Source organism: Bacteroides muris (ex Afrizal et al. 2022), from assembly GCF_004793475.1.
Taxonomy (GTDB): domain Bacteria; phylum Bacteroidota; class Bacteroidia; order Bacteroidales; family Bacteroidaceae; genus Bacteroides; species Bacteroides muris.
This window is the reverse complement of record NZ_SRYZ01000008.1, coordinates 1-57,671: the sequence shown is the minus strand read 5'-3', so window position 1 is coordinate 57,671 and position 57,671 is coordinate 1. Positions and strand designations below refer to the sequence as shown.

At 45.5% G+C, this 57,671-nt stretch carries 35 protein-coding genes and 7 pseudogenes (1 of these 42 running past the window's edge); 23 read left to right on the top strand and 19 right to left on the bottom strand.

The annotated features are described in order from the left end of the window. The 7 genes from E5355_RS05740 to E5355_RS05715 form a co-directional block, all read left to right on the top strand. Nucleotides 1-1,739 carry the 3' portion of a tetratricopeptide repeat protein gene (locus E5355_RS05740; protein ID WP_136009540.1) on the top strand. It extends 16 nt beyond the left edge of the window, so only the last 1,739 of its 1,755 coding nucleotides appear in the window; its start codon lies off the left edge, out of view; it ends in the stop codon at nucleotides 1,737-1,739. Between the two features lie 188 nt (nucleotides 1,740-1,927). Beyond that, a complete protein-coding gene (locus tag E5355_RS05735) occupies nucleotides 1,928-2,296 on the top strand; it encodes a DUF3244 domain-containing protein (RefSeq protein ID WP_168354285.1) in 369 nt (122 codons plus the stop codon). Between the two features lie 46 nt (nucleotides 2,297-2,342). Beyond that, complete coding sequence (locus E5355_RS19360; protein WP_168354284.1) at nucleotides 2,343-2,519, top strand: hypothetical protein; 177 nt, start codon at nucleotides 2,343-2,345, stop codon at nucleotides 2,517-2,519. 102 nt (nucleotides 2,520-2,621) lie between these two features. Then, on the top strand, nucleotides 2,622-3,941 hold the full coding sequence (locus tag E5355_RS05730; RefSeq protein ID WP_136009538.1) for a radical SAM/SPASM domain-containing protein: 1,320 nt from the start codon (nucleotides 2,622-2,624) through the stop codon (nucleotides 3,939-3,941). Nucleotides 3,942-3,953: 12 nt separating this feature from the next. Beyond that, entirely contained in the window at nucleotides 3,954-6,248 is a 2,295-nt protein-coding gene (locus E5355_RS05725) for a TonB-dependent receptor (protein ID WP_136009537.1), read from the top strand. Beyond that, entirely contained in the window at nucleotides 6,245-8,446 is a 2,202-nt protein-coding gene (locus tag E5355_RS05720; protein WP_136009536.1) for a peptidase domain-containing ABC transporter, read from the top strand. Before E5355_RS05725 ends, E5355_RS05720 begins: the two co-directional genes overlap by 4 nt. Before the next feature lie 35 nt (nucleotides 8,447-8,481). Further along, nucleotides 8,482-8,955 (top strand): HlyD family efflux transporter periplasmic adaptor subunit, encoded by a 474-nt coding sequence (locus E5355_RS05715; RefSeq protein WP_136009535.1) that lies wholly within the window; start codon nucleotides 8,482-8,484, stop codon nucleotides 8,953-8,955. 272 nt (nucleotides 8,956-9,227) lie between these two features. On the opposite strand, the pseudogene E5355_RS05710 reads toward E5355_RS05715, so the two are convergent. From E5355_RS05710 to E5355_RS05700, 3 pseudogenes are all read right to left on the bottom strand, one after another. Further along, nucleotides 9,228-9,815: pseudogene (locus E5355_RS05710) on the bottom strand (DUF4982 domain-containing protein); the annotation flags it as partial. Between the two features lie 76 nt (nucleotides 9,816-9,891). Next, a pseudogene (locus E5355_RS05705) lies at nucleotides 9,892-10,566 on the bottom strand (glycoside hydrolase); the annotation flags it as partial. Nucleotides 10,567-10,685: 119 nt separating this feature from the next. Then, nucleotides 10,686-11,084 (bottom strand): annotated as a pseudogene (locus E5355_RS05700) (RagB/SusD family nutrient uptake outer membrane protein); the annotation flags it as partial. 1 nt (nucleotide 11,085) lies between these two features. Between E5355_RS05700 and E5355_RS05695 the strand changes: the two are divergent. Further along, nucleotides 11,086-11,391 (top strand): annotated as a pseudogene (locus tag E5355_RS05695) (helix-turn-helix domain-containing protein); the annotation flags it as partial. Nucleotides 11,392-11,431: 40 nt separating this feature from the next. Here E5355_RS05695 and E5355_RS05690 read toward each other — a convergent pair. Then, nucleotides 11,432-12,112: a tetratricopeptide repeat protein gene (locus E5355_RS05690; RefSeq protein WP_136009534.1), complete on the bottom strand. Its 681-nt coding sequence runs from the start codon at nucleotides 12,110-12,112 to the stop codon at nucleotides 11,432-11,434. Between the two features lie 215 nt (nucleotides 12,113-12,327). Here E5355_RS05690 and E5355_RS05685 point away from each other — a divergent pair, with 215 nt between their 5' ends. The 11 genes from E5355_RS05685 to E5355_RS05635 all read left to right on the top strand — a co-directional run bounded on the left by E5355_RS05685 (nucleotide 12,328) and on the right by E5355_RS05635 (nucleotide 29,148). Then, a complete protein-coding gene (locus E5355_RS05685) occupies nucleotides 12,328-13,671 on the top strand; it encodes an MATE family efflux transporter (protein WP_136009533.1) in 1,344 nt (447 codons plus the stop codon). A gap of 843 nt (nucleotides 13,672-14,514) precedes the next feature. After that, entirely contained in the window at nucleotides 14,515-15,108 is a 594-nt protein-coding gene (locus tag E5355_RS05680) for a helix-turn-helix domain-containing protein (RefSeq protein WP_246866893.1), read from the top strand. A gap of 132 nt (nucleotides 15,109-15,240) precedes the next feature. After that, complete coding sequence (locus E5355_RS05675; protein WP_136009532.1) at nucleotides 15,241-17,763, top strand: heavy metal translocating P-type ATPase; 2,523 nt, start codon at nucleotides 15,241-15,243, stop codon at nucleotides 17,761-17,763. A gap of 88 nt (nucleotides 17,764-17,851) precedes the next feature. Beyond that, nucleotides 17,852-18,793, top strand: coding sequence for a DMT family transporter (locus E5355_RS05670; protein WP_136009531.1), 942 nt, complete (start codon nucleotides 17,852-17,854; stop codon nucleotides 18,791-18,793). Between the two features lie 567 nt (nucleotides 18,794-19,360). Next, nucleotides 19,361-20,071 (top strand): UMP kinase, encoded by a 711-nt coding sequence (gene pyrH, locus E5355_RS05665; RefSeq protein WP_136009530.1) that lies wholly within the window; start codon nucleotides 19,361-19,363, stop codon nucleotides 20,069-20,071. A gap of 122 nt (nucleotides 20,072-20,193) precedes the next feature. Then, nucleotides 20,194-20,754 carry a ribosome recycling factor gene (gene frr / locus E5355_RS05660; RefSeq protein WP_025834253.1) on the top strand — a complete coding sequence of 187 codons (561 nt, stop codon included), beginning with the start codon at nucleotides 20,194-20,196 and terminating at the stop codon, nucleotides 20,752-20,754. Nucleotides 20,755-20,860: 106 nt separating this feature from the next. Beyond that, nucleotides 20,861-21,793 (top strand): ribosome small subunit-dependent GTPase A, encoded by a 933-nt coding sequence (gene rsgA, locus E5355_RS05655; RefSeq protein ID WP_136009529.1) that lies wholly within the window; start codon nucleotides 20,861-20,863, stop codon nucleotides 21,791-21,793. A 122-nt stretch (nucleotides 21,794-21,915) separates the two neighbouring features. Next, a complete protein-coding gene (locus E5355_RS05650; protein WP_136009528.1) occupies nucleotides 21,916-22,998 on the top strand; it encodes an efflux RND transporter periplasmic adaptor subunit in 1,083 nt (360 codons plus the stop codon). Between the two features lie 106 nt (nucleotides 22,999-23,104). Then, nucleotides 23,105-26,137, top strand: coding sequence for an efflux RND transporter permease subunit (locus E5355_RS05645; protein ID WP_136009527.1), 3,033 nt, complete (start codon nucleotides 23,105-23,107; stop codon nucleotides 26,135-26,137). Further along, a complete protein-coding gene (locus E5355_RS05640) occupies nucleotides 26,134-27,459 on the top strand; it encodes a TolC family protein (protein ID WP_136009526.1) in 1,326 nt (441 codons plus the stop codon). The genes E5355_RS05645 and E5355_RS05640 overlap by 4 nt, the downstream gene beginning before the upstream one ends. 48 nt (nucleotides 27,460-27,507) lie before the next feature. Beyond that, complete coding sequence (locus E5355_RS05635) at nucleotides 27,508-29,148, top strand: amino acid permease (RefSeq protein ID WP_136009525.1); 1,641 nt, start codon at nucleotides 27,508-27,510, stop codon at nucleotides 29,146-29,148. Here E5355_RS05635 and E5355_RS19800 read toward each other — a convergent pair. The 7 genes and pseudogenes from E5355_RS19800 to E5355_RS05600 form a co-directional block, all read right to left on the bottom strand. After that, a pseudogene (locus E5355_RS19800) lies at nucleotides 29,119-29,349 on the bottom strand (acyltransferase); the annotation flags it as partial. The gene E5355_RS05635 and the pseudogene E5355_RS19800 overlap by 30 nt on opposite strands. A gap of 139 nt (nucleotides 29,350-29,488) precedes the next feature. After that, nucleotides 29,489-31,129: a fumarate hydratase gene (locus E5355_RS05625; RefSeq protein ID WP_005824254.1), complete on the bottom strand. Its 1,641-nt coding sequence runs from the start codon at nucleotides 31,127-31,129 to the stop codon at nucleotides 29,489-29,491. 133 nt (nucleotides 31,130-31,262) lie between these two features. Beyond that, the gene (locus E5355_RS05620) at nucleotides 31,263-33,254 is read right to left on the bottom strand and encodes a DUF4954 family protein (protein ID WP_168354283.1); all 1,992 of its coding nucleotides are present in this window, start codon (nucleotides 33,252-33,254) and stop codon (nucleotides 31,263-31,265) included. Nucleotides 33,255-33,362: 108 nt separating this feature from the next. Beyond that, the gene (gene hflX, locus E5355_RS05615; RefSeq protein ID WP_136009523.1) at nucleotides 33,363-34,619 is read right to left on the bottom strand and encodes a GTPase HflX; all 1,257 of its coding nucleotides are present in this window, start codon (nucleotides 34,617-34,619) and stop codon (nucleotides 33,363-33,365) included. Nucleotides 34,620-34,806: 187 nt separating this feature from the next. Next, nucleotides 34,807-35,583 (bottom strand): hypothetical protein, encoded by a 777-nt coding sequence (locus E5355_RS05610; RefSeq protein ID WP_136009522.1) that lies wholly within the window; start codon nucleotides 35,581-35,583, stop codon nucleotides 34,807-34,809. Between the two features lie 31 nt (nucleotides 35,584-35,614). After that, nucleotides 35,615-37,243 (bottom strand): RagB/SusD family nutrient uptake outer membrane protein, encoded by a 1,629-nt coding sequence (locus E5355_RS05605; RefSeq protein WP_246866892.1) that lies wholly within the window; start codon nucleotides 37,241-37,243, stop codon nucleotides 35,615-35,617. Between the two features lie 25 nt (nucleotides 37,244-37,268). Then, nucleotides 37,269-40,280, bottom strand: a pseudogene (locus E5355_RS05600) (SusC/RagA family TonB-linked outer membrane protein); the annotation flags it as partial. 432 nt (nucleotides 40,281-40,712) lie between these two features. Between E5355_RS05600 and E5355_RS05595 the strand changes: the two are divergent. From E5355_RS05595 to E5355_RS05580, 4 genes are all read left to right on the top strand, one after another. Next, on the top strand, nucleotides 40,713-41,933 hold the full coding sequence (locus tag E5355_RS05595) for an ATP-binding protein (protein ID WP_136009519.1): 1,221 nt from the start codon (nucleotides 40,713-40,715) through the stop codon (nucleotides 41,931-41,933). A gap of 346 nt (nucleotides 41,934-42,279) precedes the next feature. Next, the gene (locus tag E5355_RS05590; RefSeq protein ID WP_136009518.1) at nucleotides 42,280-42,522 is read left to right on the top strand and encodes a DUF3791 domain-containing protein; all 243 of its coding nucleotides are present in this window, start codon (nucleotides 42,280-42,282) and stop codon (nucleotides 42,520-42,522) included. Then, nucleotides 42,519-43,010, top strand: a complete 492-nt coding sequence (locus E5355_RS05585) for a DUF3990 domain-containing protein (RefSeq protein WP_136009517.1) — start codon at nucleotides 42,519-42,521, stop codon at nucleotides 43,008-43,010. Before E5355_RS05590 ends, E5355_RS05585 begins: the two co-directional genes overlap by 4 nt. Continuing rightward, the gene (locus E5355_RS05580) at nucleotides 42,991-43,224 is read left to right on the top strand and encodes a hypothetical protein (protein WP_136009516.1); all 234 of its coding nucleotides are present in this window, start codon (nucleotides 42,991-42,993) and stop codon (nucleotides 43,222-43,224) included. Before E5355_RS05585 ends, E5355_RS05580 begins: the two co-directional genes overlap by 20 nt. Before the next feature lie 789 nt (nucleotides 43,225-44,013). On the opposite strand, the gene E5355_RS05570 is transcribed toward E5355_RS05580, so the two are convergent. The 8 genes and pseudogenes from E5355_RS05570 to E5355_RS05535 all read right to left on the bottom strand — a co-directional run bounded on the left by E5355_RS05570 (nucleotide 44,014) and on the right by E5355_RS05535 (nucleotide 57,656). Next, nucleotides 44,014-45,726 carry a M64 family metallopeptidase gene (locus tag E5355_RS05570; RefSeq protein ID WP_136009515.1) on the bottom strand — a complete coding sequence of 571 codons (1,713 nt, stop codon included), beginning with the start codon at nucleotides 45,724-45,726 and terminating at the stop codon, nucleotides 44,014-44,016. 81 nt (nucleotides 45,727-45,807) lie between these two features. Continuing rightward, a complete protein-coding gene (locus E5355_RS05565; protein WP_136009514.1) occupies nucleotides 45,808-46,671 on the bottom strand; it encodes a hypothetical protein in 864 nt (287 codons plus the stop codon). Between the two features lie 21 nt (nucleotides 46,672-46,692). Continuing rightward, complete coding sequence (locus tag E5355_RS05560; protein ID WP_136009513.1) at nucleotides 46,693-48,240, bottom strand: RagB/SusD family nutrient uptake outer membrane protein; 1,548 nt, start codon at nucleotides 48,238-48,240, stop codon at nucleotides 46,693-46,695. 31 nt (nucleotides 48,241-48,271) lie between these two features. Next, nucleotides 48,272-51,046: pseudogene (locus tag E5355_RS05555) on the bottom strand (SusC/RagA family TonB-linked outer membrane protein); the annotation flags it as partial. Nucleotides 51,047-51,827: 781 nt separating this feature from the next. Continuing rightward, nucleotides 51,828-52,019 (bottom strand): hypothetical protein, encoded by a 192-nt coding sequence (locus E5355_RS05550; RefSeq protein ID WP_136009511.1) that lies wholly within the window; start codon nucleotides 52,017-52,019, stop codon nucleotides 51,828-51,830. Beyond that, complete coding sequence (locus tag E5355_RS05545) at nucleotides 52,006-52,590, bottom strand: zeta toxin family protein (protein WP_136009510.1); 585 nt, start codon at nucleotides 52,588-52,590, stop codon at nucleotides 52,006-52,008. The genes E5355_RS05550 and E5355_RS05545 overlap by 14 nt, the downstream gene beginning before the upstream one ends. 409 nt (nucleotides 52,591-52,999) lie before the next feature. Beyond that, nucleotides 53,000-54,640, bottom strand: a complete 1,641-nt coding sequence (locus E5355_RS05540) for a RagB/SusD family nutrient uptake outer membrane protein (RefSeq protein WP_136009509.1) — start codon at nucleotides 54,638-54,640, stop codon at nucleotides 53,000-53,002. Between the two features lie 28 nt (nucleotides 54,641-54,668). After that, nucleotides 54,669-57,656 carry a SusC/RagA family TonB-linked outer membrane protein gene (locus tag E5355_RS05535; protein WP_256371989.1) on the bottom strand — a complete coding sequence of 996 codons (2,988 nt, stop codon included), beginning with the start codon at nucleotides 57,654-57,656 and terminating at the stop codon, nucleotides 54,669-54,671. Nucleotides 57,657-57,671: the final 15 nt, after the last annotated feature.

The window sequence follows — 57,671 nt, the reverse complement described above, 5'->3', positions numbered from 1 at the left end:
GGACATTATTGCTTCTTCTTGTCCTGCCGAGCCTCTTCTACGCCTGCGGACGCAAGTCCCATCCACAATCATTGATTCTTGCGGACAGCCTGGCAAGTGCCAACCCGGACAGTGCCATCACTTTGCTGAAAAGCATCGACAGCAGCATGCAGGCCGAACCGGAAGCCGTGCAGATGTATTATCGGCTACTCTGCATCAAAGCGAACGACAAGGCATATATACAGCATACATCGGACAGCCTGATACTGCCCGTGTTACATTATTATATAAAGAAAGACGATGAACGGCATCTGCCGGAAGCTTACTACTATGCCGGAAGGGTGTATCGCGACTTGGGAGACGCACCGCAGGCGTTGGGGTACTTCGAAAAAGCTGCGGAAGCATTGCCCGAAGACGGAGGATACAAACTGAAAAGCAAGATTTACAGCCAGATGGGGACGCTGTTTGCTTATCAAAGCATGTATACCGAAGCTTTGGAGATGTATAAGAAAGGGGGAGAATACGACAATATACTGAAAGACAGTGTCGGCATGGTTTTCACATTGAGGGACATAGGCAATATGTACAGAGAATTGGGCAAACGAGACAGCACATTAGCCTACTTCAAAGAAGCAAACCGATTGAGCCAACAATTACAACGCGCAGATTTATTTAATATGATGCAAGGGCAACTTGTCGCAATTTACACAGATTTGCAGGAATACGATTCTGCCCATGCAGTATTGCAGAATGCCCTAAGGGATATTGAGCGTCCCAGTAGGAGTGCCATTTACAGCATTGCCGCCCGTCTATATGATATAACCTTTCAGATGGATTCCGCCACATGGTATTACAAAGAGCTGTTGGGCTTCGGTTCTGTCTATGCCAAGCAAACAGCCTGCCGCAGATTATTGGAACTCACCCTCAAACAGAATGGCGCGCAGCAAGCATCCAGTTACCTCAATGGTTACCTTTTGTATACCGACTCCATACAGAAACTCACGCAAACGGAAACCATCCATCGGATGCATTCCCTTTACAACTACCAACTGCGTGAGAAAGAGAACAACAGACTGAAAGCAGAGAACAACCGCCAAACATCCTGGATTTGTATTATCAGCGGAGGATTTGTCATTGCCATACTCTCATTTATCGCTTACCGTCAATGCAGCAAGCGGAAACGTCTGGAATTGGAGCAACAACTGGACAAGCTTCGTACAATAGAAAAAGAAAACAGAGAAAAAATTGATTTCCTCGAAAGGCACAAAGCGCAGAAGGAAGAGTTGGAAAAGAATCTGGTAAATATCAATATTCCCGATAATAGCATACTGAAGAAACAATTAGGACAGAAAATAGAATTACTCAATCACATCCTGCAGCAGCAAGCAATCGAAAAAGAACAAGAAAAAGAAGCCCAAGACTACTTGTTCTGTTCCGAGATATACAAGAAACTCCAAGGACGTGCAAACTCTGCACGTGGTGAAGCTTATATCATTCAGGAAGAATGGGATTCACTAAAAGAACTCATACCCCCCGCCTACCCTACCTTCTTCGAAAGGCTGTATTCGCTGCACACTCCCAACGAAAACGAATTGCACGTCTGCATACTTCTCAAACTCCAATTCCGCCAAGCGGACATCGCACGCCTACTGCAACTCAAGCCGGAAAGCATTTCTTCCATCCGGAGGAGGCTTTACCAGAAAGTAACCGGAAGTAAAGGAAGCCCGGAAATGTGGGACAAGATTATAGACTCATTATAAGCATCTTATCCAAAGGATGAACACCTTTCATCCATTCATGCACATATTTTTGCACATAGCCCTACACATACTTTTGCACACAAAGAAGCGATGTGCACACAACCATGCACATACATAAAGCAGCAAGAAGTCTTAATAAAATCATTTTTATTTTCAACTTTGCGACAACGAAACAAAAACAAAATCAAATGAAAGCAAAGTATCTACTGTTGGTTTTAGGCATATTCTGCTGTATGAGTATTAAGGCTATAGAAGAGGATATCCCATTATATAGAACTTCCGACTCCAAAGGAAATTGGGATAAAGACAAACGCTCCATTACTTTAATACCTACCGCTACTATTGACGGAAATACAATCCGTATCTATTCGGATGTAACAATATCAGGACTTCAAACGTCTATAAAAGATAGCATGGGTAATATTGTTTATTCCTACAATGACATGACATCTTCACGATGCCATACGTTCGAAGTATATAGTTTGTACGAAGGAGAATATACCCTTGAATTGAAAATAGGAGAAGATTCTTTTTACGGAAGTTTCATTTTTGACTAAAAAAAGATAGCTATCCCAATAATTATCAACTCAAAATGTAACGATTATGAATGAATTAAAATCAACTTTACCTCTTGAAATGATACAACTCAAAGAGGAAGAAATGGCTCTACTGAAAGGAGGAGCCAATGAGGATGTTTACATGAACAATGGTTGCGATTGCAATTGTGGCGATTGTTGTAGTGCAACTACCCCAATAAGACCGAATAAAGGAGAACACTAAATGTTCTTAAGCCTCTTAGAACGACAGAATATAGTAAAAATGGTGCGAACTAATATCTATATTCTGTCTTTTACCAACGAACTTTAAATTTGCCATATAACCATGAAAAGCAGCTATTATAATTTGTATACGTCATGCAATGCAGGTATGCTATGCTTCAACACATACCATGACAATTACATCGTAATAAACCGCTGTACCTATGACCTCATACAAAACAACGACTATGATAAAGTTAACGAAACCACTTTGAAGGTTTTACAAGAAAACGGCTTTATAGTGGAAAACAATGTAGACGAATACAGTAACCTTATACAAGAATACCACAAGAGCGATACTTCCGGAACCTTCAATCTAACTTTACTTCCTTCATTAGATTGTAATGTCAGATGCTGGTATTGCTTTGAAAAGCATATTGTAGGCAGCCACTTATCTTGTCAGCAACAGAATAAAGTGTTCAGATATGCACAAAACATACTAAACAGAGAAGACATATCCATCATACATTTTTCTCTGTTTGGTGGTGAACCCATGTTGTATTTTAAAGAAGAAGTTGCACCTTTGCTGTTTAAAGTAAAAGATTATGCAAAGACGATAAACAAGGACATTAGAGTTTCCATCGTTACAAATGCGACCCGTATAACAGAAGATATTATTCCTATGTTAGCAGAACTTGACGCCACTTTCCAGATAACCATTGACGGGTACAGAGAAAAGCACAATTCCATCAAAAAATCACCGGAATTTAAAGAAGGTACTTATGATGTCGTGATGAAAGCCATCCATGACCTAACTAATGCTTATGATTCGCGCATCAATTTAAGAATAAATTTCGACAATCAGACCTTCAAACACCTGCACTCCGTTGTCAATGACATACAAGACATAGACAGAAAGAAGATAAGGATTCATTTGGAGCGTGTATGGCAAACCACTGCGTCAGATGATTCCAGTACGGGAACCGATCTCAAAGAATTCATTAATGAAATGTTACGGTTGAATTTCCGTTTGTCATACCTCAATTTCGGTAGACGGAATTACTCGTGCCTCATGGACTTAAAAAACAATGTGGTTATATCTTATAATGGTGATGTCTATAATTGTACTGGAAGAGATTTCACAAGCACTCACCAAGAAGGCCAACTTACTTCAGACGGAAGCATTGAGTGGGAACAAAACAAACTGGAGAAAAGAACCGCCATCAAAACATACAATGATTCAGCATGTATCCGATGCAAATTGTTACCGCAATGCTGGGGACTCTGCAAACAAAAGATATTGGAACACCCCAATAAGGCAGAACAGATGTGTCCGCTAAAAACAATGGAAATTACCATGGATGATTACATTACGTACCGTTTCAACAATGAATATATATCCCGTAAGATATTCGGCAATAAGCAACCTGTCTTTTTTACTTAACGTTTGCAAATCATGAACTATAAAATACTCTTGATTATCCTCGCTATATCATATCTGGGGTCTCACGCAGCCAAGGGGCAAAACCTCCGGCAACTTTCAGGCATCGTAACAGATACCCTTGGAAAAGGAGTTGAACACGCAACCGTATGGATTCAAGCGATGTCCGACTCCTCTTCTCATAAGACATTCACAAACAAGAACGGGCAATACATATTCGGAAAGCTACCGGAAAAAGAGTACACGTATCACATCTACCACGACAACTATCAAAGCGTGAACGGCACCATCTACTTGAATGGCAACAAGGAATTAGGACATACACTCTACCCGGTGAAGAATGTGAATTTGGATAACGTCGTAATAACCGCAGACCGTAGCAACGTCATAAAGTCCAATGCCCAAAGCACTCTTTTTCATCTGTCTGGAAATGCCAGGAAAGAGAAAAGCATTTACGAAGCCTTGCAAGAAATACCCAATTTAAAGGTGGATTTGTCCATGCGGAAAATAAAGACGGCCGATGAACAGAACGTAGTCATATTGGTCAATAATATGCAACGAGACACTTCCATAGAATCCATCGACCCGGCAGAAGTGGAAAGCATAGAAATAATGGAAAATCCACCGGTCAAATACCTAAAAGACGGGCATGCAACGGTGCTCAATATCAAGCTCAAAAAAAGAAGCCAGACTTACCGGTTACTGAATCTGTACAATGACGTCCATCCGGGAATGGTGACAAACTCTCACAGTGGAAGTTTTGAAACCGGAAACGACAAATTCTCTTTCTATACCATCTTGTTTTGGTCGGGAGCCAACCGTGAAAAAGGGAATGAATACGGAGAACAGCATTACTCCGGAACAGACAAAGACTACAGCTTAAATACCCGGCACAATTCGCACAATGCCGCCTTTTACATAGGGGGAGACTTTGTACCCAACCTTAACAACTACCTCTCTTACAGTTTATATGCCGATTATAACAACACAAAAACAAGAAAGTGGGGAGAAGGGAGTATCTCACAAAAAGAGACTTCCTATGAATATGATGCCCGGAGATTAACCCACAACCGTCCCATTACCTATGCCGGGAAAGTATTGCACCAATATCGGCTGAGCGAGAAAAGCCTGCTTGAAAGTACCCTCAGTTACAGTTACAGCCTCAATAAAGACAGCAACTGTAACCATGAATTTTCCGACAATTACAACTATTCCAATGAGAACCGCTATAAAATGGTTTATCAGACCGGCAGTTACATAGCCGAATACCAAAAGAAATGGGACAACAAAAACGAACTGACAATAGGAAGTGACACTTACTATATAAACGGGAAATTGGACAACACTTCGACCGCAGGCAGCAATACTTTCGACTACCGAAGCTGGAACGAATACTTGTATGCCACATACAGTAGTGCAAAAACACCTTTTTCGTATATGCTATCGTTGGGACTGGATTGTCATTACAATAAAATAGAAGACATCAAGAATCAATACTACAAGATAAGAGTTTCGGGAAATGCAAGCTACTCATTCCGGAAGCATCATCTGCTTAAAGGCTACGTCCGGGGATATACATCCAATCCTTCCATTTCCCTGCTGAACCCGTACAACACCTCCACAGACAGCCTTCAAGTCATCAAAGGAAACCCCTACCTTGAGCCAAGTTATACCATCGAGAGCGGAGCAGCCTACCGGTTCACCCTAGGAGCCTGGTATATAGAACCCGACATCTGCTATGCCCGATATATGGATATATACGAAAGAATAGGCCGGAAGGAAGGAGAGGTTTATGCCTACACTTACGAAAACAAGAAAAGGGAGTCCCAGCTTATTGCCACGCTCAGTGCCAGATACAACATAAAGAATGTAGGGCATATCGGATTGATGGGAAGATACCGTAGATGCTTTTTTGAGAATACCACGAAAAGCTGGATAAGCATTTATCCCAATTGGCGTTTCTATTATAAAAATATCTCGCTGAACGGTTCCATCAGCTTCCAGCCCTATTCTCATGAGGAATATTCCAAAAGGAAGAATTCTACCGATTGCAGAATGGCACTTAACTGGAATATAAATACCAATTGGAACGTAGGAATCGGCATGCGCTACATGATAGAACCTTATGAATATGCCTACTCTATTGACGATACCCGGTTGGATTATCACAGTTACATAAACTACGATTACCCCAAACGGGACAAAATGCTTTACTTCACCGTTCAATATGTATGGAAATATAAAGCCCCCAAAAGAAAAAGCCAATATCTGCAACAAGAAAAACCGAACATACAGTTATTGAAAGAATGATGAGATTCCCACTCCATAAACAGTACGACTCTATGCAGTGCGGTTTAGCCTGCTTACAAATGATATGCGATTTCTTTGGAACAAACTATTCATTGGAAACAATATCCCGATACTGTTTTGCAACTACGGAAGGAACATCATTACGCAGCATCAATGAAGCCGCTTTAAAATTGGGATTTCATACAATAGTGGGAAAGGTAACAATTCCCCAATTAAAAGAAGCTTCATTGCCTTGTATCCTATATTGGAATCAGAAACATTTTATCATATTATATGATATAAAAAAACGAAAGAAGAAGAATATTTACTATATAGCCGACCCGGCAAAAGGATTGCTAAAATACACGGAAGAAGAATTTAAAGAAAATTGGTTTAATACATTTGTTAAGAACGAAGAAGCTGGCATCGCCCTCTTCCTCCAACCCACCCCAGCCTTCTACGAGAAGCAGGAGGAGCACAAATCGGAAAAGCGCTCCTTCTCCTTCCTCTTCGGCTATTTCCGCCAGTACCGCCGTTACTTCGGGCAAATCATCTTGGGGCTACTGATTGGCAGTGTCCTGCAACTCATCTTCCCCTTCCTGACGCAAGCCATTGTGGACGTAGGAATCAAGCACCGGAACCTGAATTTCATCTATCTGATACTTATCGGACAGTTGATGCTGACCGTCAGTCGGACAAGCGTGGACTTCATACGTCGGTGGATATTGCTGCACATCAGTATGCGGATAAATATCTCGCTGGTGTCGAACTTCTTCATCAAACTGCTGAAACTGCCCATGTCTTTCTTCGACACCAAGCTGATGGGCGACCTGCTGCAACGGATGAACGACCACAACCGGGTGGAAAAGTTCCTTACCACGCAGACACTCAGCGTGATGTTCTCGCTGTTCAGCTTCATCGTGTTCGGAGCCGTGCTGTTATGCTACAACCTGCCGATATTCTGTATTTTTCTGGCAGGCAGCATCGCCTACTCCGTCTGGATAGCCCTCTTCCTGAAACGGCGGAAGCAGATAGACTACCTCTACTTTGAGAAGCAGGCGAAGAACAACAACAAGACTTACCAGTTCATCACCGCCATGCAAGAGATAAAGCTGCAGGACTGCGAACAGCGCCGGCGCTGGGAATGGGAAGACGTGCAGGCCGAACTGTTCGATGCAAATATGAAGAGCCTAAGACTGCAACAGACACAAGAAGCAGGAAGCATCTTCATCAACGAGATAAAGAATATCGTGATTACCGTAGTGGCGGCAACCGCCGTGATAAACGGGCAGATGACTCTGGGTATGATGCTGGCGGTGCAGTACATCATCGGACAACTAAGCTCGCCCATCGAGCAGCTGATGAATTTCATCTACTCCCTGCAGGACGTGAAGATAAGCTTGGAACGTATCAACGAAATACACGAGATGGAAAACGAGGAAAGTAATCCGGAGGCGATTGCTGCATTTCAAAGCCAAGACAAAAGCCTACGGCTGAAAATGGTGGACTTCAAGTACGACCCGCACGCCTTGAACAAGACTCTGGACAGTGTGGATTTTGAGATTCCCGAAGGGAAAGTGACTGCCATCGTGGGCACCAGCGGAAGCGGAAAGACGACAATCATCAAGTTGCTGCTGGGCTACTACAAGGCATTGGGCGGAGAAATCTCTATCGGCGGCACAGACATCAACCGCTTCAACCTGAAGTGGTGGCGCAGGCAATGCGGCGTAGTGATGCAGGACGGGGTAATCTTCTCCGAATCCATAGCCCGGAACATTGCGGTGGACGATGGGGATATAGACAAGGAACGGCTGGCAGAGGCTGCCCGGATTGCCAATATAGACGACTACATCATGCGCCTCCCCCTGAAATACAACACCTTGATAGGGCAGGACGGCGTAGGACTGAGCCAAGGGCAGAAGCAACGGATACTGATAGCCCGCGCCGTCTACAAGAATCCGCAGTACATCTTTCTGGACGAAGCCACCAATGCACTGGATGCCAACAATGAACGGGCGATTGTAGAAAACCTGATGGAATTCTACAAAGGGAAAACGGTAGTCGTAGTGGCGCACCGCCTGAGTACCGTCAAAAATGCAGACCGGATAGTGGTGATAGACCAAGGAAAAATCATAGAAACCGGAAAGCACCAGGAACTGATAGCCAACCGGGGAGCTTATTATAACCTCGTAAAAAACCAATTGGAATTGGGCAGTTAGCGCATGGGAGACAGCATGAATTACAGAATAACAGTATGGAGAACAAAGACATAGAGCTCAGAAGCGAGCAGGTACGGAGAATCATCGGGCAAGTCCCCCCGATGCTAGTGCGCAGCGGAATCGGCATTATCGGCCTCATCGTGGCACTGCTGCTGGCCGTAGCGGCATTCGTGCCCTACCCCGAAACGGCAGATACGGACATCACACTGACAGGCATCCGGAATGGGCAGGCCATCGCCACCGCAGAACTGCCATATGCCTGCATCACGCAAATCAATCCGGGCATGAAAGCCGAAATAGAACTGGAAGGATATACAAGCAAGGAATACGGCTACCTGCAAGGAACCGTCACCAACGTCTCTCCCCGGATAATCAGCCGCGACGGGGGGAACAACTATTTCTGTTTTACATTGTCATTGCAAGAAGCTCCTTTTATGCAGCAAGGCATGAAAGGGAAAGTTTCCGTCATCTTGTCCGAAAAGACTCTGCTCAAAAGGATATGGGAATAGACCGCTACGCCTCCACAATATTTCTCGGAATATTTAAAAAGGGCACGGTAGAGGTTATCAAACTCAAAAGTTTTCCCTACTCGACGACATCCATAAATAGCTATAAATTCAGACTCCTTGGAATCCATATATTCCATCAAGGCTTTTTGTTCCCTAATGCGCCCTACAATCTCTGTTTTCATGTTCCCCTTTTTATTACTTGCGCAATCCATACTTCAAGAGGGAGATTAAGCTACTGTTAACTAAAGAAGAATATCCCGACAGCCTATTCACTACTGCCCTACTTCAAACTTCACTTCGGTTCCTTTCAGAAGGGGGGAAGTAAACCTTACTTTAACCGTTCCCTCCCCTCCGGTAGTCTGTATATAGGCCAGCAAACGCCCGTGGTATACACGGTGACGGTTATCGGTATAGTCACTCATGTCACTGTTGTCAGAGCCTTCGAGCCCAAGCAGACGCGCAGGTCCTTCAACTGCACACGTAATTTCATTGTCGCCAAGTTTCACAACAGTACCTTCTTCGTCAACCACCTCTACGGTGATATGCGCAGTGGCACGGTCGCCAGATAAAATCGTGCGGTCTGCAGTGGCACGAATGGCATAAGGACGTCCGGATGTCCGGATGGAATAGCCTGACAAGGCATTTCCTTCCTCATCGCAGCCCTCAGCACGAAGCTCACCTGCCTGGAAAGGAATATCCCAATAGATAATACCGGTCTTTTCATCATAGGGTTTCATCCCGCCTACCACCTTGCCGTTGAGCAGCAAGCGCGCCTGCGGAGCATTGGTATAGCACACCACGCGTATGTTCTGTCCCTCGTCATAGTTCCAGATGTCCCATGCATCATGATGCAGGCATACGCCTTTTACCTTCATCCAGTTGCCGTTGAGGGCAAAACCTTTGTCGGCATCAAATTCCAGCGTACGCAGTCCCACCTTTCACTTTATAAAGATACTCCCAGTCACCGGATTCACCCAAGAGAATGTCTGTGGAAAGCCTCCGGGCATCCAACGAGCTATCCAGCCCGCGTGCCAGTGCAGCTACTTCGTCATTGGTCCAGCCACTGCCCTACTGGCCGCTGTCCCAGTTGTACTGCGGCTCGTTGACGGGCGAAATATGGCTTATGTGAATGAAACTGTTACATCCCAGCTCCTTGGCACGGTCCATGAAGTAACGTTGTCCCTCGCAACGGGTCCAGTCGTACGTCAAGTCATCGGTAAGATAGGATTCCGCACAACGGGTTTTGTCCTCGATGCCGCTGGCTTCACCTTGCGCGGCACTGCCGCCACCAAGATTCACCCGCCATTGGGAAAGGCCGATTCCTTTCGGTTTGCCACCCACAATCTCTGAGGAAAAAAGCAGTTCCGTAATCCCCGCACGGTGTGAAGTCCATGACTTGCCCACAAAGGCAGGCGCCCAACAGTCCGAGGCACCGAAGCCGGCTATTGTCTGGAAAGTCTGTCCGGCATCGATGCTCACCAGTTTCTCTACGCTGTTCGTAATGTTCGGACTATCAGAAGTGTCTGGAGTATCCGGTGTAACGGGAGAATCGTCGCTGCAAGCCATTGCGGCAAGCAGTGCCGGAAGAATAAAAATACATCTCAAATTCATAACATTGTTTCGGATTAAAAAAACTGCCGCGGATAATCCATTGCAAACTATCCGCGACAGAATATAAAGACCTATTGAATAATCAGTTCCTACAACAATCTGTTTTCATCAGAATGTGTTTAATTCCAGCCCGGATTCTGGGTAATGGAACCGTTGGACATTGTGATTTCGTACAAAGGAATGGGGAACACCATGTCGCGGTTCTCGTTGAAAGTGATGCCTTTGTCACTTGCTTCACCTTGATTTTCCCACTCAAGAGCATCACGGGTAGCCTCTTCAGTGTTCCACTTTACAAAGGAGCCGTTCGGTCCCAGAATATTGCTAATCATCTTTTTACCATTTGTATCAGTCCAGCGACGAATATCATACAGCCTGTTCTGCTCGAAAGCCAATTCCAAACGGCGTTCCTGGCGAATGGCACTTTGCAATGCCTTTCCACTTGCCGTAACGTCATCCAACTTGGCACGTCTGCGCACCTGATTGAGAGCATCGCGGGCAGAAGCGTCATCACCCAGTTCGATAGAGGAACGGCTATCTTCAGACAAAATAGACATCAGCTATCTTTCGGACAAAATGTGCATGAGCAATTCCACACTCTACCGCAAGATGAAAGCACTTACCGGACTTTCCACCAACGAATACGTCCGCAAGATAAGGATGAAACACACCGAGCAATACCTGCTGGAAGGCAAATACAACATTTCGGAAATAGCATTCAAGGTAGGTATAAACAATCCCTTCTACTTCCGGCAATGCTTCAAGGAAGAATTCGGCTGCATACCTTCGGAATATCTGAAGAGATTAAAAGAGACCGGAGAGAAATAAGAGACAAACAGCCCCTTCCTATTAGTCGGGATGCGGACAGCTATTTCAGCTCCAGCTCCATCTTCTTTATCTTTTCCAGCGTATTGCCTGCTTCCATGGAGGGGAATACTTGAAGCACGCGTTGCAGGTATGCCTTAGCTTTGCCGTAGCTATTGGTGAACACGTCGAACAGTCCGTTGCGATAGCATGCATACTGCATCCTTGTGGGGGAAGTTATCTTTTTATAGTCTTCTTCAAGCTTCTTCTTGTCCTTCTCGGCCTGGAGATAATAATAATTCCCCAAGAAGATATTGGCCTGGAGATTGTCGGCATCCAGCATCAATACCTTTTCATAGGTTTTCAAGGCATCTTTCTCCTGTCCCCGCATCATTTCCATCTCGGCACAAGAAACAAGTGCAGGCACATCTTTAGGATGACGCTGCAAGAACTCCTTATAGAAGAGATAGGCTTTATCGTAATTTCGCATTTCCTTGTAATGCGCAGCCAGCACATCTGCAAAGCGGGGAGCCACCTCACTATTCTTGTCCACATTGGTCCAATAGAACATTTCCGTACGGTCCACACCGGCATCTGCCGACTGACGGAACAAGCTTACGGCATAATCATCCTTGCCTCCGGACAACGCCTCGGAAACCTTCTGCAACAGTTCACCCGCCGACTGCGCGGAAACCGGCAACGGCAACATCAGAAACAAAGAGAAAAGTAAAGTTAAGGATTTCATTCTTAAAGTATATAATAGTTTAACAGTCTGAATCATCTCCATGGAAATGCACCTACAAATTTACGCACTTTCACTGCAAACATCAACAAAATATAGTTAGAAACTGTTTTGATTTTCTTTTTTTTAGGTTTCCTCAGCATTTTCCAGGCTTGTTTTCGGTCTTTTTATCTCTTTTTCTACGTAACTTTGCCAGTCTTATGAAACAAGCGTTACCAATGAAACCCAGAGACAGACAAATCCTGCAAATAGCCTTGCCTTCCATCGTATCAAACATCACCGTTCCTTTGCTTGGACTGATTGACGTAGCCATTGTCGGACACTTAGGCTCACCGGCCTATATCGGCGCCATTGCCGTAGGCGGAATGCTGTTCAACATCATCTACTGGATTTTCGGTTTCCTGCGCATGGGTACCAGTGGAATGACCTCGCAAGCATTCGGCAAACGGGATTTGCCGGAAGTTGTACGTCTGCTGATACGTTCTGTAGGCATAGGATTGGCGGTGGCGTTCTGCCTCATCCTGCTGCAAACGCCTATCAGGCAAGGCGCTTTCTTTCTCATCCATCCCACAAACGAAGTCAGGGAGATGGCAACGCGCTATTTCCACATCTGCATCTGGGGGGCACCTGCCATGCTGGGACTATACGGACTCACGGGATGGTTCATCGGTATGCAGAATTCACGTATTCCCATGTATATAGCCATCACACAGAATATGGCCAATATCATTGCCAGTCTCAGCCTAGTCTATCTATGCGGAATGAAAGTAGAAGGAGTAGCCCTGGGGACATTGATTGCCCAGTATGCCGGTTTCCTGATGGGGCTGGCACTCTGGGTACGCAATTATGGAAAGTTGCAGAGATACTGGGAAATTAAAAATTATAAATTAAGAATTAAAGGGAAAGAAGGGACAGGTATCTGGGAGAAAGGGGCGATGCTCCGGTTCTTCCAAGTGAACAGGGATATTTTTCTGCGTACCCTTTGCCTGGTGACCGTCACCCTGTTCTTTACTTCGGCGGGAGCTTCGCAGGGCGAAATCATTCTGGCCGTCAACACGCTGCTGATGCAGCTCTTCACTTTGTTCTCGTATGTAATGGATGGTTTTGCCTACGCAGGCGAGGCCCTGAGCGGCAGATACATAGGCGCACGCAACCGGGAAGCCCTTACAGACACCGTCCGGCATCTCTTTGGATGGGGAGTGGCAATGGCAGTTCTCTTTACACTGGTCTATGCGCTGGGAGGTAATGCTTTCCTCGGGCTATTGACGGATGACAAAGAAGTGATAGCGGTTGCCGACACCTATTTCTACTGGGCGCTTGCCGTTCCTGCCGTCGGTATAGCCGCTTTCATCTGGGACGGCATCTTCATCGGCGCCACCGCTACGCGCGGAATGCTATTGTCCATGGCCGCAGCAGCCGTCAGCTTCTTCGTCTTGTATTATGGACTACGTCCCGTCCTGGCGAACCATGCGCTGTGGCTTGCTTTCCTCGCCTACCTCCTGATGCGGGGAGCGGTGCAGACAGGATTGAGCCGGGGGATGATAAGGAAAGCGTTTCGGTAGAATCACTATCTTTTTTTGAACACAAAATTACCGATTACCATGCATCAAAGCAAACGACAAGGCTGTTTTGGCTTAATGTAACGTAAACTCAATATAATTTAAAACAATTTTTACTGTCCGTCATTGACAAATCGCAGGTCAATGGCAGAGTTCTTCTGATAAAAACAGCATTTCATAGTTAGGAGCAAAAGCATTGGTAATAAGCTTATTGAAGAGAAAATACCGAGAACATTCAATCTGTGCCGCATTTTCTTGAAATTCCATTAAAATAGTGGTGAGATTATACTCATTTTCAGAAAATAAATTGTATATTTGAAAATCAGTTAATTTAATAGTAAATATTATGAAAACAATCTCTGTTATTCGCCTCTTCATTATCTACATGTTAGCTGCATGTACTATTAGTTGCAACTCCTAAGCTGTCTTTTGATGCATGGAAAGATGAACCGAGAATCAGTCCTCCCGATTTGCAGGGAAATCGTCTGTCCGGCGAACTTCCGGAATGGGTCTTTAACACGAAGAACTGGCACTCACTTAAATTTCACGTAAGCAAGCAACAAGAAGGTTATGGTTACACTAATTATAAGGAGGACTAACTCATGAAAAACTTAATTCTATTAATTGCTTGTTTCTCATTACTTAGTTGTGAGAAATCTATGGATAACCTGGAAATGGCAGAACAAAGTAAGTATTCTGCTGATACAAGAGTGGAAGCACGAACGGAATGTTTGTTGGAAGTTTCCGTAACTTATGGCCAAATGCCGGTGTCGGAAATAATGAGGGTGCCTATTTCGTAGAGAGTGGTTTTGATTTTAGTACGGTTTGCGCTATCTTTGCAGCGCTATGACCGATATAGATATGACCATACATCAGGAAAACGCGCTGCACATCAAGAACATGGTGTGCAACCGCTGCATCATGGCAGTGAAAAGCCAGCTCGAAAGTTTAGGTCTGCAACCCGAATCAGTAGAACTGGGCATTGCCATACTGCCTGAGAAAGTAACAGACAAGGTCTACCAAACGGTAAAGGATGCGCTCGAACCTCTCGGTTTCGAACTGATTGACGACAAAAAGTCGCAAATGACAGAATTGATAAAGAATGCCATTATCGAACTGGTACACTATCATGACAATAAGCTGAAGGTTAATCTATCCGATTATCTGGCTTCCAGATTCCACCGGGATTACAGTACGTTGAGCAAGTTTTTTTCTGAAGCAACCAACACTACCATCGAGAAGTATCTCATAGCCCAAAAGATAGAGCGTGTCAAAGAACTATTGGTGTACGGTGAACTGTCGCTGAACGAGATTGCCGATAAACTGAATTACTCCAGTACCGCCTACCTCAGTTCACAGTTCAAAAATGTAACGGGGCTAACTCCCAGCCACTTCAAGAAGATGAAAGAAAACAAAAGAAAGTCACTTGACGAGGTATAAAGCACCCACAGCATAAAGTTCCCTACCAAAATTCTATAAATTAAATCCGGAATACCATAATCTTTCGCCAACTTCTTTGGCGTATCTTTGTTCTTCAATTTATTGACGAAACTTCAAAACAACATAATTGTCATGACAGACAAGAATATCGTTCAAGAGACATTTCCCGTATTGGGAATGAGTTGTGCATCGTGCGCAGTACGGGTAGAAAAGACACTGAATCGGCAATCCGGTGTCAAAAAAGCAACCGTAAACTACGCTTCGGCAACAGTTACCGTAGAATACACCCCCCGGAATTGCTCTTCCGAAGTATTGCAGCAAGCCGTGCAAGCCGCCGGATATGACTTGTTGATAAACCAGGACACCAACACGCTCGAAGAGGCAGAAGAAGCCCACAACAAGAAATTCAATGCATTGAAATTCCGTACGGCCTGGGCCGTCATCCTGTCCGTGCCCGTTGTCATCATAGGTATGTTCTTTATGGATATGTCCTATGCCAATCCCATCATGTGGGCATTGTCCACTCCCGTTGTCTTCTGGCTGGGACGGGGATTCTTCAGCAGCGCCTGGAAACAGTTGCAGCATGGCAGCGCCAATATGGACACACTGGTAGCCATCAGTACGGGGACTGCCTATCTGTTCAGTCTGTTCAACATGCTCTTCCCTAACTTCTGGCTGTCCAGAGGCATCCATCCGCATGTATATTTTGAGGCGGCAAGTGTCATCATAGCCTTTATACTGCTGGGCCGCCTGCTGGAAGAAAAGGCGAAAGGAAACACCTCAACCGCCATCAAGAAACTGATGGGGCTCCAATCCAAGACTGCGACCATCATTGTAGATGAAAGACACGCTATCCCTCACTCTTCCTTTGAGCGCATTATCCCTATTGAGCAGATTCGCCTCGGCGACATCGTACAGGTGAAACCCGGAGAACGGATTGCCGTGGACGGCATCGTGACGGAAGGTACCTCCTACGTGGACGAAAGCATGCTGAGCGGTGAACCGGTAGCAGTGCCCAAGCACAAAGACGCCAAGGTCTTTGCAGGGACCATCAACCAGAAGGGTAGTTTCCGCTTCCGGGCAGAGAAGATCGGCACGGATACATTGCTGGCAAAGATTATACACATGGTGCAGGACGCGCAAGGAAGCAAGGCACCGGTGCAGCAGCTGGTGGACAAGATAGCCGGGATATTCGTGCCTGCCATCATAGGCATCGCAGTGCTTGCCTTCATCGCATGGATGCTGCTGGACGAAACCGGCGGATTCACCCACGGATTGCTGGCATTTGTCACGGTGGTCATCATCGCCTGCCCGTGTGCACTGGGACTGGCTACTCCTACCGCCATCATGGTAGGCATCGGCAAGGGAGCCGAAAGGGGCATTCTGATAAAAGATGCCGAAAGCCTGGAGATTGCCAAAAAGATAGACACCGTGGTGTTCGACAAGACCGGAACAGTGACCGAAGGGAAACCGGTAGTCAGCAAGCTGATATGGAACACGCAGGCAATGACGCCCGATACTGACGCCACTGCGGGCAATGCGCTGCCGGATATTTTCTATAGTCTGGAAAAGCTCTCGGAACATCCGTTGGCAGATGCCGTGGTGAACCACCTCAAGGAGTCCGCCTCCATAGACATTCAAGACTTTGAAAGCATCACCGGAAAAGGCGTGAAAGGACAGGCACAAGGCCGGACCTACCTCGCCGGAAACCGGAAACTGCTGGAAGAGAACCGGATTGCCGTCAGTCAGTCCCTTCAGGAAGAGGCCGCCCGGCTGACAGTGAAAGCACAGACCGTCATCTGGTTTGCCGACGGAGAAAACGCACTGGCAATAGCCGGAATCACGGACCGGATAAAGGAAACTTCCATCCGTGCCGTCAGCGAGCTGCGCGCCGCCGGCATCGAAGTCCACATGCTGACCGGAGACAATGAAGCCACCGCCCGCGAAATTGCCCGCAAAGCAGGCATCGCGCATTATCAAGCGAGTGTACTGCCGCAGGACAAGGCAGCCTTTATCAGCCGGTTACAAGCAGAAGGCCGGAAAGTGGCGATGGCGGGCGACGGCATCAACGACAGCGCCGCCCTTGCCCAAGCCGACTTAAGCATCGCCATGGGTGGAGGCAGCGACATCGCCATGGACGTAGCCAAAATGACTATCATCTCCTCCGATCTGACAAAAATACCGGAAGCCCTCCGGCTGTCCCGTCTGACAGTCCGGACCATCCGGCAGAATCTCTTCTGGGCATTTATATATAATATAATAGGTGTACCCATTGCAGCCGGAATACTCTATCCCGTCAACGGCTTTCTGCTGAACCCGATGATAGCCGGCGCAGCTATGGCATTCAGCAGTGTCAGCGTAGTAAGTAACAGCCTGCTGCTAAAACGGAAAAAGATACATAAAGGAGAAGAAAACAAAAAAGTTGAACCACCAACAGAAACAATCATGAAAAAAGAATTCAAGGTAGAAGGCATGATGTGCAACCATTGCCGCATGCATGTAGAGAAAGCATTAAACAGTATGGAGGGCGTACACGCCACCGTAACCCTGGACCCTCCGGTAGCCACCACAGAGTTTTCAGACGGAGAAAAGACTCTCGAAGAATTGCAAAAGACGGTGACGGAAGAAGCCGGTGACTATACACTGAAGGCATAAGGATAGAATTCATACGGTTTTCATACAGAAAAGAGAAAGGAAACCAAAGTAAATATCTACCTTTGCGCGCTAATTTACAGATAAAGATATGAACGCAAAAGCCAAAGGATATATTTTGGGTTCCATCGCCGCAGCTTCCTACGGTATGAATCCATTGTTTGCCCTCCCGTTGTACAAAGCCGGCATGAATCCGGACTCGGTACTCTTTTTCAGATATCTTTTTGCCATCCCATTGCTGGGCATCATGATAAAAGCGAGAGGGCGAACATTCAAGATACAGCGGAAAGAAACATTTCCGCTTATCATCATGGGATTGCTCGTAGCCCTCTCCTCACTGACGCTTTTTCTGAGCTATAACTACATGGCAGCCGGCATAGCGTCTACCCTGTTGTTCGTCTATCCCATCATGGTAGCTCTTATTATGGCTATGGTTTTCAAAGAGAAGCTGACACTGCAAACTATCGTCTGCATGCTGCTTGCACTGGGAGGAATCGGACTGCTCTATGAAAGTGAGGATGGCAGCACGCTGAGCCTGATAGGTACACTGCTGGTTTTCGCTTCTTCCCTTTCCTATGCCATATACATCGTGGGCATCAACCAGACATCGTTGAAGAATGTGGCTACGCTTAAAGTCACCTTCTATGTTCTTCTTTTCGGCCTGTCGCTTTTTGTGGCACGCCTGCTCTATTCCGGAGTACTGAACACACCGGACCAGTGGTATCTGTGGGGTAATCTGCTTGCATTGGCTGTCTTTCCCACCGCCATCTCCTTCCTCTGCACCACCGGTGCCATCCAATATATCGGTTCCACCCCGACCGCCATTCTCGGCGCATTGGAACCCGTGACGGCCATCTTCTTCGGAATCACCGTCTTTGGAGAAGGCTTGACTGTCAGAGAAAGCGTCGGACTGGTGATGATTATCGTAGCCGTAACACTCGTCATCGCAGGGGGAAACATCACAAGTCATCTGGTCCGTTTCAGGAAACTGTTTCCAAGACTCCCGATGATAAGAAGCAAGAAAAGCAACTAATGCGAATCAGTAGCTGAAACCGGCCCATTTTACTTGCATTATTGCGCTTCCACATCTTTCACCCTTTTCTGAAACGCCCTATCCATCGGCATTTCCGGTGAAACTTCTCTTCCCTTCGGAGACTGGCGGTGAAAGCCCTCTCCGGCATGTCTGACAGACTCCGGTGTCTGTCGGGCTGAACACAAGTGTCTGTCAAATTAGACACAAGAGTCTGTCAACCTGCTGTATTCAGTTGTCAACTTCAGGATGCCCAAGTAGAGGTTTACACGCTCCAAGTAGAGGTTGTCCGTCCGGCTTCCGAGTGGCAGAGCGTGTACAATTGCTTCCGGATTCGGTATGTATAGTACGTTTTTTTCATTTACAGGAGTTAAAAACCAATACTTTTATGACTACATACGCGATAGTATCGGCTCTAATTTCTTTAACTCCTCACGGAACGGTGCAAAGTGATAACTCCTGTAAATGAAAAAGCCATGAGCATAGAAGATTTTACCCGATTTTTCCTCCACTCTTTAAATGTTTACATTATCTTTGCGTACAAACAAAGTATAACAAAACCTATATATTATGGCAACATACAAAAGAATCTTATTGAAGCTCAGCGGCGAGAGCCTGATGGGCGAAAAGCAATACGGCATCGACGAGAAACGCCTTGCCGAATACGCAGCTCAAATCAAGGAAATCCACGGATTGGGAGTACAAATAGGTATCGTGATAGGCGGTGGAAACATTTTCCGCGGATTGAGCGGCGCCAACAAGGGATTCGACCGTGTGAAAGGTGACCAGATGGGCATGCTGGCAACCGTTATCAACAGTCTTGCCCTCAGTTCCGCCTTAGTGGCTGCCGGGGTAAAAGCCCGCGTGCTGACTGCCGTACGTATGGAACCCATCGGCGAATTCTACAATAAATGGCGCGCCATCGAATGTATGGAAGCAGGTGAAGTAGTTATCATGTCCGCCGGTACAGGCAATCCGTTCTTCACTACCGATACCGGTTCCAGCCTGCGCGGCATCGAGATTGAAGCAGATGTCATGCTGAAAGGTACCCGTGTGGACGGCATCTATACCGCCGACCCGGAGAAAGACCCGACGGCCACGAAGTTCCACGACATCACCTACGATGAAGTGTTGAAGCGCGGTTTGAAAGTGATGGACCTCACCGCCACCTGCATGTGCAAGGAGAACAACCTGCCCATCATCGTTTTTGACATGGACACAGTGGGCAATCTGAAAAAAGTGATGCAAGGAGAAGACATCGGTACACTGGTGCATAATTGAATTGAAAATTGAGAAATAGAAATAAAAACCGAATGTTATTCAATTCTTAATTCCCAATTCCCGATTTAATAATTATATTTGCAAAGTTTCCAATTAAAGCTATTCCAAAAAACGAAAATAATATGAGAGACGTAAAAGACATCTTAGACGAAGCGCAAGAAAGTATGGACATGGCCATCATGTATCTGGACGAGGCATTGGCTCATATCCGCGCCGGAAAAGCTGACATCCGTTTGCTGGATGGTATTCGTGTGGATTCTTACGGAAGTATGGTTCCCATCAACAATGTGGCAGCCGTAACCACTCCCGACGCACGCAGCATTGCCATCAAGCCATGGGATAAGAGCATGTTCCGCGTCATTGAAAAGGCCATCATTGACTCCAGCCTCGGCATTATGCCCGAAAACAATGGTGAGATTATCCGTATCGGCATCCCGCCGCTGACGGAAGAACGCCGTAAACAACTTGCCAAACAATGCAAGGGAGAAGGAGAAACTGCCAAAGTCAGCGTACGCAATGCACGCCGTGATGCCATCGACGCCTTGAAGAAATCTGTAAAAGACGGACTGGCAGAGGATGCCCAGAAAGGCGGTGAAGAGAAGTTGCAGAAGATTCACGACAAGTTCATCAAACGGATTGATGACATGCTGGCTGCAAAGGATAAAGAAATCATGACCGTTTAATTAAGTTGAAAACGAAACATGGAAAGTTGAAAATGACCTGATATACCCAATATAGGCGCCTTTCAACTCTCCATGTTCAACTTTCAACTATCAACTTTCAACTATTTTGAGGGGACTCGTTATAAAAAACACCGGAAGCTGGTACTTGGTACGGACTGACGACGGAAGGGACATCGAATGCAAAATCAAAGGGAACTTCCGGCTGAAAGGCATACGAAGCACCAACCCCGTAGCTGTGGGTGACAATGTGAAAATCATACTGAACCAGGAAGGTACGGCCTTTATCAGCGAAATAGAGGACAGAAAGAATTACATCATCCGTCGCGCCTCCAACCTTTCCAAGCAATCGCACATTCTTGCCGCCAATCTCGACCAGTGCATACTCATAGTGACAGTGAACTATCCCGATACCTCCACTACCTTTATAGACCGTTTTCTCGCCTCTGCCGAAGCATACAGTGTTCCCGTCAAGATTATATTCAACAAAGTGGATGCCTACGATGAAGAGGAGCTGCACTACTTGGACAGCCTAATCAACCTTTACACCACCATCGGCTATCCCTGTTTCAAGGTTTCTGCCAAAAAAGGGGAAGGCATCGACACCATCAAAGAAGAACTCAAAGGACGGACAACCCTCTTTTCCGGACATTCAGGGGTGGGGAAATCGACACTCATCAAAGCAATATTGCCCGATATAGAGATTAAGACCGGAGAAATATCCACCTATCACAATAAAGGCATGCACACCACGACCTTCTCGGAAATGTTCCCGGTTCCGGGCAACGGATATATTATCGACACTCCGGGCATCAAAGGTTTCGGGACATTCGATATGGAAGAAGAAGAGATAGGACACTACTTCCCGGAAATATTCAAGACATCCGCCGACTGCCGCTACGGCAACTGTACCCACCGCCACGAACCCGGATGTGCTGTACGCGAAGCTGTCGAGAAGCACTATATCAGTGAGTCACGATACGCTTCCTATCTGAACATGCTGGAGGACAAGGAGGAGGGAAAATACCGGGCTGCTTACTGATTTGTCATTTTATCACCTTTCCAGTCTGTATTCTTACACTTTTTTAACTCTTTATCTTTTAAACTATTCTCTTCTCCCGTAGTCTAATTTAAGGTTGATTTTATTGCTACTAAGACTACGACATGAATAAAAGAGTAAAATGGAGCATCATCATCATGATTGGTGCCGGACTGATTGGAGGAGGAATCTACTCCCAATTACCTAAAGAGAATGAAGAATTGACAGCTGCCGACAAGGTGATGACCGGTCGACATAACGGTAAGAAAATTCTAAATGTAAATGCAAAAATAATCAAACCGCAACTGCTGAAAGATGAGATACAAATCAGCGGCAGCCTGCTACCGGACGAGGAAGTGGACCTTTCCTTCGAGACATCCGGTAAAATCGTAGAAATAAATTTTGAAGAAGGCAGCTTTGTCAAGAAGGGACAGTTGCTTGCCAAAGTGAACGACCGGCCGTTGCAAGCACAACTGCAACGTCTCGTCTCCCAATTAAAGCTAGCGGAAGACCGTGTATTTCGCCAGAATGCCCTATTGGAAAGAGACGCTGTCAGCAAGGAAGCCTACGAACAAGTCAAGACAGAACTTGCCACCTTGAATGCCGACATCGACCTGATAGAATCGAACATCGCACAAACCGAGCTTCGCGCCCCCTTTGACGGTGTCATCGGTCTGCGTCAAGTCAGCGTAGGCACTTACGCCTCGCCTACGACCATCGTGGCCAAGCTTACCAAGATTTCACCCCTGAAAGTAGAATTTGCCGTTCCCGAGCGGTATGCCAATGATGTAAAGACAGGTGCCGGACTGGACTTTACCCTTGAAGGAAAGCTAAACGCTTTCCACGCTACGGTCTATGCCCGCGAATCGAAGATAGACCCTGCCACCCATACGCTGACTATCCGTGCCCTTTATCCCAATACCAACGGAACCGTGCTGCCGGGCCGCTATGCCAGCATCAAGCTGAACAAGGACGAAATTCAAGATGCCCTTGCCGTACCTTCCGAAGCTATCGTACCTGAAATGGGAAAGGACAAGATATTCCTCTATAAATCCGGAAAAGCCCAACCGATAGAGATTACTACGGGAATCCGTACGGAAGCGGAAGTACAAGTATTGCAAGGCTTGCAAGCCGGTGACACCGTCATTACTTCAGGAACGCTGCAACTTCGTACCGGACTGCCGGTAACACTGGACGCTGTTAATTGAAAAATGAAGAATTGATAATGGAGAACGAACACATCAAACAACCATTATCTGCAACCACTTCTTCTTTGTCAATTATCAATTATCAACCATCAATTATCAATTGAACATGAATATATCCGAATTAAGCATACGGCGACCGGTACTCTCAACAGTACTTACCATGATAATTCTGCTATTTGGTTTCATCGGCTACAATTACTTGGGTGTACGCGAATACCCGTCCGTAGATAATCCCATCATATCGGTGTCCTGCTCCTATCCGGGTGCCAACGCCGATGTTATCGAGAACCAGATAACAGAACCTCTGGAACAAAACATCAACGGCATTCCCGGCATACGCTCCCTCTCCAGTGTCAGCCAGCAAGGTTCATCACGCATCACAGTGGAGTTCGAGCTTTCCGTTGACCTGGAAACAGCCGCCAACGACGTACGCGATAAAGTGTCGCGCGCGCAACGCTACCTGCCTCGCGACTGTGACCCGCCTACAGTTTCAAAAGCGGATGCCGATGCCATGCCTATCCTGATGGTGGCACTCCAGAGTGACAAACGTTCCTTATTGGAGTTGAGCGAAATTGCCGACCTCACCGTAAAGGAACAGCTACAAACAATCTCCGATGTCAGCAGTGTAAGTATCTGGGGAGAGAAGCGCTACTCCATGCGTCTTTGGCTAGACCCCATCAAGATGTCCGGTTACGGCATCACTCCCATGGATGTGAAAAATGCCGTAGACCAGGAAAATGTGGAACTTCCCTCCGGCAGTATCGAAGGAAATACCACCGAACTCACCATCCGCACACTGGGACTGATGCATACGGCGGAAGAGTTCAACAACCTTATTCTGAAAGAAGATGGCAACCGTATCGTCCGTTTCAGCGACATAGGACGTGCCGAGCTGGGCCCTGCCGACATCAAGAGTTATATGAAGATGAACGGTGTACCCATGGTGGGTATCGTAGTCATTCCGCAGCCGGGCGCCAACCACATAGAAATAGCCAATGCCGTATATGACCGCATGGAGAAGATGAAAAAAGACTTGCCCGAAGACATTCAATACAACTACGGTTTCGACAACACCAAGTTTATCCGCGCCTCCATCAACGAGGTGAAACAGACGGTATACGAGGCTTTTGTGCTTGTTATCATTATCATCTTCCTCTTCCTGCGCGATTGGCGCGTGACACTGGTACCGTGCATCGTGATTCCGGTTTCGCTCATCGGTGCCTTCTTCGTAATGTATCTGGCAGGCTTCTCCATCAATGTGCTTTCCATGCTGGCAGTAGTGCTGGCCGTAGGCTTAGTGGTGGACGATGCCATCGTAATGACTGAAAACATCTACGTCCGCATAGAAAAAGGAATGCCTCCTAAGGAGGCAGGCATCGAGGGAGCCAAGGAAATCTTTTTTGCTGTAATCTCCACCACCATCACGTTGGTTGCCGTGTTCTTCCCCATTGTGTTCATGGATGGCATGACGGGACGGCTGTTCCGCGAATTCAGTATAGTAGTATCCGGTTCGGTGGTTATCTCTTCATTTGCCGCACTGACCTTTACCCCGATGCTTGCCACCAAACTCCTGGTGAAACGCGAAAAGCAAAGCTGGTTCTACCGTAAGACCGAACCTTTCTTTGAAGGGATGAACCGGATATACAGCCGCTCGCTGAACGCCCTGCTGAAACAACGCTGGATGACGGTGCCCTTTACCGTAATCACTATTCTCCTCATCGGCTTCCTCTGGAACACGATACCCGCAGAAATGGCGCCGTTGGAAGACCGTTCGCAAATCAGCATCAACACGATGGGAGCCGAAGGTGTGACCTACGAGTATATCCGCGACTACACTGAAGACATCAACCAACTGGTAGACTCCCTCGTACCGGACGCCGAAGCAGTGACTGCGCGCGTATCAAGCGGTAGCGGCAATGTACGCATCACGCTAAAAGATATGAAAGACCGCGACTATACCCAAATGGAAGTGGCTGAAAGACTATCGAAAATGGTGCAGAAAAAAACCAAGGCGCGTTCTTTCGTGCAGCAATCCTCCTCGTTCGGAGGACGGCGTGGCGGCATGCCTGTGCAATACGTGTTGCAGGCCACCAACATCGAGAAGTTACAGGAAGTGCTGCCCAAGTTTATGACGAAAGTCTACGAAAGTCCTGTATTCCAAATGGCAGACGTGAACCTTAAATTCAGCAAACCCGAAGCACGCATCAATATCAACCGCGACAAAGCAAGCATCATGGGCGTAAGCACCAAGAACATTGCCCAAACCCTGCAATACGGCTTGAGCGGACAGCGCATGGGATACTTCTACATGAACGGAAAGCAATATGAGATATTAGGCGAAATCAACCGCCAGCAACGTAACAAGCCCGCCGACCTGAAGGGCATCTATATCCGAAGCGACAACGGGAACATGGTACAGTTGGACAACCTGATAGAGCTGACCGGCGGCATCGCCCCTCCCAAGCTCTACCGCTACAACCGCTTCGTCGCCGCCACCGTTTCTGCCGGACTTGCCGACAGGAAGACCATCGGTCAGGGACTGGACGAAATGGACCGGATAGCCAAGGAAACTCTGGATGACTCGTTCCGTACCGCACTGACGGGCGACTCAAAAGAGTATCGCGAAAGTTCGTCGAGTCTGATGTTTGCCTTCATACTCGCCATCGTACTGATTTATCTTATTCTTGCCGCCCAGTTCGAAAGCTTCAAGGATCCGCTGATTATCATGCTGACGGTGCCTCTCGCGATTGCCGGCGCACTGGTATTCATGTATTTCGGAGGTATTACCATGAACATCTTCAGCCAAATCGGCATCATCATGCTGATAGGTCTGGTAGCCAAAAACGGTATTCTTATCGTGGAGTTTGCCAACCAGAAGCAAGATGCGGGCGAAGAAAAGATGATGGCCATCAAAGATGCCGCCTTGCAACGCCTGCGCCCTATCCTGATGACAAGTGCCTCTACTATACTAGGACTGATACCGCTGGCATTTGCCACCGGCGAAGGATGCAACCAACGCATTGCCATGGGTACTGCCGTCGTAGGCGGCATGCTCATCTCCACACTGCTGACGATGTACATCGTGCCTGCCATCTATAGTTATGTATCAACCAACCGAAGTAAACTAAAAACCGCATGAAACACATTGTTTTAATTTTCATAGCCATCGTCTGCACAGCACCGGGCCTTTATGCACAGCCTGCGCCTACCTACACCTTGAAGTCCTGCCTAGAGCAGGGATTGCTGAACAACTACTCCCTGCGCATTGTCCGCAATGAAGAGCAGGTCAGCAAGAACAACGCCACACTGGGCAATGCGGGCTACCTGCCCACACTGGACCTCTCCGCCGGCTACAAGGGAACCATAGACAATACCGAGACCAAAGCCCGAGCCACCGGAGAGACAACCAAGGACAACGGAGTGTTCGACCAAACTCTCGATGCAGGCATCAACCTGAACTGGACTATCTTCGACGGTTTCAACATTACCGCCAACTACCAACGGCTCAAGGAGCTGGAACGCCAAGGCGAGACCAATACGCGCATCGCCATCGAGGACCTGATAGCCAACATAGCCGCCGAATACTATAACTATGTGCAGCAGAAAATCCGCCTGAAGAACTTCCGTTATGCCGTATCGCTATCCAAAGAGCGCCTGCGCATTGTGGAAGAGCGTTACCACATCGGTAACTTCTCGCGCCTGGACTACCAGCAGGCCAAAGTGGACTTCAATGCCGACAGTGCCCAATACATGAAACAGCAGGAACTGCTACACACCTCACGTATCCAGCTGAACGAACTCATGGCAAACAAAGATGTAGACCAGCCGTTTATCATACAAGACAGCCTCATCAACGTGACCGCCTCCCTGAACTTCGAGGAGCTGTGGAACGCCACCCTCACCATCAACGCCTCACTGCTACGTGCCGAACAGAACAATACCCTGGCCCGTCTGGACTACAAGAAAGTCTGCTCGCGCGACTACCCATACGTGAAGATGAACGGCGGATACGGCTACACCCTCAACAAGTATGACATCTCTGCCAACAGCCGCCGCAGCAACCTCGGTCTGAACTTCGGCGTCACGGTCGGCTTCAATCTGTTCGACGGCAACCGGCGCCGCGAACGCAAGAATGCCCGCATTGCCGTGCAGAACGCTCGCTTGGAACGGGAGCAACTGGAGCAAGCCCTGCGCGCCGACCTCAGCAACCTATGGCAGGCCTACCAAAACAACCTGCAAATGCTGAACCTGGAACGCCAGAACCTTGTGGCTGCCAAGGAGAACCACGAGATTGCCATGGAACGATATATGCTGGGCAACCTCTCGGGAATCGAGATGCGCGAAGCCCAAAAGAGTCTGCTGGATGCAGAAGAACGTATTCTCTCCGCGGAATATGATACCAAATTATGTGAAATCTCCCTACTGCAAATCAGTGGAAAAGTAGCGCGCTATATGGAATAAGCAATATAATCCGTACCTTTGCGCCCGATTTATCAGAATTGAAGCACAATGGGATTATTCATCAGAAAGCCATTCGAGGCACTGCAAGCGGAGGCTAATGCCTCCGGAAAGAAAACATTGAAACGTGTACTTGGTCCGTGGAGCCTTGTTGCCCTGGGCGTGGGAGTCATCATCGGAGCGGGTCTATTCTCCATCACCGGAACGGTGGCGGCAGGCTATACGGGACCGGCCATCACACTGTCCTTTGCCATTGCCGCACTGGGATGCTGCTTCGCCGGACTATGTTATGCGGAATTTGCATCCATGATACCCGTAGCCGGCAGCGCATACACCTACTCGTATGCCACGATGGGCGAACTCATCGCCTGGATTATCGGGTGGGACCTGGTACTGGAATACACCGTAGCCGCAACCACGGTAAGCATCAGCTGGAGCCGCTATCTGGTCGTCTTTCTCGAGGGACTGGACATACATCTACCGCAAGCCCTCACCGCCTGTCCCTGGGATGGCGGAGTCGTAAATATCCCCGCCTTCCTTATCGTAGTGCTGATGAGCCTCTTCCTGATACGGGGCACGGAAGGCAGCTCCATCTTCAACGGCTTCATTGTATTCCTGAAGGTTTCCGTCATACTGATTTTTGTCATACTCGGCTGGAAATACATCAATACCGACAACTATACACCTTACATCCCTGCCAATACGGGCGTGCTGGGCGAATATGGCTTCTCCGGCATCATGCGAGGGGCGGCCATCGTATTCTTCGCCTTCCTCGGGTTCGACGCCGTGAGCACAGCCGCCCAAGAGACGAAGAACCCGAAGCGGAACATGCCTATCGGCATTCTGGTCTCCCTGCTGGTATGCACCGTGCTCTATATGGTTTTTGCCCACGTCATGACGGGAGTGGCACACTACACCGCCTTCAGCGGACAGCAAGGCATTGCTCCCGTTGCCATAGCCATAGAGCACATGGGGCAGGCTGATGCTGCAGGTATCATCCAGCCGGACTATCCCTGGCTGAACCGTGCCATCGTGCTGTCCATTCTGTTCGGATATTGCTCCGTCATCATGGTGACACTGCTGGGACAGAGCCGCGTATTCCTAAGCATGAGCCACGACGGGCTGCTGCCTCCTTTCTTCTCGCATATCAACGAAAAGTTCCGTACTCCGGCACGCAGCAACCTGCTCTTCATGGTACTTGTGGGCCTGCTGGCAGCTTTTGTACCCGCACGGCTGGCCGGAGAGATGACAAGCATCGGCACGCTGATGGCCTTCACGCTAGTCTGTGCCGCTGTACTGGTAGTACGCAGAACCATGCCTGACGTGCCCCGTTCCTTTAAAACCCCACTTGTTCCACTTATCCCCATACTGGGTATTCTTACTTGCCTTTGCATGATGTTGTTCCTTCCTGCCGATACATGGATACGCCTGGTGCTGTGGATGCTCATCGGTCTGGACATCTACGTGGGCTACGGCATGAAGCACAGTAAGCTGGAGCATGGAGGCGCCACCCGCCACGGGCAGGTGGCCTTGAACATGATTGGACTTATCCTTGCCGTTCTTTGTGTCATCACCGGGCTGTGGCACCAACAGACTGTGGGATGGGGAGAAAGCAAAGTGCTGCTGATTATCTCGTTTGTTTTCGCATTCACGCACTGCGCTTACTATATGTGGAGAATCTGGAGGAAATAATAAGCCCTGAATCTCCTCCGTAAAATCCGGCAAGGATATCATATGGCGGAAACCAATGAATGTTACAGCATAGCCAATGGCAAACATGGGAATGCCGATGCCACGGAGTTGCCGGCCCATCCAGTCATGGTTCCTCAGATAATGCCCCAACAATAGATAACCGTTGAAACTGGCAAAGTAATACAGCATACCGAACGAGTTTCAGTTTGTTTTGCTTGATGAAACAGAGTGTTCTATGCCGCGAAACACTTTGTTTCCCTCTACAAAACAAAAAAGCCGTAACAAGATTTTCTCCGTTACGGCTTTCCTTATATTATGCCCTTCTAAAAGGCTTCTGTTTTTACTTGCTGCAATTCCAGGGTTTCAGTTGCTTGAAGAAGTCGTTGCCCTTATCGTCCACCAGGATAAATGCAGGGAAGTTCTCCACCTCAATCTTCCAGATAGCTTCCATACCGAGCTCGGGATATTCCACGCACTCGATGCTCTTGATATTGTTCTGGGCCAAGATAGCTGCAGGACCACCAATAGAGCCCAAGTAGAAACCGCCGTACTTCTGGCAGGCATCCGTCACTTGTTGGCTGCGGTTACCTTTGGCAAGCATAATCATGCTGCCGCCGTGACTTTGGAAGAGGTCTACATACGGGTCCATACGTCCGGCAGTAGTCGGGCCCATGGAGCCGCAAGCCATGCCTTGAGGAGTCTTGGCAGGACCGGCATAGTAGATGGGATGGTCTTTGATGTACTGGGGCAGGTCTTCGCCACGGTCCAGACGTTCTTTCAGCTTGGCGTGTGCGATGTCACGGCCTACGATAATGGTTCCATTCAGAGACAAACGGGTGGAAACCGGATACTTGGTCAGCTCCTTCAGGATGTCGGCCATCGGCTGGTTCAGGTCAATCTTCACCACGTCGCCTTCACCGGCCTTACGGAGTTCTTCGGGAATCAGTTCGCCCGGATTGCTGTCGAGCTTTTCAATCCAGATACCTTCTTTATTGATTTTACACTTGATGTTGCGGTCGGCAGAGCAGGAAACGCCCAGACCCACGGGGCAGGACGCACCGTGACGCGGCAGGCGGATGATGCGGATGTCGTGAGCCAGATACTTGCCGCCGAACTGGGCACCGAGGCCAATCTTATGAGCTTCTTCCAGTACCAGCTTCTCCAGTTCCACATCGCGGAAAGCGCGGCCGAACTCATTGCCGGTAGTGGGTAGGTTATCGTAGAAGTGGGTGGAAGCCAGTTTCACAGTCAGCAAGTTCTTTTCGGCAGAGGTACCGCCAATAACGAATGCGATGTGATAGGGAGGACAAGCTGCCGTACCCAAAGTCTTGATTTTTGAGATAAGGAAGGGAACCAATGTTTCGGGGTTGAGGATAGCCTTTGTCTCCTGGTAGAGATAAGTCTTGTTGGCAGAGCCGCCACCCTTGGTTACGCAGAGGAACTCGTACTCCATACCTTCCGTAGCTTCGATGTCAATCTGTGCGGGAAGGTTGCACTTCGTATTCACCTCATCGTACATGGTGAGGGGAGCATTCTGCGAATAACGCAGGTTCTCTTCGGTATAAGTCTTGTAAACACCCAGTGAAAGAGCTTCTTCATCACAGTAGCCAGTCCATACTTGTTGTCCCTTTTCGCCGTGGATGATTGCCGTACCCGTATCCTGGCAGAAAGGAAGTACCCCCTTGGATGCCACCTCTGCATTACGCAGGAAGGTGAGTGCCACATATTTATCGTTATCGCTTGCTTCGGGGTCGCTCAGAATCTTAGCAACCTGCTCGTTGTGCGAACGACGCAACATGAACGATACATCGCGGAAAGCCGCATTGGCCATTGCCGTCAGACCTTCTTTTTCAATCTTCAGGATAGGTTTTCCTTCAAACTCGCTTACCGACACGTAATCTTTCGTAAGCAGATAATACTCAGTAGTATCTTTCCCTTTCTCGAACATGGGCTGATACTTGAACGGAGGTGTTGTTGCCATAATTACTCGTATATTTAATGTTTAAAAGTGATTCGGATAGCAAAGGCAGCCCGAAAACCGCCTTTACAGAGCAAAGGTAAAAACTATTATTGAAATAATTCTTTAATTAGAGTAAAAAGGCGGCAAATCATAATTATTTTTCTGATACCCGCCGCATCCGTCCTATCAGTTCATCACCCAGCGCCGTCTTCACCTCTATATGTTTCAGTACAGCCGTCACAAACGGATTACTTTCAAAGTCGCCGCGCACCTGCTCAAAGTCGAGTTCCTTTTCCAGGCGCGAGCCGTCGGCACCGAAGCCCGTCATGGAAGCCAGTGAAAATTCTTTCTTGGCATCCTCATACACCATGCGGTCGAGGCCAACTACTGCTTCTTTCCATTTTTCGACAATGCGCATAACGTCTTCTGCCGTCATGTTCTCCGGTTTGATGCCATAGAATTCTTCCAGCCTCTCATACGCCCATGTCCATTCGTATGTATAATAGTTGCCGTGCATCTTCTCAAACTCGGCATTGATAGACTTCAAGCGGTCGACTTTACCGGACTCAATACCGTCTATCAGCGCATCTATCTCACTCTTCGGAGCTATCAATCCGGAAATATCCACCCATTCGCCACTGCCAATGGCAGTATCGGGCTTCAAACGGGCACGTATTTCTTCATTGCTCCGGAAGTCAATGCCTTCCAAGCGCTTGATGACAGAGTTTCCGAGGAACTTATGAATGGCTATTTCATAGAAGCGGATACCTTTCACCAAAGCCGAGTTACGTATCTTCGCACTATGGAAAGAATAGATATCCGAAAGCTCGCCACTGGCATGACGCAGATTCTGCAACGTTTCCCGTCCCTTGAACATCTTCTGCACCGTGTAGGGGCTAAGAAGATTATAGTTGATGTAATCCAGTTTGTTCGGGTCGGTACGCCCGTCACGTTTCGGCCACTTCTGGGCATCGCGGATGGTACCCACACTACGCAGGTTGACACCGGGCACGAGGTAGGTGGTATTATTCTGCTCTATCAAGTAAGAGAACGGCAGGTTCGAAGTATCAGAATGGTTGACATGGCGCCCCATTACCAAGGAGAACGCTCCCACCCTTGCAGGCCACAAGATGTACGAATCGGAAGTCGTCTTGGCACCACGCTCCAAAGTGCCTTGATGGATAGGCCCTAACTTATACATATGGTTGCTCTGATTGGACCCCGAGCCGGCATTCATAAAGGAAAACATACCGGCAATCAGCAACGTGGATTTATGGTGCGTCACCGTATAAGGTCCGGCAAAAATAGCGCACGCCTCCCCGTTCTCTCCCTGGCAGTTGCTGAAAAACAAAGAATCTGAGGCAGAGTAGTTGTGTCCCAACTTGCATGCCTGCCCCACGAAGCAGCGGCTCAGCATAGCTCCGTCATCTACATGAGACCCGGTAGAGATGATGAAATCATCACAAATCACCCCATGCCCGATGTGTACCGGCGCCACCTCGTTGCTGTTGATGCTTCCGTTATACAGACGGCATGTACCACAGATGCGGCAATAATCACCGATGCGCACATTCTTTATGGAACCGGTGTTCAATATCATTACATGGTTCCCGATGCTTCCTACAGCAGAAGCATGTTTGTTGGAATAAAAATCCGTGATTTCCTTCATCCGTGCAATCAGCTCCGGACGATGGCGGTAAAGCGCCAGAATATAGGCCTGGTGTGCGGAGAGTTTATCACTAATCAGTACCTCACGGCCTCCTGTTTCATTCAAAACAGACACTTCTATCCCGTTGCCAAACTTCGACACACCGTCTACCAGAATAATATCCACATTCTCAATAAAGGTGTCATGCCCTATTTCATAATTGGCAATATAGTTCTGGATATTCTCAATACAACAGTTATCTCCCACCGTTACATTATGCAACGTCACATGCCGCAAACCGGAATGCTTCCTGATTCCTCCCGGCAACATAAATTCTGAATGGAACACTCCCAAACGCACCTCACCCGAAAAACGGGTATGATGCACAAATTCCGTTGAGAACTCTTCTGCAACGGTTACTTTCCCCCAATCATCAGCCAGACATGACTGGCTCTTCAACCGGAGAATTTCATCTTCGGTCAGTCTTCTGTAATTCATCCTTATAACGAGTTATGAGTTATGAGTCATAAGTTATTGCCTTTGCCGGCACTACCAATTCAAACCGCTGCCAGCAAATAACTCATAACTTATAACTCATAACTAAAATTAAATTTCTTCTTCGTAGGTCTGATAAAGAAAGTCATTATAGGGGTACTTCTGCACGTGCAATTCCTTCACACGCTGATAAACTACACTCTTCAGTTCCTCCATATTGATTTTTTCGCGGGCAGAAATAAAGAGGCAGTCATCCTCCATCTTGGCCATCCACGTCTTCATCAGTTCTTCGAGTGTCAAGTTTTCCTTGGTTCTGGGGGTAAGGTCGTCAGCCGCTTTCTCTATATAAGTATAAGCGTCTATCTTATTGAATACAAGAATCATGGGCTTACCGGCGGCACCGATATCTGCCAACGTCTTGTTCACAACTTCTATCTGTTCTTCAAAATCCGGATGAGAGATGTCTACGATATGCAACAGCAAGTCTGCCTCTCGTACCTCATCCAGAGTAGACTTGAAGGAGTCTACCAAATCCGTCGGCAATTTACGGATAAAGCCCACTGTATCAGAAAGCAGGAACGGCAGGTTCTCAATAATCACCTTACGCACCGTAGTATCCAACGTGGCAAACAGCTTATTCTCTGCAAAGACTTCACTTTTCGAAAGCAAAGTCATCAATGTGGATTTTCCTACATTGGTATATCCCACCAATGCCACACGAATCAAGCGTCCGCGGTTCTTCCGCTGGGTAGACTTCTGCTTGTCAATCTCAGCCAAGCGCTCCTTCAACAATGACATACGGTTCAAGATGATACGGCGGTCCATTTCCAGCTGCGTTTCACCCGGGCCGCGAAGTCCCACGGAACCTTTACCTCCACCGGCACCGGAGCCACCACCCTGGCGTTCCAAGTGGGTCCACAAACGTTGCAGACGAGGAAGCATATACTTGTATTGCGCCAGTTCCACCTGCGTTTTCGCGTTGGCAGTCTGTGCACGCATGGCAAAAATATCGAGAATGAGCGAAGTACGGTCCAATATCTTAATCTTCAACTCCGCTTCAATGTTACGTATCTGTTTCGCAGAAAGTTCATCGTCAAAAATCACCATGCCGACTTCACGTTCGGCTTCTTCTTCATTACGGATATACTCTCTGATTTCTTCCAGCTTGCCCTTGCCGACGTAGGTCACGGAATGCGCCTGATCCAGCTTCTGGGTAAACCGCTTCACTACTTCCGCCCCGGCTGTCTCAGCCAAGAATGCAAGCTCGTCCAGATATTCATTGGTCTTACGCTCATCCTGGGTCTTCGTGACAAGACCTACCAATATCGCTGTTTCTGCCCGCACTTCGGAGATTACAAATTCTTTCATAGTTTCTATACCTTATTATATATACGTATTGTTGGTTCGGGCAGCAAATATAAATAATTTTGGCGGAAGCGCCTTAAAAAGGGGAATAAAATAAAAACAGACACAATAGAAAAATGGCATGTAAGATGAAGTCAAACTTCATCTTACATGCCATTTCTAATTACATATTATCTAATTGCCAGGATAATCAGAACCCTTCCGGCATCTCCAGCGTTTCCGTGAATCCTTGATACAGTACTCCCCATTTACCACTGTCAAGTACTACTAAGCCCTGCATCGGGAAAGACAACACGTTTCCTTTACGCTCCATACCTGCTGCTGCAAAGTATAGCATACCATAATCCGTCTTGTCATAACCAGTAGGTTGAGGATCCCAACCTATCAGTTCTTGATTGTCATCGCTTAGCGTAAACATGATGGGATATCCTTTCGTAATGCAATCTTCCAGCTTATAGATGTTAGCCTCTTTAGCCTTCAGCACAGGTTGATCCCAACCCTCGCCAAATAATTGAGATGCATAGTAGCCTGTACCTATATTGAGCCAAGTATAGTCACGCTTTATATTGACCGTCACCTTAGGTGAACCATAAACGTAGGAATCTTCTTCAGGAATGGTAATAGTATAAGATGCAGTAGTACCCACAGCTATGTCAAACGCAATCTTTACTTCTTTGAGTGCTTCACCGGCAGCAAAATCAATCGTTGTCGGTACTGTTACGTTCTCCGCATCTGTAGTCAAGTGAATAGATGCAGCCGCATCTGTTTTCTGACGGCCGATTTTGACCACAAAAACCTGTTCATCATTCGGATAATAAGTCAAATCAGTGTTATCAGCATAAATATAAGCTTGTACACCCTCGGTAGGAACCGGAGAAGGCTCCCACTCCACACCGTCTGAACAAGCCGTCATAGCCAAACCGCATACGGCCAAGCCCAAAAACAATTTATTGAATATCTTATTCATATACAAATTCTATTAAAAGTTAGTTCATTGGTTAATTGTTACCTGGTGCAAACTCCCCTATCGGAGTAGGACGTTTAGCAATAGCACCGGACGGGTCCGGATTGTTCATTCCCTGAAGGGCAGTATTTGAATCGACCTCGGTCTTAGGAATCATCAATGTCCAGTTGGGCTTCACACCTTTACAGTTTATCTTGAAGATATCTTCTATAAAGTTGGTACCCTCATAATTCTGAATGACATCCGGTTTCAGACGTTTAGCCGTAGGGAATGCGATTCCCTCACCCCAGAACTCGATACGCATCTGCTTCAACACCTCAAGTTGGAAATTACGCAAATCACCCGTACTGAAATTGTAATTGCTCTGGCGGTACTGCTTCATAAAGTTATTCAACAACTGTACGCCTGCTGCCACATTCTGGCTGGCACCTATTGCTTCAGCCTCTATGAGATACATCTCTTCCACACGCATCACGGGAATATCTGCAGCCGCACCCACAGAATAAGTGTTATAGTCACCACCCACGGGACGGAACTTCAATGACATATAATCCGGCTGTTCATCCAGCCATGCATTGCCTCTCACTGACTGGTAAGCGTAAGTACTTCTGTCCGGGTCAAGGTAAGAATATTTGCGGAAATCGGTAGCAGGAATCGCGTCATAAAGTGAACGTGCCATCTGGAGCTTAGACAAAGAAGCATATCCCCAATCCGCTTCATTGGAAATGTGACCAATGAAATTAGCAAGATTACCCATATTGGAAGCCGTGGGGTGAAGGTACCACATCCATGCAGAAGTAGCCGTATTGAAACCGGTAGTGGGATTATGCCACTGTGATTCGCTCATAGGTGTTGCTCCCGACTTATCAATAGCCTTGCGGGCATACTCGGCAGCTTTAGCAAACTGACCATCCCACATATATACTTTAGCCTTCAAACCGTATACGACCGCCAAGTCGGGGAAGTTCTTACTGACAGGTGTATAAGACTCCAGACCTATCTCTGCCTTGTCAAGGTCGGCAAGAATGAAATTCACCAATTCTTCGTGGGTTGCACGCGGATTGCTCTTCGCAATGTCGTTAGTTGTTGCCTCAGTCACGATGGGCACCGTCAGCCCCAGTACCTTGCTACAATCGGTATAGATGTTTTCTACCGGTTCGAAAAGTACCATCAGCGTATAATAGTCCAATGCACGGAAAGCATGGGCTATACTTCCAAGCCCACGCATTTCATCGGTAATTGTGGGATCAGTCACATCAACGGCCGCAATCACGTCATTGGCCGATTTAACGAACTTATATAGGGTGAAGTAAGGCAAATATGAATAATAGCCGGTGTCGTTCATACCATTATTGGCATTGAAGCGCCACCACCAGTCATATCCGTAATCCGTAGCCACGACATCACCCAGCAGTTCTGTCTGGGCCAACATCAATGAGGGATAAGCAAGGTCGGTCTCATGTGTTTGCTTACCGTACACCAGATAGCCTTGTACCATTTGCGATGGCAAGCCATTAAGCGAAGCCTCAATTGCTGTTGCCGATGCACCAATCTGATCGGAGGTCGCTGTAGAATCTTCGGGAAAAACCTCTTCTATACAGCCGGTCAATACCGTGGCCGATACGACCATAACCGAAAATAGTTTGAATATATTCTTCTTCATAATCATTGTAATCTATATATTAGGTTTAGAACTCAAATGACACACCACCGGAGATGGTACGCATCGGTGAATAGAAAGTAGCATTGGTTGTCTCGTCGTATGACTGACGTGGGTCGAACCCTTTACGTTTAGACCAATAGAAAACATTTTCTGCCGACATATACACGCGCAATGAGTTGATGGCCAACTTTCTTGTCCACTTGGAAGGTAACGTGTAGCCCACATTAATATTCTGGATATTCAAGAAGCTTGCATTTGTCAAGAAGCGCGTAGACATTTCCCCTGAATATTGGTCGTTCATCTGGAAACGAGGGATATTAGTATTTGTGTTCTCAGGAGTCCATGAGTTCAGCAAATCTTTATGGTAGTTGTAACCAGCCGTACCATAAGGTGACGACATAAAGTAAGCATACGTACCATCATATTGCTTACCACCAATCTGGTAAGTGAAGTTTATGCCGAAGTCCACGCCATATACTTTCAGTTTGGTACCGAAACCACCATACACCTTAGGTATTGAGCTTTCCTCTGTGATGTAATAGTCAGCCTGAGCATGATTCGTAGTCGTTTCACGTCCGGTGATATTGCCGGCCTCGTCCTTGACATTCTTATAGAACAAAGACTCACCCTTTTCATTCACTCCGGCATACTCCTTCAAGCGCCATGTAAACATAGACAAATCCTCACCAATGAAGAAGCTTCCGTTAGAATAGCCCTTATATCCTTTTCCATCAGCTGTATACTCAGTAGTAATCAACTTATCAGGATCAAGCATCGTAATACGGTTCTTCAAGGTTGAAATGTTCACATTCACATCCCACGTAAAGTTACGTGTATCGAAGATATTCACATTGAAGTCCATTTCCACACCACTATTGACCATGTTACCAACGTTGTCCATATAGGAAGCATAACCCAATGAGGGAGCCACGGTAAATGAGAACAACATATCCGAAGTCTTACGTCTGTAGTACTCGATGCTACCGGTTACACGGTTCCACAACTGGAACTCTGCACCGATATTGAAGTTAGTGTTGGTTTCCCAAGTGATGTCTTTAGTGCCCTTAGATTTAAATGAAGTACCAAGGCTGTTGTTAGAGTTGATAATGTTAAATCTATCCGTATAGAGGAAATCACCGATATTGTCATTACCTTGTGAACCAATAGAAGCCTTCAACTTCAGTTCCTGCACCCATGAAGCATCAAACCAGCTTTCTTTGTTGATAAGCCACGCACCGCCTACCGACCAGAATGTACCCCAGCGATGGTCCGGATGGAAACGGCTGGAAGCATCACGACGCAAAGAAGCCGAGCCGAAGATGCGTTCGTCATAATTGTATTGCAAACGGCCGAAGAAACCTTCATTGTTACGACGCTCTTTATAGGAAGAAGCACCTTGTCCGTCGATAATGGCACCGTCCAGTTCTTTATTATCTTGAGAGAACATCTGCGACTTGCTGGCAGCCAGAAAGTAATAACGGTAATCATAATATTCATGACCCAAAAGGATGTCGAAGTTATTGTCGCCAAACGAACGGGCATAAGAAACAAGTTGTTGCAAGTTGTAATCGTAAGTACGTGTATGATACTTGCTCACTGTACCTCCGGTGGAGTCAAACTGTCCGTAGTAGGGATTGTACACGTAAGAAAAGCGTGTCTCATCCAAGTTGAAAGCGCCATTGAATGTCACCTTCAAGCCTTCTATAGGAGTTATATCTACAAAGGCGTTGCCGTTAATGGCATTTCCTTCAGAGTTTCTGGTATTAAGTTTATTATCCAGAATAGGGTTGGCATCAGCAATGAAAGGACGCTGCATACCTGCGTTGATACCGCTACCGTAGTCCATCATTCCAATACCATTATTATCCATCATGATGCTACCGTCAGCATTGCGCACGTAGGCAGGATAGATGGGAGCCATTTGGGTAACAAACGCCCATATATTACCGATAGACGAACTGGTACCATTGTTACTCAACGAGTTGGAATCAAAACGTGCATATCCCATATTGCCGCCAATCTTCAACCACTTCTTAGCTTGATAATCAGCTTTCAAACGACCAGTCAAACGTTTCAGGTCAGAGCCTTCAGTGATACCCTCATTTCCAAGATAACCTAAAGAAACATAGAAAGAGGACTTTTCATTGGCTGCGCTCACCGAGAAGTTGTATTCCTGACGCAGACCGGTACGCATTCCCACATCTTCCCAATCATCCGGAGTCAGCAGATAGTCACGTCCTTTATAATTCACAACTCTACCCAATGTAGCGTTGGGGTTGAGCTTACCATTCTGCCCGATGAGGAACTGTCCATCGGGAACCGTATACACATTGTACCCCAATCCGCCATTGGAGCCAAACAGATTCTTGTTTGCCTCAAGCCATGCAGCTTGGTCATTCATTCCCGTTGACTTATAATAATTGTTCATGGCACGATAATGCATCTCGTAGTACATGCCAGGATTGTCAATCACTTCATATTTCTGCAACGCTCGAGTGTTAGCACCCCACTTAGCATCAAAAGTCACCTTAGCCTCTCCCGACATATTGGCCCTTTTGGTAGTGATGATAATTACACCATTAGCACCACGAGCACCGTAAAGAGCATTGGAAGCCGCATCCTTCAATACTGTCATTGACTCAACGTCGTTAGGATTGATATTATTAATATCACCGCTATAAGGAGCGCCGTCCACAATAATCAGAGGGTCATTCTTTGCATTGATTGAGCTAAAACCACGAATCTTGATGGATGACTTTGAACCCGGAGCACCGTCATTGGAAGTCAGTGTCACACCCGGCACAGCACCTGCCAAGGCATCAGTAACATTCGTCACTTGCGACTGCTCCAGCTTTTCGGTACCAACCACCTTAGCCGAACCCGTAAATGCAGACTTCTTTGCTGTACCGAAAGCAACCACCATTACCTCATCAAGCATCTCAGTATCAGACTTCATCACCACTTTTAAGCTGGGTTTTATTGCCACTTCTTGGGTCTGCATACCAATATAAGAAATCACCAAAGTTTTCGCGGAACTACAATAAGTGTATATTGTTAAAAAACAATTGTTTACGTCTACTATAGAACAGAGTTTATTCTATTGTATATTATCTATAAAGGTATACGGCAAAGGGAGGTAAATATCTCGAAGTACCCATTTCATACCGTTTTGAATAATTAAAAGCTGATAATGAGCGCGTTATTGTAACATTTCATTCTACTCTTTTAATTGGTGATGTACTAATTAACCCAATAAATGTTTTTTATTCAAGAATAACGATAGATTATATAGAGGAATTTATCTTGAAAGATAGATCTTAGCCGTAAAAGCTCCAAAATATTTTTTTGTTGAGAAATATTTAGTTTATAGGTATTATGTATAATGGATAAATACAAAAGATGTGTAAAAAGATTCAATTATAATTGAAAGATTTATATCTTTGCGCATAAACTAAAATCGTGTTTGAATATGAAAAATTATATCTCCCGCCCTTTATACATAAGAAGAATTGAACCGTTTATTGATAAAAGTATAATAAAAGTAATAACTGGCCAACGTAGGATAGGTAAAAGCTACATTCTTTTGCAGATATCAGATCTCATAAAGAAGAACATACCGGAAGCCAACATTATTTTTGTAGACAAGGAGCAGCTTGCCTTCACGGAAATTAGGAACTACATGGATCTTTATCAATATGTTTTAAAGAAGGTTATTGGGCATAATCATAACTATCTTTTTGTAGATGAAATCCAAGAGGTTGAAGAATTCCAATTGTGTCTGCGGAGTTTATTGAATGAAAATAAATGCGACATCTATTGCACCGGAAGTAATGCTAAAATGCTATCCAGTGAACTTGCTACTCAATTGGCAGGAAGATATATAGAATTTCCCATTCATTCACTTAGCTACGGGGAATTCTTAACTTTCAATCAATGTCAAGATTCCACCGAAAGTTTAAAACTCTATCTTACATTCGGAGGTATGCCATACATTCATAATCTAACAATGGACAAGAATGTCATATTCGAGTATTTGAGAAACGTTTATTCTACTATCCTACTAAAAGATGTGGTTGCCCGTGAATCAATCCGGAATGTATCTTTTTTGGAGAATCTCGTAGCTTATCTGATAGATAATACCGGCTCTCTTTTTTCTGCCCAGAATATTAGCAAATATTTAAAGTCGCAGCATGTCAATATTCCCACGCAGACAATTCTGAACTATCTAAAGGCACTGTGCAATAGTTTCTTTATTTACAAAATTCAACGAGCAGAAATCCAAGGGATGAAAATCTTTGAGATTGGTGAGAAATATTATTTTGAAGATTTGGGATTACATAATTCCATACGGCATTTTGATTTTCGAAAAGACATCAACAAGTTAATGGAAAATGTTGTATGCATTGATTTGTTAAGATATGGATATGAAGTATATGTCGGAAAGAGTGGAAATAAGGAAATTGATTTTATTGCTTCCAAAGACGACCATAAAGTCTATATCCAAGTAGCGTATATGCTTCCCGATGATGCAACCGTTCAGCGAGAATTCGGCAATCTTTTGGAAATAGCAGACAATTACCCCAAATATGTAGTTACAATGGATGAAATACAGAGCGGGGGAAATTACAAAGGAATCAAACAGATTTCACTGCGAAACTTTTTGTTGGCAGAGGATAAAGAAAGATTGTAAATCTATAATTTAATTTCCAACATGAGAAGAGTAAATCAATAGGCTTTTCAATTTTTAGACAAGTTCTTTGAGATATGACTACTGAAACGAGCTGAATGACAATAAGGCAGATATTAAAAAGCCGCTCATTTCACAATGGGCGGCTTAAAACACTTTATTTATAAAAACACTTTGAAGGTAGTGTAAAATATATTTTCGCAAATTATCTCTAATCCTATTTGCATAAAGGGCCCTTAAGTTCAGATATGGAATTCGCCTTATTCTTAGAAAAAGTAAAATTGTCGTTAAAACAAGAAAAGGATAATGTAACTTTTTCTATCTTTGTTCTTATAGATTAACAAGCAATATGGAGGAACTAATGAAAGGAATGTCTTTGAATGCTGCAAAAATAGAGTTGATGGTTTTTGTGATTGACGAGTTTGCCAAATTGCATGGCTTAAAGTATAAACAGGCTTATAGCTATTTGGACTTTCACGGTGGACTTGCTTTCTTGGAAAAGCATTATGATGTAGAACATACACTTTCTTTTAATGAAATCCTTTCCGATGTATCGCAAGTTTGTATTAATAGAGGAGGAATGATTCAATGAAACTGTATCATGGTTCCAATACGATAATCTCAAAGATTGACTTATCCTTATCAAAGCCCAACAAGGACTTTGGAAAAGGGTTCTATCTTTCAGATGACAGAAGTCAAGCGGAAGCAATGGCGTTACGTACCGTTGAAAGGAATGAATGCGGGGAAGCGATAGTAACTGTTTTTGATATTGATGACGAAAATCTTAACGATTCCTCATTAAATATTAAGACTTTTGAAACTTACAATGAAGAATGGACTTTGTTTGTAATGAAAAACCGATATGAAAATGTCGGACATGAGTATGATATTGTCATAGGTCCAATTGCTGATGACAGAATCGGACTTCAGATTTTGAATTATTACAATGAAAACATTGATTTACCCACTCTGGTGAGGAAGATCTCATATAAAGGAGGCATTCATCCGCAATATTATTTTGGTACGGACAGAGCAATAGAACTATTAAAGTTTGTAGAATATGGAACAGTTTTCAGATAATGAAATACGTTATGCAGTCAATAGCATTGCTAAAGATATCATTACGCGATTGGTGGAAGTGGAAGGACTTTCCATACTAGAAGCTATGCGATTGTTTATCCAGTCGGAAACATTTGCCAAGCTTCAAAATGTCAAAACCGGATTGGTCTTTCAGAGCTATCTTTATATATATAGCTTTTTAGAAAATGAGATGAAGAAAGGGATAAGTGAATAAAAGAAAGCAAAAAACTGTAGTAATTGGGTAGGAGGTAAATGTTGTTCATAAAAGGCATTTACCTCCTACTTTCACATTTACCGACCTCCCACACCACCGTACGTGCCGTTCGGCATACGGCGGTTTCGTGCTTTTACACCTTACGGTGTGTGGCAAGTTGTTTTCAGCCATCCCTTCGAGATACGTCACTTCTATTCTATTGTCGGATTCCGTCCTATCGTGTGAATAGAGAGTTCCTTTTCGGACATCTGACTACAAAAGACTCTCAAGGTAGCAGTCATTTACTGTTGCACTGCACGATTCAGTCCTTCCCTATAGACAACCCGTGTCTTGGGTACTATGACCTCTGCTGACTTCTCACGACAAGCTTTACTCCGTCATGGTACATCGAATACCTCATCTTCACCATGCGTTCGTGAGACCTCCTCGGATAAGGGCATTATCTTTCCATCTTATACCCACTTCATTTACACCGACCGTTCCGAATAGCTATAGGGCTTTGGTTTGTTTAGCAACCTTACCCACAGTCATATGCCTTGTATGAAGTTTCTGTTCGTTAGGTCAGATGTTGGCCGCCAGCTTCCTTCAGATTTCACCTCACGATGAACACCCTTGCTCTTGGCTATGTAATTCCCGCTATTAGGGCTTACTAGGGACTTGCACCCGTTAGATAATGCTCATGCCGAGCGTACTAAAAAAAGCCGTATCGCGCATTCGACACGGCCCAGGAAGAGAATATACAGGTTGTAAAATCAACGTGAATCCATACCTTTTCAGTTTGGATACTTATTAAAAATGTCCCATATATCGAGGAGCAGCAAATGGTTTGTTCATAGATGGATTGATGTTTGTATTACGTGTACTGGTAGATTGTGGTAGGTGAGCCAAATCAAAAGCGACAAACATTTCGTAATCATATTTCCATTCGGAACCATGGGCTACGTGCATCACGCGCTTATAGATGGCTTCACGCGAGGGAGCATTAAAACCATGTGTGTTGCTGCGCATCATGCTCTCTAAGGTAGGACGCCATGCACCGCGCCAATATGTGCAAGCACCTTCATAGACCCCTAGTGTTTCGCCATAAAAATCTTTTCCTTGATAGCGTTTGTCATTCAGAAAGTGTTTCCACAACACTTCTTCGCGGTTGTTGGTGAAATCTACGTTCATGGCCCAGCCCAGTTGTTGCTGCATTCTTCGGTTTTTTTCTATCTCTGTAGCAGGGATAGTACCGTATTGTTCATACGAATACTCATCAAGTAGTTTGGTAAAACCATGCCCAATGCATTCATGACACAGCACCCTGCGAAACATTTCATCATCCGGTCCGTTAATGATGGGACAATAGCCGATGGCAAACTCTCCCATATTAGCAAATCCGAAGTAGGTGGTGCCGGCATATTCTTCGGTATTGAGCACAACGATGACCATTACTTCATTAAGCAGATTTGGATTAGCTTGCAACTCAGGCACAAGTGCGGCATACTCTTTTACCAATGTATGATTGCCGGTAATACCAGTGCTGCCACCTCCTTCCAGTTTACAACTGAAACGAGTACTATATGCTCCACCAAATGCATTGTTTTGTGATACGGCAGTCACCATCCACACATCAAAGTATTCGCGCAACGATTGTACGGGTTCCTCGGAAAAGAAGTTTTCCATGGCTTTTTCCATCATTTTATAGTAGTAATTGTCTTTGGTATCTATTTCGATGTCACAATCCAAGAAGCCATCACCCATGATGACGATAGGTACTCCATTGCCCTTGCTGTGCCTTTGCAAGACTTTTACTTTCTTATCCTTGGTGGTCATGTCTGTAGAGATACCTACCTCATTGGCATTTTGACAAATGGAGATGCGTGGTGATTTCAAGAACACGTTGGACTCATTCTGCATATCTACGGCATATATTTGAATGTTAGCTTTTCGCTCCACCAGTTTATGATTAGGCAGGATGGTCAGACTGATTTTTTCATTTCGTAGAGTTTTGGTCTGGCTGTTTGGCTCTTGCGTAATCCACTCGGGTATCCCATTTTCTGCTACAAGCATAAAATGGCAATTCTGTAGGTTTGAGGCAAAATCAATGTCAATCTTGCCACCTGTTGCAGGGATTGTATATAAGGTCTGGATTACGTTCAACACCTCAGTTTGTTTTTGTGTGAATTTTATTTCCTTGGTAAGTCCGGCCGAAGTCAAAATCAATGTACCGGTGCGGTCTTCGCCGGTACGGTTATCTTCTTTAGCTAACAAGGAAAGAGTTATGTCCCCTGCTTCCCCTTTCATTGAGGAAAGTACTACCCAATTGACATCTACCTGCGCCTGCCAGGCATTGTTACAGACAAAATGGATGTCCAATTGGGCATTCGCCTGCGGTTCCATCACCAGGTTGCCCGATTGTGCATGAACATCCAAAACCGGTGTTACTTCATCGTCCGAACAACTACTGATAGAGGAAATCACTCCCATCAAAAAGATAAGTACGTAAAATCTTGTTTTCATAACGTTGATGCATTATTATGTTATAAGAAAAGGGCACCAAAATGGCACCCTCTTCTTTTAAATCAAACAGACAAGTGCTGCTTATTTGCGCAAAGTGACAGGAACAAGCGTACCATTCTTATCGGTATAGGCAACATACGCACCAAACCAACCGGCACTAACATAGAATCCTACACCAAAATTTTCAGGTGTATTTAATGTGATTATGCCTGATTCATATACACCGATAATATCAGTCTTGTAGGGAGTTACACCAGTACCTGTAAATTCACAATAGGGGAACAACACATTTCCGTATGAAGAATGAGTTCCAATAACTTGCGCTCCGGGGATTGTGATGTTATATTTCGTACCAGGTATAACTTCTTCAAGGTTGATAGTAAGCAAACCACCGAATCCAAGATCTAAGTAAGCTACATCGTTGATTCCCTCTTCCATGCTGAGCATGCACTTTTCGCTGCTGACTGCGCCATCAAATGGGCTGTATCCAGAAAGCGTATAAATGCCTTCCAACGGATTGTTCTCTTTCAGTTCTACTGTGCAAGTTTTGATATTCCCTATGGTTGCACCTTCTACGCTTACAATTTCGAACGTAATGGAACGACCACTTTCGATGGCATCATTAGCTACGTTTAAATGAGCTTCAAAATTGACAGTCTCAACGCCTTCGGGCATTACCAATGTTTCGGTAGTCACAATCACGTCTTTGTTGTTCTCGAAGTTGGCGGTACTTCCACTCATTTTGGCCGTTACCCGAACAGTACCATTGTGGTCGCCTGTGAGTACAATGGGAATTTGTAACATAGAGGTACTTTCTCTTGTAGTTATGGTTGCTTCACCAAACTCAACCGTGGCGTTACCCAAGTTCATAACCTCTTCATCATCGTCGCAAGCAACAAAGGTCAACGGTAAAAGGAAAAGAACTAATAATTTAAGATATTTCATATTTACGTCTTTTTTTAATGATTAATAACCGGGATTCTGTTGGTTTCTGATTTGAGGATTCACGTCCGTTTCAGCCTTGGGAATAGGCCATACCATACGGAAGTCATCAGCTGCCTTCTCAAGGGCGGTAGTAATTTCTGAATCGGGGAACAATACCAAGTTGGCATCCTGTACATTGTTCTGGCGATTTACTCCCAATCCCCAACGCTTCAAATCGGACAGGCGGAATCCTTCACCTACCAATTCCCTGTGGCGCTCATCGCGGATTTCAGCCATCAGCAGGTCGGCACTGTTGAAAGTACGGTCTGTATAACCTTCAATACGGTTGCGCTTCAAATCGTTCAGATATTTGGCAGCTTCGGTAACGTTGCCCTGGCCGGCGTATGCTTCGGCAGCAATCAAGTACTGCTCGGCAATACGGAATGGCTTGGACTTGTTTGTGTAGTGATTATCTACGCCTACTATAGTATAGATATCGGGATTACCGGGATATTTGTCGAACATATAGATGTTACCTTGGGCACCTGTAGCTACATTCAATGTGAAAGGAGCAAAGAAAGCCGCGAAACGGATATCATTCTTCTCATACAAATCTACCAATTTACCTGTCGGGATGTAATCCGTTGTTACTTTAGCAGGATCTTCCTGATATTGTCCCCAGAAAGAGGTTCCGGTTGCACTGCCCAATTCGTCCGCACTCATGTAAATCTGCCACATCACCTCGCTGCTCATATCATTCACCCACATGCCGCGGAATGTTTCGGCCGAATTAACCAAAGCATATTTGCCGGCAGCAATCAGTGAAGTGGCAGCAGTAGCAGCGGCAGCATAATCTTTCATCTGTAATGCTACGCGTGCCTGTAAAGCAGTCACAACATCTGTGGAAATGTAATTGATAGCAGACTTGCCTTTGTCCAAGGCAAGTCCAATGTTTACTAATTCTTTGGCATTGTCCAAGTCGCTTATAATCTGTGCAAAAGTCTCTTTCATGGAAGAACGCCCCGGATAGACAGCTGAATTAGAAGTTGGAGCGTACGTCAGTTGTAACGGCATTCCTAAATCCGCATCTGCGCTGGCACTATTGTATGCCTTACAGAAGTGATTGGCTAAATTGAAATATGAAAAGGCTCTTGTAAAGTAGGCTTCACCAACGTATGCTCTAATTTTAGCCATGTCAGCATCGCTAAAACTGGTATTGCCTTCTTTAAGTTTTAGGTAGCTATCAATAAAATAGTTGCAACGTGCAATCAGTAAATAGTAATTGCTCCAGTAGTTTTGGATATTTCCATCAGAACTTTGAAAATCCCAACGGTACATATTTCCATATGAATTGGAGTATCCTACCGTAGCATTGAAGTCATCGCACTGCATTTCGGGCAATAAAATATATCCACCGGTAGTCAATCCGCGGTAACTGGAATATAGACCGACTCGCGCATTGGCAAAGTCGGTGGTACTGGTCATGTATAAAGACTCTTCTACGGCATTATATGGATATTTCTCCATGTCGCAGGAAGAGAATCCAGCGGCAAGAAGAGCTGCCGCTAATAATATATGTAATTTCTTCATATCTGTTTATCCTCTTTTTATGGTTAATGGTTTAGAAAGTCAGTTCTACACCGAATGAGAACTGTTTGGTATTCGGGTAGTTGCCTAATTGTATATTGCTGTCAATTTCAGGATCGTATCCTTTGTACTTAGTCACAGTCCACAAATTACGTCCTACGAAGAATACTTTGGCGTTTTCCATAAAACCGGTCTTCTTCATCCAGCGTTGCGGGAATGTATAGCTTACGGTTAGGTTCTTCAGACGCATGAAAGAAGCATTTTCCAGCAAGTGCGTATCAAACTGCATCGGAGAGTCTACGCAAGAGATATTGGTAATATCACCTGGTTTTTGCCACATAGTCAGCATTTCAGTTGTTTGGTTATTCTTAGCTGCAAAGGTAGGATTCTCCGTGAACCAACGTTCGTTGTTTACCATGTATTGTCCCAACATGAACGAGAAATCAGCTGCTACGGTGATACCTTTCCAACTTGCACGTGTACCAAAACCGCCTGACCATGGAGCATAGCGCTGTTTACCTGTAAATACAGCATCATCATCAGAAAAGTTTTTGGTCAGGTTACCATTTTTGTCATACCACATGTTGTAACCATCACGTGAATCTACGCCTGCCCAACGTACATAGTAATATTCACCGTAAGGCATACCTTTCTGCAACTTCAAGCCGGTATTTGCCAACACATATTCGTCCAAGCCGTTGAACAGTTCCGTAATCTCGTTCTTGTTATAGTTCACGTTAGCCGATATGCTCCAGTCTAAGCCGTTTACATTCTTTAAAATGTCCACATTGGCAGTAATATCCACCCCACGGTTCACCATACTGGCTACATTACCCCAGCCTGTACTGAATCCGGTTGTATAAGAGTAAGGAATTTCCATCAACATATCCTCGGTCTTGCGCTGATAGTATTCCACATCCAGGCTTACGCGGTCGAACAAGCGAGTGCTTAATGCCACGTTGGTGGATTTCAGAACCTCCCAAGTCAAATCCGGATTGGCCGGATTGGCGACAGCCGTACCTGAAGTTCCCCCATAAAGCAGACCGGTACCAATCAAACCGAATGACATGTAGGGATCCAAGCCCAAGGAGTTACCAACCGAACCGTAGCTGACTTTCAGTTGCAAGTCGTCCAGCCAATCCACATCATTCAAGAAAGCCTCTTTCTTCAAATCCCACATGGCGCCTGCCGACCAGAAATTACCCCACTGGTTATTGAGTCCAAACAAAGAAGAACCATCGCGTCGGAAAGTGGCATCCAAGTAGTATTTTTCATCGAAGTTGTAGCTACCAGTCACAAAGTAAGAATTGAACACAGTGTTGTTCTTGCTGTGTGACGGCATCTTGGGAGTAGCACCGGCAGACATCAGCATCAGTCGTGTATCTGTCAAACCTTCTACAGACACACCAAAGCTTTCATTCTTACGGATAATAGACTCTTGTCCCAACAAAAACGAGAAGTGGTTTCTATCCCAAGCCGTGAATTTGTATTCGGCAGTGTTCGTATAAGTAAACGCATAGTAGCGTTGGAACGATTCTTTTGCAGTACCGGCATCTTTAAACGGCTCCATAGGAAGAGCCACTCCGGAAGTGCGGTAGTCAAAAGCTTCCATAGCCTGTGCAGCGCGGATGTTTAATCCCTTGATAGGGTTGATGTTCACATAAGTATTCCCATTGATACGAGCCATTGTATTGTTTCCCGGCTGGATTTCAGACAAGTAATAAGGGTTCCAATAGCCCAGTTCATCAAAGAAATTCAAACGGTCGCCAAATCCGAGGAAGTTGCCGTTATCATCTTTCAAAATCTCATAATAGGTCTGGGTAGGACGGTAAACACGTGAAGCGTATGCTTTGTTATAAACGCTGTTTCCACTACCACCAAATGCAGTAGTAGAATATTTCTGATAAGATAGGTTCAGGTTGATACCTGCTTTCAACCATTTGTTGATGTTCGATTCCAAGTTGGAACGCAAGGTTTCACGACGCAGATTGGAGTCATCCATGATACCGTCAGCATCATAGTGTCCGAAAGCAAAGTAATAGTTGACAGCATCTGTACCACCAGAAACATTCAAATCATATTGTTGTACAGGCGCAGAACCACCGAAAAATATGTCTGCCCAGTCAGTAGAAATTCCGTTGTTGATATAGAAGTTTTTCTTTTCCTGGAAAGCAGCATTGTTTTTCATAGACGGATCAAGAGCCTCTTGGAAGTTCAGCCATTGTTGAGCATTCATCATTTCCACATTGTCACCTGTCATGCGGGAGACACCATATTGTGCACTGATATTAATGGTAGCCTTACTTCCTCTCTTACCTTTCTTGGAAGTCAAGATAACAACACCATTGGCTGCACGTGAACCGTAAATAGCTGTAGAAGAAGCATCTTTCAATACAGTCATACTTTCGATGTCGTTTGGGTTAAGTGCAGTAAATGTGCCAGCAGAAATTGGTGAACCATCCAAAATGAATAACGGCTCAGAAGAACTACTAATAGAACTTACACCACGCAAACGCATGCGTACTGATTGACTTGGTTCACCACTTGGAGTGAAAACTTGCAAACCGGCAACTTGTCCTTGAAGGGCGTCAGCAACATTTGCTACGGGCTTCTTTTCAAGTTTTTCACTGCCTACCGCAGTTACTGAACCTACTACCGAACCTAGTTTCTGTCCCGAACCATATCCGGTAATCACAACCTCTTCAAGTAGCTCAGAGTCAGATTTCATGACTACTCTTACGTGAGATTTAATCGCCACCTCCTGCGTCTGCATACCAATATACGAAATTACCAGAGTTTTCGCGGAACTATAATATGTGTATCTTGTTGGTAATAAAGGATGTACAATAATTCAAGAAAGCTTCAAAAGGAAGTGTTCCCCTTTGGGAGATACTCTATACATGTTCACTATACATGACAATCTACTTATATGATACTATCTGTAATAGTAATGTGCTGATTTATAGTAGTCTGATTCTATACTAATATGTTATAATCATAACGTTAGGATTTCTTTTTTTAAAGAATGAATGAGTATGTCAACATCTATCGTTTAGTTGTTTTTTGTCAATTATTTACTTGTATTGTTTGTTACATCCATGAAAATGTAAAGCATTATATAAAATATTATTGAAATTATAAAGGTTACATAGATACCATCTTACCCATTTATCCATTTTATGCTTAGAACACTATGCAATTGTCCTTATTTTAAATGGAGATATCCGTTTGTTTATTCCAAATACAAAAGTAATTGAAGTAAAGAATTCTGTAACTGCGAAAAACTACCATTGGGAGTATGTCAAAAATGTAAACCTCCCTTTTCGGATGGAAAAACGATTGTTCAGTCAAGGTTTAGTTCTTTAATTCCCCAAAGATTTATGTAGTAAACAATGTTTTTGTTTTGGCTTACATTTTCCTAATGGGGAAGGCTTCTTGTAAGGGAATATAGTCTATATAGAATAACGAAGACTGAGTGGATATATTTCTTATTATAATTCAGGGTAATAAAGAATGTACTCTTGTAATCCGCGCTGATTCTCGTATCGTGCAAACAATTCAGGCTTGTGTTTATTGAAGAAAGAATACTCCTATTGCTTCAGTTCTTCTCCATAAAGTCTATGTAGCATGATACGTGCCGGTACACTTTTAATCTCTCCATTGGGCAAGCCTTGTATAATGCATTCATTGCGCAATGCTTTTTCCTCAAGCATACGACGTTCGGCTAATGCCAAACCGAAATGTAACTTTTCGCTCAGTTCTTTTCTCTCATTCTCTGACATAACTTTGTATTTTATTAAATCGTTCAATATGATGTATATGCATTTCCATTCCTCGTCCGCCTTCAGCAACAATAATACGGGGTGTCTCGCTATTATCTGCCAATAGCCAATAGTCCACACGGGGCATATAAATATTGAAAAAGTTATTGATACCTGCTTGATAACGCCGAATCACAACCTCTTTGGGAATGTCGTGCCCACCATTACGTACACGTTGGGCTACACGCTGAATAGCCAAGTCGGGCGAACTCAACCAGAAATATATTAAATTGACTTTATATCCTTGCTCTTGCGCACGATGGACAAGGCGGGTGTAAGTTCTTGTGGCAAGTGTGGTTTCTATAGAAAAGTTTTGTTGATTTCTCAGCAATTCATTAATCCTTTGTAACATCAACCGTCCGGCTTCAATAGCCATACTTTCGGGATTGAAAGGAGATAATCCACGAGCTATTTCATCTGCATTAACAAACTCCTTGCATTCCAGAACATCCGGTAGCACAGTGTAAGATGCCGTAGTCTTACCAGCACCATTACAACCACTAATGATGTAGAGTTGTTTTTTAGAATCCATATTCATGCATTTATCTAATTGCAAACATACGACATTTTTATAAGATTATGGATAATTGATAGTTATTGTTTTTTAAAAGTTGATTGTTCCGCAGGTATGAGAAGTACAGGACTCTTTTGAGAACTCCACATTTCTCACATATCATCTATCCTTATTTTCTTCTTGATGAAATATCTGTTTACCAAAGTACGTTTTACGAATTGAGGTGGAGCAAAGTACTTGCCTTTCCCACTTGCGCTATATAGATAGCCCTCCCCTCTAGTGATCATTGATGAATACCAAATGGCAGGCAAATATCCTGAGAATAGTGTGGAAACGCTTTTATTGTTCTCCTCTAATAACAGAGGGAATGCTTTATAGCATCCCCTCTCTCAAAAAACACTTTATTTATAGAATAATTCCGGTAGAATTATTTTCCTCCAAGATTCAACTCATCGTTGTAATCAGTTTCATTCAGAGGTACATCCCATGTCCATTTGTTGACACCGGAGGCAGGAATGGTTTTTGCAACGGAAATGTGAGCATTACCACCTTCGGCAAAACTGTGACGGACTATGTCGCGGTTCCATCTCTTGTAGTCGCTCCATGCAAAACCTTCACCCCAGAGTTCCAATTCGCGATAGTCCATAATTTCATTCCAAAGAGCTTCGCCACTCTTGTCGCAAGTGTATTCAGGATTACGTCCGGAAGTGGCATTCAGTTCTACCAGTGAGGCACGAGCAGCAGTCTCGTCATTCAAGAAATAATTAGCCTCTGCCTCTACCAATACCATTTCCGATGAACGGATGAAAGGCAGGTAGCTGACGCCCGGAATGTCGAATACATAAAACTTCAGTTGTCCGCCCAAATGCATGTAACCGGCCTGATAGGGAGCCTCCAGGCCACTGACCGCCATTTTCTGACAATAGGCAGCTGCATCTTCCCAAAGAGCATCTGCTTTTTCCGCATCATTTCCCATTCCAAGAATGCCGTAGCCTAAATCCATGGCTGAACCGTCATTGAAGTTATAGCCGGGAAATTTGTCTTCGGTTAGGAACAATGCTTTACGGGCATCGTTGTTAGGAATGCGGTTAATCAATTCACGACCAATAGAACCTGCACCGGTCTGTTGAGTGCTCGCATAATATCCGTTGCATGCATACTGAGTACCATAACTCCAATACCAGTTATTCTCTTGTGCACTACCAAAGCTTCCGAAAATCCATTCACTGGTCGGATTACAGAACCCTGCATGATATTCTGCATTGCTCATGAGTGGGTAGTTCTGGCGAGCCAGCTTAGCTTCAGTCAATGCTTTGGTATAATCTTGCTTGGTAAGAGCGGCACGGGCGTAGATGGCATGTGCCACATTGATGTTCGGCATCCATACTTGTGAGGCATTACGGTCCATACCGCTTTGCTCAAACAACATAATGGCTTCATCCAAATCTTTATAAATCTGTGTATATGTTTCAGCTAATGTGGCATAACCTTGTCCATCGGTAGATTCGTCCAAACGAAGTACTATCCCCTGCGAAGCGCCATTGTTGGAATCTTGCCAGCGCCAGCAATAGTAGTGTACCAGTTTTTCGAAAGCATATGCACGAAAAGTCAGTGCAGATGCCTTGACAAAATTCCTTTCCGCTTCCGTACCTTCGGCATTGTCTATATTGGCAAGAATGGTGTTAGCATTACCTGCAATGGTATAATAGTAATACCATGCGTAAGCATCGTAAATGGAGTTGGTACGCGTATGGAACTCTTGATTGAAGATAGGAGACCATCCGGATGCATAGACGTTGTAATTGTAATTTTCACTCGGGTAGCTTTCGTACTGAATCATTATGTTGTTCTCACCAGCAAATCCACTTCCAAAATAGGAGTGTTGTGTCGTCATGATTTTGGCGATACCGTTCAATGCCTTCATGGCATTGGCCGTGGTACCTACGGCATCGGTTGCTCCGGTTGAGTCAGTAGGTGCTGTATCCAGATAGTCACCGGCGCAAGAAGACACCAGCATCATACCTGCCAATAGGCTTCCTGCGAACAATTTATTGATAATCTTTTTCATTTCTAATACAAATTATATGGTTATACCTTTAGAATTTCACAGTCAGTCCGAAGTTATAAACACGGGCTGTCACATACGTATCGTCCGAACCTCCGTTGAAGGAATACTGCGGATTCAATCCTTTGCGTGAAGTCAATGTAAAAAGGTTCTCTACACCGGCAGTCAGCGAAAGGCCTTCTATACCTACACTTTTCAGCCAACGCTTGGGCAAGCTGTAGGAGAGATTCAGGTTCTTGAATACGAAGTAAGAAGAGCTTGTCAGCCAGCGGTCACTGGTGGCATTCAGGTCGGACGATTTGTAAAAGTCGGCGCGCGGAGTTCCATTCGGATCAATGCGATTGGCAGAAGTTTCTGTCATTCCCGCAGGAACTTCTTTCCAAGAATTCAGGATGTCCTTGTGGTAAGCGCTACCGGCAGCACCGGATTCGGACACCCCCATCAAGCTGGCATAACTACCATCGTATGTTTTACCGCCTAAAGAATAAGTAAACAGCATGTTCAAATCCCAGTTTTTCCAAGAAAGAGCCGAGCTGATAGAACCGTAAACCGTAGGGAGTGCACTACCGGCCCAGTCACGTTTGGCGTATGAAGTCGCGGTAGCATAATCTGTACCATTGATGGTAGTCAATGCACCGGCTTCTTGGGCAGCGGATTTCTTGTCCGGGTCCAGTGTATAGAGAGAGGTACCGGTCATTTGGTCTACACCTTCGAAATGATAAGTGTACCATTCGTAGATGGAGTGTCCTTCGGAATAGTTTTGCATACCATGCAAGATGTCCTTTCCATCGGGCAGTTTCACGATTTTATTCTTCAGGAAAGTAGCGTCTACACCGATGTTCCATTTCCAGTCATTGTTGTTGATGACATCGGCATTCAAAGAAATTTCCCAGCCACGGTTGGACACGGTACCGATATTCTTGTATTGCGTCAGGTTCATCGGGGCACTGTCGTCAACCCAAGGATAAGAACCGGCAGAAAGCGGCAGGCGTACCTCAAACAGCAGGTCTTTGGAACGTTTGTCGAAATAGCCTATTTGGAAGTTCAGACGGTTGAACAGACGCCCCTCTACGGCAACATCCACCGTCTGTGTAGTTTCCCACTTGATGTCCGGTGCTGAAAGTGATTGTTTTACCAAAGCGGCTTCACCACCGTTCTTGTCAATGGTATAAAGAGCCATGTGACCATAAAGGCTTACGCCCATATTGTTACCGACTTCACCATAGGACGCGCGCAACTTCAAGGCATCCACCCAATCTACATCTTGCAAGAAAGCTTCTTGTTTCATGTTCCAGCTGGCACCAACAGAATAGAAGTTACCCCAGCGATTGTCCTTGTGGAAGCGTGAGGAACCGTCACGACGGAACGAACCTTCTACGAAATAACGGTTGTCATAATTGTACTTTACGCGTGCCAGATAAGACTCCGTCTTGTCCTCATCATCACTTCCGGAAAAATAAGAGTTGTTGAGGAAGTTGCCCATCGTGAGGTTTCCGTCTACAGCCATACCGGTGTTCATTCCGGAAGTGTACTTGCGCTCCCAACTATAGTTCTCGTGAGCCACCATAGCTTCCACGTTGTGTACCTGATTAAATTGATAGTTCCAGCTCAGAATTTCCTGCAAGGTTATAGTCTTGTATTGGTAGGCATAACTTGTCAAACGACCGCCATTCGTAGCACCGTCTCCAATTTCGGGATTGTCATATTTCTTATTGTTCGAAGTGCTGTTGTTCAGGTCACCTTTTACAGTTAATGAAAGTCCATACGGCAACGAGATGGTAGCAAAAGCTTGTCCACCCAATACGTTGCGCACACTTTCCTGCTTATTATACAACATTTCGTAAGCGATGTTGCGGTTACTCAGATAAGATGACGTGGTGTCATAGATTCTGTTACCATCGGCATCCAATTGGTATGTACCGTCGGCATTGTGCATAAACAACGGATAGACCGGAGCCATATAACGGGTAATGTAGAACGGATTGGCGTAATAGCTGCCGTTGGCATTACTGTTATAGTTACGCTTGGTCCACGAGCCGGTCAGGTTCACGCCACCCTTAAACCATTTGTTAGGCGTATAAGTAGTGTTGATACGCCCGGAGAAACGTTCGTAACCTGTGGCTTTTACATATCCTTTCTCATTCAAATAGCCTATGGAAGAATACACGTTGTATTTCTCTCCCGAAGTGGCAGCGGAAAGATTGTATTCCTGACGGTGTCCCGTGCGTTCGATGGCATTCTGCCAGTCCAAGTCGTCATAGCCAGCCAGACGAGTGGCAATCAGTTTACCGCTATTGTCAAACAACTTATCATCAGCGGCATTGTAGATATTACGACCGATAGATTCACTAACCACGTGTCCCGTGGCGTATGCGGCAGCATCGCTTGCCGACATGCCGGCATTGCTCATCATGGCATTCTTCTTGGCCATCCAGGTAGCTTCCATCCAGCGGTCTGCATCCAGACGGTCGTACTCGGGAATACCTCTGTTATACATACCTTGATTCATTTGCAGCGTAATACTCGGTTTGTGAGTGTTCCGTCCGCTCTTGGTTGTAATGATGACAACACCGTTGGCAGCACGGTTACCGTATAATGCAGCGGAAGCAGCATCTTTCAAGATGGACATGCTTTCAATATCATTAGAGTTTAGTTCGGCCATGTTTCCATCGAAAGGGACTCCGTCCACTACATACAGAGGATCTGAAGCACCTGAAACCAATGTACCAAAACCACGGATACGGATGCTGGGGGCAGAACCGGGTTCACCATATGTATTGTTCACTTGTACACCCGGTGCGGCACCTTCAAGTGCACCGGTTACGCTGGTTGTGATGCGCTTCTCTATTTTCTTATTGTCAACCACCGAGATAGAACCGGTCAACGATTCTTTTTTAGCAGTACCGTATGCCACTACCACAACCTCATCCAAAGCTTCTGCATTGCTTCTCATTGTCACTTTCACATGTGACTTAATCGCCACCTCCTGCGTCTGCATACCAATATACGAAATTACCAGAGTTTTCGCGGAACT

Bases quoted from the DNA above. Each gene is read 5' to 3' on its own strand.
- E5355_RS05725 (WP_136009537.1), top strand. From the start codon at position 3,954: ATGAACTATAAAATACTCTTGATTATCCTCGCTATATCATATCTGGGG.
- E5355_RS05605 (WP_246866892.1), bottom strand. From the start codon at position 37,243: ATGAAGAAGAATATATTCAAACTATTTTCGGTTATGGTCGTATCGGCC.
- E5355_RS05715 (WP_136009535.1), top strand. From the start codon at position 8,482: ATGGAGAACAAAGACATAGAGCTCAGAAGCGAGCAGGTACGGAGAATC.
- E5355_RS05540 (WP_136009509.1), bottom strand. From the start codon at position 54,640: ATGAAAAAGATTATCAATAAATTGTTCGCAGGAAGCCTATTGGCAGGT.
- E5355_RS05565 (WP_136009514.1), bottom strand. From the start codon at position 46,671: ATGAAATATCTTAAATTATTAGTTCTTTTCCTTTTACCGTTGACCTTT.
- E5355_RS05610 (WP_136009522.1), bottom strand. From the start codon at position 35,583: ATGAATAAGATATTCAATAAATTGTTTTTGGGCTTGGCCGTATGCGGT.
- E5355_RS05635 (WP_136009525.1), top strand. From the start codon at position 27,508: ATGGGATTATTCATCAGAAAGCCATTCGAGGCACTGCAAGCGGAGGCT.
- E5355_RS05580 (WP_136009516.1), top strand. From the start codon at position 42,991: ATGGAACAGTTTTCAGATAATGAAATACGTTATGCAGTCAATAGCATT.
- E5355_RS05640 (WP_136009526.1), top strand. From the start codon at position 26,134: ATGAAACACATTGTTTTAATTTTCATAGCCATCGTCTGCACAGCACCG.
- E5355_RS05720 (WP_136009536.1), top strand. From the start codon at position 6,245: ATGATGAGATTCCCACTCCATAAACAGTACGACTCTATGCAGTGCGGT.
- E5355_RS19360 (WP_168354284.1), top strand. From the start codon at position 2,343: ATGAATGAATTAAAATCAACTTTACCTCTTGAAATGATACAACTCAAA.
- E5355_RS05620 (WP_168354283.1), bottom strand. From the start codon at position 33,254: ATGAATTACAGAAGACTGACCGAAGATGAAATTCTCCGGTTGAAGAGC.
- E5355_RS05730 (WP_136009538.1), top strand. From the start codon at position 2,622: ATGAAAAGCAGCTATTATAATTTGTATACGTCATGCAATGCAGGTATG.
- E5355_RS05625 (WP_005824254.1), bottom strand. From the start codon at position 31,129: ATGGCAACAACACCTCCGTTCAAGTATCAGCCCATGTTCGAGAAAGGG.
- E5355_RS05595 (WP_136009519.1), top strand. From the start codon at position 40,713: ATGAAAAATTATATCTCCCGCCCTTTATACATAAGAAGAATTGAACCG.
- E5355_RS05690 (WP_136009534.1), bottom strand. From the start codon at position 12,112: ATGAAATCCTTAACTTTACTTTTCTCTTTGTTTCTGATGTTGCCGTTG.
- E5355_RS05685 (WP_136009533.1), top strand. From the start codon at position 12,328: ATGAAACCCAGAGACAGACAAATCCTGCAAATAGCCTTGCCTTCCATC.
- E5355_RS05645 (WP_136009527.1), top strand. From the start codon at position 23,105: ATGAATATATCCGAATTAAGCATACGGCGACCGGTACTCTCAACAGTA.
- E5355_RS05550 (WP_136009511.1), bottom strand. From the start codon at position 52,019: ATGTCAGAGAATGAGAGAAAAGAACTGAGCGAAAAGTTACATTTCGGT.
- E5355_RS05585 (WP_136009517.1), top strand. From the start codon at position 42,519: ATGAAACTGTATCATGGTTCCAATACGATAATCTCAAAGATTGACTTA.
- E5355_RS05570 (WP_136009515.1), bottom strand. From the start codon at position 45,726: ATGAAAACAAGATTTTACGTACTTATCTTTTTGATGGGAGTGATTTCC.
- E5355_RS05675 (WP_136009532.1), top strand. From the start codon at position 15,241: ATGACAGACAAGAATATCGTTCAAGAGACATTTCCCGTATTGGGAATG.
- pyrH (WP_136009530.1), top strand. From the start codon at position 19,361: ATGGCAACATACAAAAGAATCTTATTGAAGCTCAGCGGCGAGAGCCTG.
- E5355_RS05590 (WP_136009518.1), top strand. From the start codon at position 42,280: ATGGAGGAACTAATGAAAGGAATGTCTTTGAATGCTGCAAAAATAGAG.
- E5355_RS05680 (WP_246866893.1), top strand. From the start codon at position 14,515: ATGACCGATATAGATATGACCATACATCAGGAAAACGCGCTGCACATC.
- E5355_RS05545 (WP_136009510.1), bottom strand. From the start codon at position 52,590: ATGGATTCTAAAAAACAACTCTACATCATTAGTGGTTGTAATGGTGCT.
- hflX (WP_136009523.1), bottom strand. From the start codon at position 34,619: ATGAAAGAATTTGTAATCTCCGAAGTGCGGGCAGAAACAGCGATATTG.
- E5355_RS05560 (WP_136009513.1), bottom strand. From the start codon at position 48,240: ATGAAGAAATTACATATATTATTAGCGGCAGCTCTTCTTGCCGCTGGA.
- E5355_RS05670 (WP_136009531.1), top strand. From the start codon at position 17,852: ATGAACGCAAAAGCCAAAGGATATATTTTGGGTTCCATCGCCGCAGCT.
- E5355_RS05735 (WP_168354285.1), top strand. From the start codon at position 1,928: ATGAAAGCAAAGTATCTACTGTTGGTTTTAGGCATATTCTGCTGTATG.
- frr (WP_025834253.1), top strand. From the start codon at position 20,194: ATGAGAGACGTAAAAGACATCTTAGACGAAGCGCAAGAAAGTATGGAC.
- E5355_RS05650 (WP_136009528.1), top strand. From the start codon at position 21,916: ATGAATAAAAGAGTAAAATGGAGCATCATCATCATGATTGGTGCCGGA.